Origin of the sequence: Robiginitalea aurantiaca (assembly GCF_030380815.1) — a bacterium.
Taxonomy (GTDB): Bacteria; Bacteroidota; Bacteroidia; order Flavobacteriales; family Flavobacteriaceae; genus Robiginitalea; species Robiginitalea aurantiaca.
This window is the reverse complement of the sequence record NZ_JAUDUY010000001.1, coordinates 634387-692057: the sequence shown is the minus strand read 5'-3', so window position 1 is coordinate 692057 and position 57671 is coordinate 634387. Positions and strand designations below refer to the sequence as shown.

47 protein-coding genes and 2 tRNA genes (2 of these 49 only partly in view) are annotated in these 57671 nt (G+C 47.1%); 19 read left to right on the top strand and 30 right to left on the bottom strand.

All coding sequences use genetic code 11. The features are described 5' to 3' along the window. The 3 genes from queG to ruvB form a co-directional block, all read right to left on the bottom strand. Positions 1-731 carry the 5' portion of a tRNA epoxyqueuosine(34) reductase QueG gene (queG, locus tag QU605_RS03030; RefSeq protein ID WP_434967911.1) on the bottom strand. The gene continues 229 nt to the left of window position 1, outside the view, so only the first 731 of its 960 coding nucleotides appear in the window; it begins with the start codon at positions 729-731; the stop codon falls past the left edge of the window. Positions 732-937: 206 nt separating this feature from the next. Beyond that, positions 938-2320: a cytochrome P450 gene (locus tag QU605_RS03025; protein ID WP_289723780.1), complete on the bottom strand. Its 1383-nt coding sequence runs from the start codon at positions 2318-2320 to the stop codon at positions 938-940. Between the two features lie 11 nt (positions 2321-2331). Beyond that, entirely contained in the window at positions 2332-3354 is a 1023-nt protein-coding gene (gene ruvB, locus QU605_RS03020; protein WP_289723779.1) for a Holliday junction branch migration DNA helicase RuvB, read from the bottom strand. Between the two features lie 180 nt (positions 3355-3534). On the opposite strand from ruvB, the gene pckA reads away from it, so the two are divergent. Continuing rightward, positions 3535-5118, top strand: a complete 1584-nt coding sequence (pckA, locus tag QU605_RS03015) for a phosphoenolpyruvate carboxykinase (ATP) (RefSeq protein ID WP_289723778.1) — start codon at positions 3535-3537, stop codon at positions 5116-5118. A 73-nt stretch (positions 5119-5191) separates the two neighbouring features. On the opposite strand, the gene QU605_RS03010 is transcribed toward pckA, so the two are convergent. The 9 genes from QU605_RS03010 to QU605_RS02970 form a co-directional block, all read right to left on the bottom strand. Next, entirely contained in the window at positions 5192-6034 is an 843-nt protein-coding gene (locus QU605_RS03010) for a GIN domain-containing protein (protein ID WP_289723777.1), read from the bottom strand. Between the two features lie 97 nt (positions 6035-6131). Continuing rightward, the gene (locus tag QU605_RS03005) at positions 6132-7955 is read right to left on the bottom strand and encodes a cytochrome c oxidase subunit I (protein ID WP_289723776.1); all 1824 of its coding nucleotides are present in this window, start codon (positions 7953-7955) and stop codon (positions 6132-6134) included. 36 nt (positions 7956-7991) lie between these two features. Next, the gene (locus QU605_RS03000) at positions 7992-9059 is read right to left on the bottom strand and encodes a cytochrome c oxidase subunit II (RefSeq protein ID WP_289723775.1); all 1068 of its coding nucleotides are present in this window, start codon (positions 9057-9059) and stop codon (positions 7992-7994) included. A 33-nt stretch (positions 9060-9092) separates the two neighbouring features. Next, the gene (locus tag QU605_RS02995; protein WP_289723774.1) at positions 9093-10412 is read right to left on the bottom strand and encodes a quinol:cytochrome C oxidoreductase; all 1320 of its coding nucleotides are present in this window, start codon (positions 10410-10412) and stop codon (positions 9093-9095) included. 13 nt (positions 10413-10425) lie between these two features. After that, the gene (locus QU605_RS02990) at positions 10426-10986 is read right to left on the bottom strand and encodes a c-type cytochrome (protein WP_289723773.1); all 561 of its coding nucleotides are present in this window, start codon (positions 10984-10986) and stop codon (positions 10426-10428) included. 9 nt (positions 10987-10995) lie between these two features. Further along, positions 10996-11517 (bottom strand): DUF3341 domain-containing protein, encoded by a 522-nt coding sequence (locus tag QU605_RS02985; RefSeq protein ID WP_289723772.1) that lies wholly within the window; start codon positions 11515-11517, stop codon positions 10996-10998. A gap of 4 nt (positions 11518-11521) precedes the next feature. Then, on the bottom strand, positions 11522-13246 hold the full coding sequence (locus QU605_RS02980) for a helix-hairpin-helix domain-containing protein (protein WP_289723771.1): 1725 nt from the start codon (positions 13244-13246) through the stop codon (positions 11522-11524). A 24-nt stretch (positions 13247-13270) separates the two neighbouring features. Next, positions 13271-16399, bottom strand: a complete 3129-nt coding sequence (locus QU605_RS02975; RefSeq protein ID WP_289723770.1) for a TAT-variant-translocated molybdopterin oxidoreductase — start codon at positions 16397-16399, stop codon at positions 13271-13273. Positions 16400-16426: 27 nt separating this feature from the next. Further along, entirely contained in the window at positions 16427-17818 is a 1392-nt protein-coding gene (locus QU605_RS02970) for a c-type cytochrome (protein ID WP_289723769.1), read from the bottom strand. A 324-nt stretch (positions 17819-18142) separates the two neighbouring features. Between QU605_RS02970 and QU605_RS02965 the strand changes: the two genes are divergently transcribed. Beyond that, the gene (locus QU605_RS02965; RefSeq protein WP_289723768.1) at positions 18143-18517 is read left to right on the top strand and encodes an SPOR domain-containing protein; all 375 of its coding nucleotides are present in this window, start codon (positions 18143-18145) and stop codon (positions 18515-18517) included. 193 nt (positions 18518-18710) lie between these two features. On the opposite strand, the gene infB is transcribed toward QU605_RS02965, so the two are convergent. The 3 genes from infB to rimP are packed head-to-tail and all read right to left on the bottom strand — an operon-like array spanning position 18711 to position 23186. Then, complete coding sequence (gene infB, locus QU605_RS02960) at positions 18711-21419, bottom strand: translation initiation factor IF-2 (protein WP_289723767.1); 2709 nt, start codon at positions 21417-21419, stop codon at positions 18711-18713. Positions 21420-21465: 46 nt separating this feature from the next. Continuing rightward, complete coding sequence (gene nusA, locus QU605_RS02955) at positions 21466-22698, bottom strand: transcription termination factor NusA (RefSeq protein WP_289723766.1); 1233 nt, start codon at positions 22696-22698, stop codon at positions 21466-21468. Positions 22699-22712: 14 nt separating this feature from the next. Further along, entirely contained in the window at positions 22713-23186 is a 474-nt protein-coding gene (gene rimP / locus QU605_RS02950) for a ribosome assembly cofactor RimP (protein ID WP_289723765.1), read from the bottom strand. Positions 23187-23383: 197 nt separating this feature from the next. On the opposite strand from rimP, the gene QU605_RS02945 reads away from it, so the two are divergent. Next, a complete protein-coding gene (locus QU605_RS02945; RefSeq protein ID WP_289723764.1) occupies positions 23384-24649 on the top strand; it encodes a cation:proton antiporter domain-containing protein in 1266 nt (421 codons plus the stop codon). A 161-nt stretch (positions 24650-24810) separates the two neighbouring features. Then, on the top strand, positions 24811-25161 hold the full coding sequence (locus QU605_RS02940; protein WP_289723763.1) for a putative quinol monooxygenase: 351 nt from the start codon (positions 24811-24813) through the stop codon (positions 25159-25161). A gap of 78 nt (positions 25162-25239) precedes the next feature. On the opposite strand, the gene QU605_RS02935 is transcribed toward QU605_RS02940, so the two are convergent. After that, a tRNA-Gln gene (locus QU605_RS02935) sits at positions 25240-25311 on the bottom strand. 168 nt (positions 25312-25479) lie between these two features. Between QU605_RS02935 and QU605_RS02930 the strand changes: the two genes are divergently transcribed. Beyond that, positions 25480-28821 (top strand): glycosyltransferase family 117 protein, encoded by a 3342-nt coding sequence (locus QU605_RS02930; RefSeq protein ID WP_289723762.1) that lies wholly within the window; start codon positions 25480-25482, stop codon positions 28819-28821. A 40-nt stretch (positions 28822-28861) separates the two neighbouring features. Here the strand turns inward: QU605_RS02930 and QU605_RS02925 are convergent, their stop codons facing one another. The 3 genes from QU605_RS02925 to QU605_RS02915 form a co-directional block, all read right to left on the bottom strand. Next, on the bottom strand, positions 28862-29158 hold the full coding sequence (locus QU605_RS02925; RefSeq protein WP_289723761.1) for a thioredoxin family protein: 297 nt from the start codon (positions 29156-29158) through the stop codon (positions 28862-28864). A gap of 90 nt (positions 29159-29248) precedes the next feature. Continuing rightward, the gene (locus QU605_RS02920; protein ID WP_289723760.1) at positions 29249-30478 is read right to left on the bottom strand and encodes a metallophosphoesterase; all 1230 of its coding nucleotides are present in this window, start codon (positions 30476-30478) and stop codon (positions 29249-29251) included. A 42-nt stretch (positions 30479-30520) separates the two neighbouring features. Beyond that, positions 30521-31249: a copper homeostasis protein CutC gene (locus QU605_RS02915; RefSeq protein WP_289723759.1), complete on the bottom strand. Its 729-nt coding sequence runs from the start codon at positions 31247-31249 to the stop codon at positions 30521-30523. Positions 31250-31288: 39 nt separating this feature from the next. On the opposite strand from QU605_RS02915, the gene QU605_RS02910 reads away from it, so the two are divergent. Together QU605_RS02910 and polA are read left to right on the top strand one after the other, a co-directional pair. After that, positions 31289-32275 (top strand): isoaspartyl peptidase/L-asparaginase family protein, encoded by a 987-nt coding sequence (locus QU605_RS02910; protein WP_289723758.1) that lies wholly within the window; start codon positions 31289-31291, stop codon positions 32273-32275. Positions 32276-32314: 39 nt separating this feature from the next. Beyond that, positions 32315-35146: a DNA polymerase I gene (polA, locus tag QU605_RS02905; RefSeq protein WP_289723757.1), complete on the top strand. Its 2832-nt coding sequence runs from the start codon at positions 32315-32317 to the stop codon at positions 35144-35146. Positions 35147-35163: 17 nt separating this feature from the next. Here polA and QU605_RS02900 read toward each other — a convergent pair whose 3' ends face one another. Beyond that, a complete protein-coding gene (locus QU605_RS02900; RefSeq protein ID WP_289723756.1) occupies positions 35164-35652 on the bottom strand; it encodes a lipocalin family protein in 489 nt (162 codons plus the stop codon). A gap of 63 nt (positions 35653-35715) precedes the next feature. Continuing rightward, positions 35716-38415, bottom strand: a complete 2700-nt coding sequence (locus QU605_RS02895) for a DUF5916 domain-containing protein (protein ID WP_289723755.1) — start codon at positions 38413-38415, stop codon at positions 35716-35718. A gap of 259 nt (positions 38416-38674) precedes the next feature. On the opposite strand from QU605_RS02895, the gene rplM reads away from it, so the two are divergent. The 10 genes from rplM to QU605_RS02845 all read left to right on the top strand — a co-directional run bounded on the left by rplM (position 38675) and on the right by QU605_RS02845 (position 49533). Continuing rightward, positions 38675-39130, top strand: coding sequence for a 50S ribosomal protein L13 (gene rplM / locus QU605_RS02890; RefSeq protein WP_289723754.1), 456 nt, complete (start codon positions 38675-38677; stop codon positions 39128-39130). Then, positions 39130-39516, top strand: coding sequence for a 30S ribosomal protein S9 (gene rpsI, locus QU605_RS02885; RefSeq protein WP_289723753.1), 387 nt, complete (start codon positions 39130-39132; stop codon positions 39514-39516). The genes rplM and rpsI overlap by 1 nt, the downstream gene beginning before the upstream one ends. Positions 39517-39768: 252 nt before the next feature. After that, positions 39769-40926 (top strand): 30S ribosomal protein S2, encoded by a 1158-nt coding sequence (rpsB, locus tag QU605_RS02880; RefSeq protein WP_289723752.1) that lies wholly within the window; start codon positions 39769-39771, stop codon positions 40924-40926. Positions 40927-40991: 65 nt separating this feature from the next. Continuing rightward, complete coding sequence (tsf, locus tag QU605_RS02875; RefSeq protein WP_289723751.1) at positions 40992-41816, top strand: translation elongation factor Ts; 825 nt, start codon at positions 40992-40994, stop codon at positions 41814-41816. A 132-nt stretch (positions 41817-41948) separates the two neighbouring features. Continuing rightward, entirely contained in the window at positions 41949-42656 is a 708-nt protein-coding gene (gene pyrH / locus QU605_RS02870; protein WP_289723750.1) for a UMP kinase, read from the top strand. A 34-nt stretch (positions 42657-42690) separates the two neighbouring features. Further along, positions 42691-43245, top strand: a complete 555-nt coding sequence (frr, locus tag QU605_RS02865) for a ribosome recycling factor (RefSeq protein ID WP_289723749.1) — start codon at positions 42691-42693, stop codon at positions 43243-43245. 255 nt (positions 43246-43500) lie between these two features. Further along, positions 43501-45909, top strand: a complete 2409-nt coding sequence (locus tag QU605_RS02860) for an efflux RND transporter permease subunit (RefSeq protein ID WP_289723748.1) — start codon at positions 43501-43503, stop codon at positions 45907-45909. Positions 45910-46005: 96 nt separating this feature from the next. Continuing rightward, the gene (gene asnS, locus QU605_RS02855; protein WP_289723747.1) at positions 46006-47439 is read left to right on the top strand and encodes an asparagine--tRNA ligase; all 1434 of its coding nucleotides are present in this window, start codon (positions 46006-46008) and stop codon (positions 47437-47439) included. A gap of 34 nt (positions 47440-47473) precedes the next feature. Beyond that, positions 47474-48928 carry an RNA polymerase factor sigma-54 gene (rpoN, locus tag QU605_RS02850; RefSeq protein WP_289723746.1) on the top strand — a complete coding sequence of 485 codons (1455 nt, stop codon included), beginning with the start codon at positions 47474-47476 and terminating at the stop codon, positions 48926-48928. Between the two features lie 191 nt (positions 48929-49119). After that, on the top strand, positions 49120-49533 hold the full coding sequence (locus tag QU605_RS02845) for a hypothetical protein (protein WP_289723745.1): 414 nt from the start codon (positions 49120-49122) through the stop codon (positions 49531-49533). Between the two features lie 45 nt (positions 49534-49578). On the opposite strand, the gene QU605_RS02840 is transcribed toward QU605_RS02845, so the two are convergent. From QU605_RS02840 to QU605_RS02805, 8 genes are all read right to left on the bottom strand, one after another. Beyond that, positions 49579-50265, bottom strand: coding sequence for a porin family protein (locus QU605_RS02840; RefSeq protein ID WP_289723744.1), 687 nt, complete (start codon positions 50263-50265; stop codon positions 49579-49581). A 69-nt stretch (positions 50266-50334) separates the two neighbouring features. Next, positions 50335-50817: an ExbD/TolR family protein gene (locus tag QU605_RS02835; RefSeq protein WP_289723743.1), complete on the bottom strand. Its 483-nt coding sequence runs from the start codon at positions 50815-50817 to the stop codon at positions 50335-50337. A gap of 10 nt (positions 50818-50827) precedes the next feature. Further along, complete coding sequence (locus QU605_RS02830; RefSeq protein WP_289723742.1) at positions 50828-51433, bottom strand: ExbD/TolR family protein; 606 nt, start codon at positions 51431-51433, stop codon at positions 50828-50830. Positions 51434-51448: 15 nt separating this feature from the next. Next, the gene (locus QU605_RS02825) at positions 51449-51889 is read right to left on the bottom strand and encodes a hypothetical protein (RefSeq protein ID WP_289723741.1); all 441 of its coding nucleotides are present in this window, start codon (positions 51887-51889) and stop codon (positions 51449-51451) included. A gap of 24 nt (positions 51890-51913) precedes the next feature. Then, the gene (locus QU605_RS02820; RefSeq protein ID WP_289723740.1) at positions 51914-52702 is read right to left on the bottom strand and encodes a MotA/TolQ/ExbB proton channel family protein; all 789 of its coding nucleotides are present in this window, start codon (positions 52700-52702) and stop codon (positions 51914-51916) included. A gap of 179 nt (positions 52703-52881) precedes the next feature. Next, positions 52882-52969: transfer RNA gene (locus tag QU605_RS02815), tRNA-Ser, on the bottom strand. A 68-nt stretch (positions 52970-53037) separates the two neighbouring features. Beyond that, a complete protein-coding gene (locus QU605_RS02810; RefSeq protein ID WP_289723739.1) occupies positions 53038-54066 on the bottom strand; it encodes an asparaginase in 1029 nt (342 codons plus the stop codon). Positions 54067-54103: 37 nt separating this feature from the next. Then, the gene (locus QU605_RS02805) at positions 54104-54871 is read right to left on the bottom strand and encodes a TatD family hydrolase (protein ID WP_289723738.1); all 768 of its coding nucleotides are present in this window, start codon (positions 54869-54871) and stop codon (positions 54104-54106) included. Between the two features lie 37 nt (positions 54872-54908). Here QU605_RS02805 and QU605_RS02800 point away from each other — a divergent pair, with 37 nt between their 5' ends. Continuing rightward, complete coding sequence (locus QU605_RS02800) at positions 54909-55349, top strand: retropepsin-like aspartic protease (RefSeq protein WP_289723737.1); 441 nt, start codon at positions 54909-54911, stop codon at positions 55347-55349. A 120-nt stretch (positions 55350-55469) separates the two neighbouring features. Further along, entirely contained in the window at positions 55470-56825 is a 1356-nt protein-coding gene (locus tag QU605_RS02795; protein ID WP_289723736.1) for a cytochrome-c peroxidase, read from the top strand. A gap of 71 nt (positions 56826-56896) precedes the next feature. On the opposite strand, the gene odhB is transcribed toward QU605_RS02795, so the two are convergent. Beyond that, positions 56897-57671: the 3' portion of a 2-oxoglutarate dehydrogenase complex dihydrolipoyllysine-residue succinyltransferase gene (gene odhB / locus QU605_RS02790; RefSeq protein ID WP_289723735.1), read on the bottom strand. It continues 455 nt past the right edge of the window; 775 of the gene's 1230 nt are visible here — the last part of the coding sequence; the start codon falls outside the window, past its right edge — the gene reads right to left on this strand; the stop codon is at positions 56897-56899.

Here is a 57671-nt window from a genome sequence, read left to right as displayed (position 1 = left end):
TCACACCCAAATACCCAGTCGTCAAAGTTCGCTCCCAGATCCGAAGGAAATTCATTTTTTAGCTCAATGGTAAAATAGGAAATACACCTGCTCCCATCCACCACATAGGGCTGTACGATCGCCCCGGTTGGACACGCATCCAGACATGCCGTACAGGTCCCGCAATGATCGGTAACAGGACCGTCGTAATCCAGTTCCAGATCCAAGATCAATTCGGCAATAAAATAGAATGAACCTACTTCCTTTGTAAGCAAATTAGAGTGTTTCCCAATCCAACCCAGTCCGCTTCGGGCAGCCCACGCTTTGTCCAGGACCGGTGCCGAATCTACAAAGACCCGCCCGTGGACTTCCCCAATTTCCTGTTGAATAAAGCCGTGCAACGACCGGAGTTTAGCCTTAATTACGTTGTGATAGTCTTCTCCATAGGCATATTTTGAGATTTTATAGGAGTCTTCCCGCTGTTTGGTTGTCGGGTAATAATTGTAGAGCAGGGAAATTACAGATTTAGCCCCAGGGACCAGTTTACGGGGGTCCAGGCGTTTGTCGAAATGGTTTTCCATATACGCCATCTCCCCGTGCATGTTATTTTTAAGCCAGGCCTCAAGACGCGGCGCTTCTTCCCTGAGAAAAGTAGCTTCAGAGATACCGCAGGAAAGAAAGCCAAGGCGATCCGCCTCGGCTTTAATTAGCTGGGTATTGCGATGTCTGGCATCCATACCCACAAGGTACATTTATTCAGGCTTGATAATCTGGTTGATGTGTAAAAAGTTGTCCGGATCGCACTTGGATCTGGCCTTTCAAAGCCTTTGCTGATATTCCCCATAGGAGTTCTCTGCCCGCCCTGCTCCTACTTCCATCATGAAATTCACATAGGCGCCTTTATTTATCCCAAAAAGTTTCTGGGGCCTTATGGCAGGACTTGTATGGATTTGAAAAATCAGCGGGAATGCAATTCCACTAACACTTTCCCGGGTTTCAGCGAAATCAGCGGGTTCAGATGCAGGGATTCAACAGGAGTAGTGATCCGGTAATTTTTAACAAGCCAGCCAATGGCCAATACCATCTCATTCATGGCAAAAATATTCCCAATACACATTCTCGGACCCGCTCCAAAGGGAAAATAGAACCCGGTATACGCCTTCTTCTTTCCTGGCGCGAAGCGCTCAGGCATAAAAGCATCCGGTCGTTCCCAAAGATCAGGGCTTCGATGCAATTCAAAGATGCTGAGCAACCAGGTTGTCCCTTTGGCATAGGTATTCCCTTCAACCTTTTGTTCGCAGACCGATACGCGGTCGATGACATAAACAGGAGGATACAGGCGCATCGCTTCTTCTATACACTGCTGGGCGTATACCAGATTCCGGATCAGGTGCATTTTATCCTGGCCTTCAAAGTCAAGTGCCCTGACTTCTTCAAACAAGCGCTCCTGAATTTCCGGATGGGACGCCAGAAGAAATACGGTAAAGCTCAGGGCATTTGCGGTGGTCTCATGCCCTGCTGTAAACAGGATGATTAATTCATCGATGAGTTGATTTCTGGGCATAGCACCTCCATCTTCATAACGGGCATCGAGCAACATGTCCAGAAGGTCACCGCGACTTGTGCCAGAAGACTCCCGTTCTTCGATCAGTGTATCCAGTATTTGCCTTGCTTCTGTCGAAAGGCCAAGGTGATGCCCAATTCGCCCTGAGAGCGTAAACCACCATTTCAGGTAGGGTTGTCGCATCTCGCGGATAAGCATTTTCTGGTTGTCTTCGGTGATCTCCTGCAGCCGATTCATATCCGCCCTGAAATCCCCCGCCCTGAAAAGAGACTGGGCGACAACCTGAAAGGCAAGATCACTCATCTTCGGAAGGATATCCATTACTTCCCGAACTGGCAGATCTAATAATTCGTTCCGGATCGCCCGGTACATCAGGTCGAGTAATCCCTGTAACTGTTCTTTATGAAATGCAGGCTGAATCATCTTTCGGTGCTTCCTCCAGAAGTCGCCTTCACTGGTCAGAATTCCATGTCCAATATATTTGGCCAGATCCCGGGTCTGTAGCTCTGATTTGGCATAATTACGCTGTTTTTTCTGAAGGATCGTCCGAATGGTCTCAGGATCCCGGGTAAAAACAATTCGTCTGCCGGGCCCGATGGTGACTTTAAAAGTATGTCCGTACTCCTGGAACTTTTCATGATGAAATGGCAGGGGATTCCTCAAGATGCGCTTTCGGTTCCTGAAAACCTCCCATTGAGACACTACATGAATGGGCTTGGAGGGACTGGCTGATTTGTCAGAGGTACTTCTTGAAAGGTCTTTCTCTCGATTAGCCATTTAGAAAGGATTCAAAATAAGCCGGGTTGGTCACTTCCTCGAATCTTTCCCAGGTGGCGGTATGCAAGTTCTGTCACTTCCCTTCCCCTTGGGGTCCGCATCAGGAATCCCTGTTGGATCAGAAAGGGCTCATAGACCTCTTCAATGGTTTCTGCATTTTCAGAAACGGCTGTAGCAATGGTGTTCAGTCCGACAGGGCCCCCTTTGAATTTGTCGATGATGGTGGACAGAATTTTGTTATCCATTTCATCCAGACCGTATGTATCTACATTTAGTGCCTGCAGGCCATATCTGGAGATCTCCAAATCGATTTTGCCATTTCCCTTGATCTGTGCAAAGTCGCGAATGCGCCTTAGAAGTGCGTTGCAGATTCTTGGGGTCCCCCTGCTTCTTCCTGCAATTTCAATGGCAGCCTCCTGGGTTATGGGAACTTTGAGGATGTCTGCAGAGCGCTCCACGATGGTGGACAATAGTTCGGTATCGTAATATTCCAAACGGCTGTTGATTCCAAAACGCGCCCGCATGGGAGCGGTCAGCAATCCGGAGCGCGTGGTAGCCCCGACAAGGGTAAATGGACTCAGGTGTATTTGTACCGAACGGGCGTTTGGCCCCGATTCGATCATGATATCTATCTTAAAATCCTCCATGGCCGAATAGAGGTACTCCTCAACAATGGGGCTCAGTCGATGAATTTCATCTATGAAGAGTACATCCCGCTCCTCCAGATTGGTGAGCAAACCTGCCAGGTCCCCGGGTTTATCCAGCACCGGACCTGAAGAGACCTTTAACCCCACACCCAGTTCATTGGCAAGAATATGTGCAAGGGTGGTTTTCCCAAGACCCGGAGGTCCGTGAAGCAGAGTATGATCCAGTGCTTCTTGTCGCATATTGGCTGCCTGAACAAAAATCTGCAGGTTTTCAAGAACTTTCCGCTGTCCGGTAAAATCGTCAAAAGAGACAGGTCTTAAGGCTCTCTCGATATCGAGCTCCTCCTGAGAAAGGTGGTCTGCTGAAGGGTCCAGATGTTCATTCATAATAGCACAAAGATAGGTAAACTGAAGACTTCCCAGGGTTCAGGCCCTCACCAATTTTATTGGAATACTTTGATATTTATCATGTTTTTAATGCCCAATGTTCCGCTTCTTTGTATTTTGCTAGAAGGCCCGGAGCCTTAAGAATACTGATGACTATTAACCGCCAAAAGCACTCAATCTATGGCAGCATTTAACCTCTCCCAATATGGGATACATGTAGAAAAAATACACAGAAATAGCAGCGTTCCTGTCCTCTATGAGATCGGATTGCGCAGGGAAGCGGGAACCGCGATCTCCGATGTTGGAGCCCTGCTGGTTTATTCTGGTGAAAAAACAGGTCGAAGCCCAAAGGATAAGCGTATTGTTCGGAATCCGGAATCAGAAAAAAACATCGACTGGGGCCCTATTAATATCGGATTGGATGAACACACCTATTTTGTAAACCGGGAACGCGCCATAGATTATCTCAATATCTGCGAACGGCTCTTTGTCGTAGATGCCTACGCCGGCTGGGATCCAAAATACCGAATCAAGGTTCGCATTGTGTGTACCAGGGCGTATCACTCCCTTTTCATGCAAAATATGCTGATCATGCCAACAGCGGCCGAATTGGCTGATTTCGGCACCCCGGATTATGTCATATTCAACGCAGGAGGTTTCCCCGCCAACAGCTACACCTCCGAAATGACCTCAAAAACATCTGTCGATGTTAATTTGGAAAACAAAGAAATTGTCATCCTGGGGACACAGTATGCCGGGGAGATGAAAAAAGGAATTTTCGGTGTCATGAATTACCTCATGCCTCTTGAAGGGGTATTGCCAATGCACTGCTCTGCCAATGTTGGGGCCGAGGGGGATGTCTCCCTTCTTTTCGGGCTCTCAGGAACCGGAAAAACAACCCTAAGCGCGGATCCAAAGCGGAAACTCATCGGAGATGATGAGCATTGCTGGACAGATGAAGGCACTTTTAATATTGAAGGAGGGTGTTACGCCAAAGCGATCGACCTTTCTGCTGAAAGCGAGCCGGACATTTTTAATGCCATCCGGTTTGGCACCGTACTGGAAAATGTCGTGTACGATAAAAGTACCCGGAGTGTAGATTATTCGGACACTTCGATCACACAGAACACCCGGGCTTCTTATCCGATCCATCATATTGAAAATGTTCAGATCCCATGTGTTGCCGGGCATCCTAAAAACATCATATTCCTGACCTGTGACGCCTTTGGCGTGCTTCCTCCTGTGAGTAAACTAACCCCAGAGCAGGCGAGCTATCATTTTATTTCAGGCTATACGGCAAAAGTAGCCGGTACAGAAATGGGGGTTACGGAACCTCAGGCCACGTTCAGTGCTTGCTTCGGGGCCGCCTTTATGATGTGGCACCCCAATAAATACGCTGAATTACTCGCGGACAAAATGAAGCAGCATTCAGTCAATGCCTGGTTGATCAATACGGGATGGACAGGCGGGGGTCATGGTGTAGGTTCCCGTATCAAACTCAAATATACCCGAGCTATGATAGATGCGATCCACCGTGGGGATTTTGACGGAGTTTCCTATACAAAAGATGCTGAATTCGGTTTTGATATTCCTCAAAGCTGTCCTGAAGTACCTGCTGAAGTACTCAATCCAAAATCCACCTGGACGGATAAAAACAGCTATGACACAACCAAAGCTAAATTGATTGGTTTATTCAAGGAGAATTTCAAAAAGTTTGAAGCCGGTGTCAATTCAGAAATCCTGAAGGCCGGACCAAACTCCTGACCTGGTTTTCTTTAACGACAAAACCCTGCTTTCAATATGAAAGCAGGGTTTTTTAATATTTATATGACACGTTTTATTGAGAGGACTTATGAAGTTCTGCAGTGTCATAAAAACCCAGAATTTCGATTTTGGGTTGTCCGTAGACATAGAGTTTCGATTTATCCCGGCCTTCATAAGACAATTGGGTAAGCGCATTGATGCGCGCCTGGGAGGACGTATTGAGAAAAGCCATTATGCTGCCTACCTCCATGCCTTCAGCTTTTAGGGAAGCATTGTCCGTCATGGAGAGTGTCAGGGATTTACCCGTACCCTCCAAAACGGCCGTAGCACGCCCGGAGAGTGTTATATCCATTGCACTATCGGTGCTGTAGATAAACGATTTGGTTTGGTCTGCCAATGTAATATGAAGCGAATCTGAAGCTATATTGAGGTCCGAAGTGGCATTTCCGCTCATTTGCAGTTTTACTAATCCCGCGCTAATCGTTAAAGAGGTTTCGCTGCCTTCCATAAGCATGAGATCCAGCTGATTTACCTCGATGGTCTGCTCCGCTACTGCGCTCCCCTGGGCAACGCGAATTGTCCTGAGATCCTGATAGGTAAGGGTTAAGTCCAGCTTTTTACTTCCTGTAATGGTATAAAACGTCGAAATATTCAGGGTGTCCCCGTCTTGTTCAAATCTCAAGATATCGATGAGGTTGTCGTCCGCTTCAATTCGGACGGCCTCCTTGTTTCCCGGCTCAAGCCGCACTTCAAGACCATCGGTAATGCTCAGGTGTGCAAACTCGTTTAAAGGTTTGTCCACGGTTATGACACTTCGATTACCCTTTATCTTAGGTTTACGCTGGCCAAATCCTGTACCTGATAGCAGAAGGGCTATCACCAATATTCCGAAACGCATGCAATACTTCATTGTCATTAACCTAGATTCTGATTAAAGATATACAAATCCTTAAAACCCATATAGCAGAAAGTAAAAAGCCCGCTGATGCGGGCTTTTTTAATCCTATACAGCGCTAATGCTGCAATTCTTCTTCGTTCTCCTGTAAAGGCACATCCTGTGGGACAAAGTCCTGTCCAGGCAAGATATAATCGCCATTCTCAAAAGTCTTGCTATAATCATAACTCCAGCGATGTACTTCAGGAATTGCACCCGGCCAGTTGCCATGTATATGTTCCTGAGGTGCCGTCCACTCCAGTGTGGTTGCATTCCATGGATTCTGAGGTCCACGCGCTCCGTAGAAAATACTGCGGACAAAATTATAAACAAAGATCAGCTGTGCCAGAGCAGTAATAATTGCAAATACGGTCATCAATACCTGAACATCAACGAGTTCATCGAACATTGGGAACGCGGTATTCTGATAGTACCTCCTTGGAACTCCAGCCATTCCCACGAAATGCATGGGAAAGAATACCCCATAGGAACCTACGGCAGTAATCCAGAAATGCACATACCCGAGGTTCTTGCTCATCATTCGTCCCTGGAACATTTTAGGGAACCAGTGATAGACTCCTGCAAAAAGCCCGTAAAGCGCAGATATACCCATCACAAGGTGAAAGTGCGCCACGACAAAATACGTGTCGTGGACATTGATATCGAGTGTACTGTCCCCCAGTATTATACCCGTTAAACCACCGGTGATGAAAGTAGAAACCATCCCGATAGAAAATAACATTCCCGGGTTGAGCTGCAGATTTCCTTTCCACAAGGTAGTAATCCAGTTAAACGCCTTTACGGCTGATGGTATCGCGATAAGAAGCGTTGTAAAGGTAAATACAGATCCGAGGAAAGGATTCATTCCGGAAATAAACATATGGTGTCCCCAAACGATGGTCGAGAGAAACGCAATAGCCAAAATGGAAGCGATCATTGCGCGGTATCCAAAGATTGGTTTACGAGCGTTCACAGACATTACTTCGGACACAATACCCATGGCCGGAAGAATAACAATATAGACCTCAGGGTGCCCAAGGAACCAGAACAGGTGTTCAAACAGTACGGGAGACCCGCCCTGATAATGCAAGACCTCTCCCTGAATAAAGATATCCGAAAGGAAAAATGACGTTCCGAAACTTCGGTCCATAATGAGTAAGAGCGCTGCAGAAAGCAAAACCGGAAATGAGATCACACCGATAATTGCTGTAACAAAAAATGCCCAGATCGTCAATGGGAGCCGTGTCATGGACATCCCTTTGGTTCGTAAATTGATTACCGTTACGATGTAATTCAAAGAACCCAGAAGGGACGAAGCGATAAAAATGGCCATGGAGACCAACCACAGGGTCATTCCCATCCCAGAGCCCGGTTGGGCCATAGGCAATGCGCTCAATGGAGGATAAATCGTCCAACCCGCAGCAGCAGGCCCTGCTTCAACAAAGAGCGAGATTACCATAATCACACTGGATAGGAAAAACATCCAGTAAGACAACATGTTCAAAAAGCCGGAAGCCATATCCCGTGCACCTATCTGAAGGGGTATAAGCAGGTTACTAAAGGTACCGCTCAGTCCAGCTGTTAGAACAAAGAATACCATGATTGTTCCGTGTATGGTCACAAGGGCCAGATAGATATCCGCATCCATCACTCCATCAGGAGCCCACTTACCGAGTACTGCCTCAAAAATGGGGAAAGACTCGCCGGGCCACGCCAGTTGCATCCTGAATAAAAGGGACATGGCGATTCCAATGAATCCCATGATCAAACCTGTAATCAGATATTGTTTCGAGATCATCTTGTGATCCTGACTGAAAATATATTTGGTTACAAAAGTTTCTTTGTGATGGTGCCCGTGGTCATGAGCGTGGTCATCGGTCAATGCATGTGCTTGTACTGACATAATCTTTTTTTTTATTCTTTTTCTTGCAATTCTTTTTTAGGGCTGCATGGAAGCCATCGTCTGATTAAACGTCTGTTGGCCCTCCAGCCATGCCTGGTACTCTTCTTCAGTCTCAACAATAATCTTCATCTGCATATTGTAGTGAGACTTACCGCAAATTTTATTACATAGCAATACATAATCAAACTCCCATGGGTCGGAATTCGGTTCCCCCATTGCTGCTTTTTCTGCCCTCAGTATGTTTGTCCTTTTGACTTTTTCAATAGTCTCCGGACGTTGTCTCATCTCAGCCGTGGTAACCGTTGGCGTAAAAGAGAACTCGGTAATCATTCCCGGCACACAATTCATCTGTGCCCGAAAGTGTGGCATGTAAGCGGAATGAAGCACATCCTGAGACCGGAATTTAAAATTGACCTTCCTTCCTACGGGCAAATGAAGTTCTTTGACAATAACATCATCGGAGGCATTCGGATCGGATTCATCCAGCCCGAGAATATTCGCGCGATCGATATCAATCAGTCTTACATTGGCCTCTCCCAGCACATTGTCCGCCCCGCCATAACGAGCTGTCCAGTTAAACTGCTGGGCATACAATTCAACAATCAGGGGATCGTCATCCTCGTTGATATCCATAATATTGGTCCAGGTGTATAAACCCCATAGGATCAAACCTGCCAAAACAATTACGGGAATAATAGTCCAGATAAACTCCAGCGTATTATTATCGGCAAAGAACAATGCCTTGGTTCCCTTTTTACCACGGTATTTATAAGCGTAATAATGCAATAACGCCTGAGTGATAAACTGAACAATAAAAATAATAACAAATGACCATAACAACAAGGAGTCGTATTCCGCCCCGTGCTCGCTCGAAGATTCCGGCAGGATGTACTTTCCATACTTCCAGAAACTAAAGATGGTGATTCCGTAAATAAAAATGAGGAATGCGAACATCAGATAGCCGTTGTAACGGTTATCCTCATCTGTGGCCACCTCTGCATTTGCCGATTTAGCCCTTACCTGGGACAATTCAAAAATCTTGGTCATCTGCCAGACGGCAATGCCCACTAAAACTAAAACCGCTATCGTCAATACTGCTGTCATCGTGTGAACGGATATGATTCGCTATCGCTTATTTTAATAATGAAACTGCCTGCTTTCCTCAATATAAGGATTGCGGGTAGGCTGTAATGGGGCTTTGGTCAACGCCCTGAATACCCAGAAAAGGAACGCACCTCCAAAAAAGAGAACGGCTCCGATCTCGGGAATACCAATATACCACTGATCTCCCACTGTTGCCGGCATGACCATGTTGTACACATCCAGGTAATGGCCCATCAGGACAACGATACCTGCCATGATCACAAACCAGTTAAGGCGTTTGTAATCACTGTTCATGAGTACCAATAAGGGGAATGCAAAATTCATCACCAGCATACCCCAAAAAGGCAGGGAGTAATTCTCTATTCGCGTTACGTAATAGGTAACTTCTTCAGGGATGTTCGCATACCAGATCAACATGAACTGGCTGAACCAGAGATAGGTCCAGAAAATACTGATACCAAACATAAATTTAGCCAAATCGTGTATGTGGCTATCATTTACATCAGGCAGATACCCTCTTGATTTCAGGTAGATTGTAACCATGGCGATAACCGTGATTCCCGAAACGAACATACTGGCGAAAACATACCATCCGAAAAGGGTACTGAACCAGTGCGGATCCAAACTCATGATCCAATCCCAGGACATCATGGATTCACTAACCAGATAGAAAACCAGGAATCCGGCAGACCATCTGAAGTTCTTTACGAAATTAGAATTATCATCTGCGGCGTCCTGAGCCAGGGACAACCTTCTGGATATCTCTCTGTAGGCGATCCATCCTCCAAGGTAAATCGCAGCGCGTACCAGGAAGAAAGTAGGATTCAGGTAACCTGCTTTGCCTTGCAAAAGCTCGTCATGGGCAACCGTTTCCGCATCCATCCATACAAACAGGTGGTTCATATGAAGTACAGAAAGTACAAGGAAAACAAAGAGCAGAACTCCGCCAGGTACCAGCCAAGCCGTAATTCCCTCCATAACCCTGAACAGCATTGGAGACCATCCCGCCTGTGAGGCCCTCTGCACGCCGTAAAAGGCAAGAACACCCAGGGAAATCATAAAGAAAAAGAACAGGGCGACGTAAGTGGCCGACCAGGGGCGATTCTGTAACTGGTGCAACAAATGCTCGTCGTGATCCGAGGCATGGGCATCATCTGCGTGAGCAGCAGTTCCTGTAGCTTCATGGGTCACTTCACCATGACCTCCTCCATGTCCGTCATCATGTGCAGCAACCATGGATTTTGCTTCTTCAACCGTAGAAGGTGCGGAAACAAAACCTATCCCCATTCCCACGAGCCCTAGAGCCATAAGAATCAGGGATCCTATTTTAAGTCTGTTTGAGAAGGTATACATCTGCAATCGCTATCTATTTGGTTAGGTCTTCTTTTAATTTCATGACGTACTCAGCCACCTGCCAGCGCTCCTCGTGGTTAAGCTGATTCGCATATGAACCCATTGAGTTCAGGCCGTAGTACATTACATGATAGGTGCTCCCTGGCGTGATATTCCGAGCGGCATCGCTGTAAGAAGGGACACCGAGGATCTTTTCCCGCTGCACCAACCAGCCTTTACCATCTCCTTTGGCGCCATGGCAAATCGCGCAATAAATATCATAGAGTTCTTTACCCACGGCGAGGTTGTCCTCACGCATGAGCGAATCCAGCGGACTTGCAACCATTGCGGACATTTCCTTACCCTCAGGGGTGTTCTCCAGGGCATAAGGGACTAATCCCCTTGAGATCGTGTGCTCCACGGGCGTCATGGCTTCAGAACCATTAGGTAACCAATCCACCTGCTCGTAGGTTTCATAGCCGACAGATTCATACATATTGGGCATGTACTGGTAGTTCGGCTGATTCTCATCCTGGCAGGATGCCAGACCGAGTATCGCTACAAGTACCCCAGCTGAAATAAGTAAGTTCTTCATCCTTCGATTTTACTTTTCTAAACTGTTGATTTCCACAGCTCCCGTTTCCTTTAGGAGGGCCGTCAGATCCGTTTCGTTACCATGTACCTCAATTTCCATGATAAAATGGTCGTCAGTACTCCGGACATCAGGATTTTCAGCCTTTTTGAACGGCCATAAGCGGCTTCTCAGATAAAAGGTAATAACCATGAGGTGGGCTGCAAAAAAAACAGTCAATTCAAACATGATTGGCATAAAGGCCGGCATATTCTCAATATAGCTGAAACTGGGCTTTCCACCGATGTCCTGTGGCCAGTCCTGAATCATGATATAGTTCATCATGACAATGGCAACAGTAAGCCCCAAACAACCATACATAAATGAGGTGATCGCTATCCGTGTCGGAGCGAGTCCCATGGCCTTGTCCAGTCCGTGGACCGGAAACGGACAATACACCTCTTCGATATGATGCCGGGCTGCCTTTACCTTTTTGACTGCCTGCATCAGCACGTCATCGTCATTGTAATAAGCGTGAATAACTTTTGATGCCATAGTCTTAAGAATTGTCGTCCATTAATCGTTTTGCCTGGCCAGCCCAGTCATCTCTCAGCGCCCTTCCGGGGAAAGATTCTGTAAGTGCATCCAGTAGCTCGTATTCCCGCTCAGTCATCCGGCTCACCTGTCTGAAGGTGTAAATGCCGATTTCATTCAGGGTTTGTTCCATTTGCGGGCCCACTCCCTTAATCTTCTTAAGGTCATCAGCCGTTTCGGTGTTCGCATCAAAGGCTCCAATGGCTTTAAGAAGGCTATCAGCTTTATCCGAGGTTCCCTCAGAAAGTGCTTCTTTTTCAGTCGTATTCACCTTCGCTGCGGTTGCAGGCAGGGTATAAAGCGGCTTACCCGCGTCCCTGAGTTTTTTGTAACGCTCTCCTGAAGACTTCAGAATCGACTTCACCTCGGCCTGAGCAATCACGGGGAATGTACGTGCATATAACAGAAAGAGCACAAAGAAGAATCCTATGGTACCGATAAAGATCCCAATATCGACGAAGGTCGGAGAGAACATCGTCCATGAGGATGGGAGGTAATCGCGATGCAGGGAGGTTACGATAATCACAAAACGCTCAAACCACATCCCGATATTTACCACTATCGAAATAATAAAGGAAATAAGAATGCTCGTCCGGATTTTTTTAAACCACATGACCTGAGGTGAGACCACGTTACAGGTCATCATGAGTGCATAGGCCCACCAATAAGGACCAGTAGCCCTGTTCAAAAAGGCATATTGTTCGTACTCAACCCCTGAATACCAGGCGATAAACAATTCGGTAATATAGGCACAACCTACGATGGACCCCGTAATCATGATCACGATATTCATCAATTCTATGTGCTGTACAGTAATATAATCCTCGAGGTTACTCACCTTTCGCATGATAATCAAAAGGGTGTTCACCATGGCAAAGCCGGAAAAGATAGCCCCTGCCACAAAGTAAGGTGGAAAGATCGTCGTATGCCATCCGGGGATCACCGAAGTAGCAAAGTCAAAAGATACAATGGTGTGAACCGAGAGTACAAGAGGGGTTGCCAAACCGGCAAGTACCAAAGACACCTCTTCAAAGCGCTGCCAGTCTTTCGCGCGCCCGGACCAGCCAAAACTTACGAGACCATAAATTTTCTTTTGGAAAGGTTTTACGGCACGGTCCCTGATCATCGCAAAATCAGGCAATAGTCCTGTCCACCAAAAGACGAGGGAAACCGAAAGATAGGTTGAAATCGCAAATACGTCCCAAAGCAGGGGCGAATTGAAGTTCACCCAAAGTGAGCCAAATTGGTTCGGAATGGGCAATACCCAGTACGCAAGCCAGGGACGCCCCATGTGGATGATCGGGAAGAGTCCGGCCTGAATTACCGAGAAAATTGTCATCGCCTCCGCAGACCGGTTGATGGCCATACGCCATTTCTGACGGAAAAGGAGTAATACCGCTGAAATCAATGTTCCGGCGTGGCCAATACCTACCCACCACACAAAGTTGGTAATGTCCCAGGCCCAATTAACCGTCCGGTTCAGACCCCAGGTTCCAATCCCGGTGGAAATAGTATAAATAATACAACCAACCCCCCAAAGGAATGCGGCCAGGGCAATGGAAAAAACAATCCACCATTGCTTGTTGGCTCTGCCCTCAACCGGGGCAGCGATGTCCACAGATACTTCGTGGTAGCCTTTGTCGCCCAGTACAAGGGGTTTACGTATAGGTGCTTCGTAATGCGACGCCATATTTATTTATCGTTTCTTAGGTTGTTATGCTTCGTTTGAGTTACGGACTTTGACGTGATAAAACACGTTGGGTTTTGTTCCCACGTGCTCGAGCAGGTGGTACATCCGGTCATCTTCCTTGAGCTTGGAGACTTCGCTTTCCGGATTGTTGATATCTCCGAAAACGATCGCTCCGCTGTCGCATGCATTTGAACATGCCGTCTGGAACTCTTCATCCTTAACCTCACGACCTTCTCTTTTTGCATCGAGAATGGACTTCTGAGACATCTGAATACACCAGGAGCATTTCTCCATTACCCCTCGTGAACGGACATTGACATCCGGGTTCAAAACCATTTTCCCCAGATCGTTATTCATGTGGTAATCAAACTCGTCATTGTTATTGTAGAGGAACCAGTTAAAGCGTCTCACCTTGTATGGACAGTTGTTCGCACAGTAGCGCGTTCCCACACAACGGTTGTAGGCCATATGGTTATGCCCCTGACGACTGTGAACCGTAGCAGCCACCGGACAAACTGTCTCACATGGTGCGTGGTTACAGTGCTGGCACATTACAGGCTGGAAAGCAACCTGTGGGTTCGCCGCAGGATCTTCCATTTCCTCAAAACTACTCTTGGATTCCATAGCTCCGGAAATAGCATCTTTCTTCTCGTTATCTCCTTCAAAGGTATCCTCGGAAGAATAGTAACGGTCAATACGAAGCCAGTGCATATCCCTGGACAGGCGAATTTCCTTTTTACCGACAACAGGGACATTGTTCTCTGCACTACATGCTATGACACATGCCCCGCATCCCGTACAGGAATTCAGGTCGATAGACATATTAAAATGATGCCCGATAGAACGGTCAAAGCCCTCCCAGAGATCCACCGTATTGGCGGGAACCTCCTGGTGATCCAAAGAAACCTGTGGTACATGGTTCCATTCCGAAGCCGGCTTCGTCTTGAAATCCTCCAGGGTGGTTTCCTTTATGATATCGCCCCGCCCCATAAGGGTTTTGTGAAGCTGGATACATGCAAATTCATGCATGCCCGGCGCCTTTTCAATAGTTGCGCCCTGGGCTGAATTAAAATTCTGATACAGGGGAAAGGCGTTTACACCTACCTGCATTTCACTTTTCATACCCGAAAGTCTTCCATATCCCAGGGCCAAACCGACGGTCCCTTCGGCCTGTCCCGGCTGGATGATAACAGGAACACCGTTGAGGGTGGTACCCTCAACTGTAACATTTACGTAGCTGCCGTCTAAACCACCGTTCGCTACATTCTCATTGACCAAACCAAGTTCGTTGGCGTCTTTTTTGGATACAGTCAGGTAGTTATCCCAGGAGACCCTGGTAATGGGATCGGGAAATTCCTGAAGCCATGGGTTACCGGACTGGCGGCCGTCGCCCAGTCCTATTTTAGGATACAATACAAGGCTCATTCCAGAATCTGTAGCCGCGGAAAGCCTTTGGACAGAAGCGGACAAAGAAGGAGCGTCCATAACTTCTGAATCCACGTTTTCGCCTTCTGCCTTGTCCGCACCCTGCATCGGCATAAGCGGATCGCTGTAGAGTGTGGCGTACTCTGCGCGGTACACCCCATCATGGAGGGCTTTGTTCCAGTCAGCACCTGCAAGGACACCTTCTGACCAACTATCTTTTACAAACTCGTAATACGTCTGTTCTGATCCCATCCATTTCAGGAGGTTTTGCTGAAACTGACGTGTATCAAATAATTCCCGAATCACGGGCTGCATCAGCCCGAAGTGGTCCTTTTTAAACTCGACATCACCCCAGGATTCAAGAAAGTGGTTTGCAGAAGCGACATAAGTTGTGAGCTCTGAAGTCTCATCCCTGTTTGTGGTACTGGTAATAGACAATTCAACCCCGGAAAGGGCTTCTTTGAACGCCGTAGCATTGGGGAGGGAATACGCGGGATTGACTCCATCCATAATCAGCGCACCTACCCGGCCGTTTTGCATATCCGAGATAAGCGCATTGAGTTTTTCAGTACTGCCGCTTCTGATATATCGGGGCGCATTGGGCTCGAAAGCTTCACTTCCCAACATTTCATTAATGGCGAGTACAAGGGCCTGAGCGTCTGTGTCATCCAAACCTGTGACGACAACCGCTTTGCGTTTATTTCCGGAAATCCCCTGAACAACATTATCGAGGGCGCGTGAGGCCGAATCCGAAAGTGTACCTGAAGCAGAAGTACCGCTGAGTTTGGCATAAAGATGCGCCAAAGCTACTTTCTGACCCGCCGGGCTTACCGGAACACGTTTGTCCGCATTGGCCCCCGTAAGTGTCATGATGGATTCGAACTGTACATGCCGCGACATCTTTCCGTTCTTAGGAACACGGCCGCTTGAATAGCCACTGCTATATCCGCCACCCTGCCAGTCTCCCAGGAAGTCGGCTCCAAAGGAAACGATCAGTTCGGCTTTTGAAAAGTCGTAATCAGCAAGTGCCCGCTCCCCGTATTTAGTCTGATAGGCGTCCAGAGCTGCACTGGATGAAACAGCGTCATAGGTGACGTGATTGACATTCTCATACACTTCTGAGAATTGCTGAATCAATCGATTGGTCGACGGACTTGCATAAGTCTGAGTCAAAAGGGCAATTTGCTTGCCCGAGGCACTGATCGAACTCAGTTTTGATTTTACGCCTGCATCAAGTTCGTCCCATTCAACGGGATTTCCACCTGAGAGGGGACCCTGCAAACGGGTACTGTCATACAATGAGAGTACAGATGCCTGAATCCTTGCATTGGTACCACCAAGTACTTTGGCTTCCTTATTGCCTTCAATTTTTATCGGCCGGGCCTCCCTTGTCTTAACGAGAATGCTCGCAAAATCAAACCCATCCGCAATTGTGGTAGCATAGTAGTTCGCAATACCCGGTATAATACGCTCGGGTTGGAACACATAAGGGATGGATTTATGAACGGGCCCTTCACAAGCCGCCAGAGTTGCCGCAGCCGTACTGAAGCCGACATACTTGAGGAAATCGCGCCGTGAGGTTTCGCTAGAAGCTAATTGCTCCTTATCGCCCAGAAACTCATCGACGGGTATAGATTCTGTGAATTCGTTCTGTTTAAGCGTCTCAACAATGGAATCGTTCGGCTTGAGTTCCGCCTCACTTTTCCAATACTTTTTGTTTGATGCCATACGATTATAGTAAATAACTCCAGTTTGTTAATAGTGACACTTACCGCATTCCAGACCTCCCATTTGGGCAGCCGTTACCTTCTCTACGCCGTATTTCTTTGCAAGCTCCTGATGAATCTTGTCATAGTACTCATTGCCCTCCATCTGTACATTGGTTTCCCTGTGGCAATTGATACACCATCCCATGGTAAGGGGGGAGTACTGGTACATAATTTCCATTTCTTCTACAGGACCATGACAGGTCTGGCATTCGATATTACCGACGGATACGTGCTGTGCATGGTTGAAATATGCGAAATCCGGAAGATTGTGAATTCGAACCCATTCCACAGGTTGCGATTCTCCCGTATATTTCTGGTTCTCTTCATCCCAGCCCACGGCTTTGTAAAGTTTCTTAATCTCGTTTGTATAGAACTCGTTGGTGTACCCGTTGGCCAGATCCTCTGCGGACGGCCCTTCGGGATTCCCCTTGTACTCGTAGATTGACTTGTGACAATTCATACAAATATTCAGGGAAGGAATGCCGGAGTGTTTGGATACCCGGGCAGATGAATGACAGTACTTACATTCAATTTTATTGTCTCCGGCGTGTATTTTGTGCGAATAGTGGATGGGCTGGATCGGGGCATAACCCTGGTTAACCCCTACCTGCATCATCCATCCATAGGCAAAATAGGCCGACGACAGCAGCAAAAGAATTGCTGTTACAAGGACTAAGAACTGATTCTGAGCAAAAGCTTTCCAAATAGGAAGGCGCTTCTCCGCTTTCTCCCGCTCTAACACCACACCATTGGCCTCAGCAATGCGTCTGAGGGTTTGATTCACCAAAATAAGCATCATCACCAAAAGGGCAAAGACAAGGGCCAGCGCTCCGAGAAGCAGTTCATTTGAAACCCCTCCGGATCCGGCTTCCTCACCAGCTCCGGCTGCAGGAGTTGCGGCGGCTACTGGAGCGGGCGGTGGGGCCTCTGTGTAAGCGATAATATCATTGATATCCTGATCCGAGAGGGTAGGAAATGCCGTCATAGCGGCCTGATTGTACTCCTCATAGATCCGGTTTGCATACGCATCGCCTGAGGCTATCATTCCCGGGCTGTTCTTGATCCAGGAGTAGATCCAGTCACAGTCCAGACCTTCTTCCTCAATGAGGCGCGTTGCAGCATTGGCGAGAGCTGGGCCGGTCATTTTGCGATTCAGGGCATGACAAGCCGCACAATTCTGATTAAACAATTGCTTCCCTTTGGCAACATCCCCTGGCCCGCAAGGCCCTTCCCCTCCGGCCTCAGCGGCTTCGGTCTGCTCTGCTTCTGCAACAGCAGCCTCTTCCTGGGCGCGTAATGAAGGTGAAAAGAGGAAAGAAATAACTAAACAAAAACCAAAAAGAGCGGTTAACTGATGGCGGTTGAAAACCTTTTTCATGAGCGGCTGTTCAATATTTTTTCCTGTGATTAACAAGGATCTGGAGACTAGCTTCTTAAGATACAAAAAACGGTTTCCGATCACTGTTTTTTCAGGTGTTTTGATTTATTTGTACGAATCGAATCCAGGATGCAAATTAGGCACTAACACCCGGATTTCACAAGGTCCAAATTGTCGACAAAAATACGACATAGACTTTATTTGGGAAATCTTAAAGGATTCTGAATTTATAATTTATAATTATTCTAAATAATGCTTTTATCCATGACCGAAATGCTTAATGGATTACCTTTGAATACGTTACAATACAATTGATTTTACACGATGTACAAGCTTCTTTTTATTTCACTTTTTACCGTGTGCTTTACGCTAAATCTTCAGGCGCAACAAGGGTCGGTTTCCATTGAACAGGATCCTCAGATAAAAAAGCTTCTGGACATTTACAAACAAGGGAAGGCCAATGCCCTTTACTACACTATTCAAATTGGTTTTGGGTCTTACGATGAGGCCGAAGAACTCAAACAGGAAGCTGAAATAGAATTTCCTGAGTACGATCCAAAAATTGTATTTGATTCTCCCACATACCGGGTCCAGGTTGGTCAATTCACGGATCGCCTTGAGGCGGAAAAGAAATTCCTTGAAGTACGTCAGCGTTTTCCAGGGGCGCTCCTATTAAGGCCGGAAAGTGGAAACCGGTAGCTCTTAAGCGGGCACAATCCGCAAATTCCGTTACAAATTCAGAAGGCTTTAGTAAACAACACAATGTCCTTATTAGCAGATACCTGCCCTGGGGCAATTCGATAAGAATCCATATTCCTTATCAGGATATAAAAATGAGAATCCCGGACTCCAAATGGAATCCGGGATTCAATCCTAATCGATTTTCAGTTGCCTATAGAGTCTTTTTCACTGCAACTTCCTGGAAGGCTTCAATAATATCCCCTTCCTTTATGTCATTATAATTCTTAACCTGCATCCCGCAGTCGTATCCCTTGGAAACCTCTTTTACATCGTCCTTAAATCGCTTAAGGGAAGCCAGCAATCCTGTGTAGATCACGACTCCGTCACGAATCAGGCGAATATTAGAGTTCCTGAAGATCTTACCACTGATGACCATACATCCGGCAATAGTTCCCACCTTCGAGATTTTAAAGGTCTCACGAATCTCTGCAGTACCAGTTATCTCTTCTTTGATCTCTGGCGAAAGCATACCTTCCATGGCATCCTTAAGATCATTGATGGCGTCGTAAATAATGGAGTATGTTCGGATATCGATTTCTTCCTTATCCGCAATATCCCTGGCGTTACCCATAGGCCGGACATTAAATCCGATTATAATCGCATCAGAGGCTGAGGCCAGAAGTACATCTGACTCGGTGATTGCACCGACTCCCTTATGGATGATATTGACCTGAATCTCATCCGTAGACAACTTCTGGAAAGAATCCGAGAGGGCCTCTACGGAACCATCCACATCCCCTTTGAGGATAATATTGAGCTCCTTAAAGTCACCCAGAGCAATACGCCTTCCAATTTCGTCAAGCGTAATATGGCGTTGCGTTCGCACCGACTGCTCGCGCAGCAACTGGCTCCGCTTGGCTGCAATTTGTTTGGCTTCACGCTCATCTTCGAGCACGTTGAACTTATCACCTGCCTGAGGTGCTCCATCGAGTCCGAGAATGGAAATCGGTGTAGAAGGACCTGCCTCCTTGACTTCCTTACCGCGCTCGTCCTGCATGGCCTTAACCTTACCACTACTGGTACCGGCAAGTACATAATCCCCTATTTTCAAAGTCCCGGCCTGCACCAAAACAGTTGAAACATACCCCCGACCTTTATCGAGAAATGCTTCCACTACGGTACCGGAAGCTAATTTATCCGGATTGGCTTTCAGCTCCAGCAATTCAGCCTCAAGCAAGACTTTTTCCAGGAGTTCTTTAATCCCGGCTCCCGTCTTGGCTGAAATATCCTGGGATTGGATTTTACCTCCCCAATCCTCTACCAGGAGGTTCATTCCGGCAAGGCCTTCCTTAATTTTATCCGGATTCGCCGTGGGCCTGTCTATTTTGTTGATCGCAAAAACAATGGGCACTCCAGCCGCCTGGGCATGGCTGATTGCCTCCCGCGTCTGCGGCATAATATCATCGTCAGCGGCGATAACAATTATTGCAATATCTGTAACCTGAGCCCCCCTGGCACGCATGGCCGTAAAGGCCTCGTGACCCGGAGTATCCAGGAATGAAATTTTTTCTCCGTTGTCCAGCATTACGCCGTAGGCACCAATGTGCTGGGTAATACCACCGCTTTCTCCGGCGATTACATTCTCTTCACGAATATAATCCAGAAGGGATGTTTTCCCGTGATCGACGTGCCCCATAACCGTAACGATGGGCGCCCTAGGTTTTAAATCTTCCGGGGCATCCACCTCTTCTTCGATGGACTCTTCAATGTCTGCGGTAACGAATTCCACTTCGTAGCCGAACTCCTCTGCTACAATAGCAAGCGTTTCCGCATCCAGGCGCTGGTTCATGGTTACCATGATCCCCAGCGACATACACGCAGAAATAATGTCAGTAGTGGAAACATTCATCATCGTAGCTACCTCCTGGGCAGTAACAAACTCAGTAACCTTCAGGATTTTGCTGTCCAACTCCTGCTGAGCAAGATCCATTTCAGTTTGCTGGCGGTGCTGGTCTCTTTTATCCCGGCGGTACTTGGCTCCTTTACCTTTCTTGGATTTACCCTGAAGTTTTTCAAGGGTTTCCCGCACCTGCTTTTGCACTTCTTCCTCCGTAGGCTCCACTTTCATGGTCGAAGACCTCTGGCCTTTCGATCCGGGACCACGGCCTCTTCCAGCATCTGATTTGCTTACAATACGGCGGCGACGGCGCTTTCGATCCGTCTTGTCGTCCTTTTTCTCTTCCTTTTTCTTCTTTGGCTTCTCAAATTTGGACAGATCTATCTTATCCTTGATTTTAGGGCCTGATAGTTTCTGATACTCGGTCTCGTGCTTAACAGGTTCATCAGACTCCTCGGTTTCAGGAGTCTCCGGTGCCTTCACCTCCGGTTCAGGCTCCTTGACTGTTTCGGTTTTCTCAGCTGCCTTAACCGGCTCTGCCACCTCCGGCACTTCTTCTTTTTTGGGGGCTTCTGCCACGGGTTCCGCAGCAGGCTCGGCTACTTTTTCCTCAGGTTTTTCAACCTCCTTTTCGGGTTTAGGGGCTGCGGATTTCTTGGGTTTATCCAAGTCGATTTTACCCACGGTCTTCAGGCCGCTAAGTTCAGCTTTTGCCTTGACCACCTCGGGTTGGGCCCGCTTTTCTCTGGCCAAACGCTTTTCCTCCAGCTCCTGTTCCAATTGTAAACGCAGGGCTTCTTTTTCCTTTCGCTTCTCCTCACTAACTTCCTTGGAGGCAACCTTTTTGCTTTTGTCCGTCTGGAATTCTTCCAGCAAGACCTGGTATATCTCATTGGATATTTTGGTCGTGGGGCGTGCATCCACCTCGTGACCCTCGGCGTTGAGGTAATCCACTGCCCGGTCCAATGAAATATTGAGTTCTCTCAGGACTTTGTTAAGCCTTATGGTCGCATTCTCTGCCATAAATTTTACGCTCTCTGTTTACTGTATTTATATGCTAATATATAGCTTAATCTTCAAATTCTTCCTTGAGGATACGGACCACATCTGAAATGGTCTCCTCCTCTAAATCGGTTCTTTTCACCAGATCATCCACATCCTGTTCCAGCACACTTCGTGCAGTATCCAGTCCGATTTTTCTAAATTCTGCAATTACCCAATCTTCAATTTCATCGGAAAATTCGGTAAGCTCTACATCTTCTTCAACGCCTTCGCGGAATACGTCGATCTCATAGCCGGTCAGCTTTCCTGCGAGTCGGATATTATGTCCACCCCGGCCAATGGCTTTGGAAACCTCTTCAGGTTTAAGGTATACCTGGGCCGTCATATTCTCATCGTTGAGTTTGACCATGGAGACCCTTGCAGGACTCAGTGCCCGGGTAACCATCAACTGGGGGTTATTGGTCCAGTTCAGTACGTCGATGTTTTCATTTCCGAGTTCCCGAACAATCCCATGGATTCGGGATCCCTTCATTCCGACACACGCCCCAACCGGGTCGATCCTGTCATCGTAGGAATCTACAGCGACCTTGGCTTTCTCCCCGGGAATACGAACTACTTTCTTCACGGAAATCAATCCATCAAAAACCTCTGGGATTTCCTGATGGAACAACTGCTCAAGGAAAATAGGCGAGGTCCGTGACATGATGATCAGCGGCTTATTGCCTTTGAGCTCCACACTTTCGATGATACCTCTGACATTGTCTCCCTTCCTGAAAAAATCAGAGGGAATCTGCTTTTCTTTGGGCATGAGGATTTCATTCCCCTCATCATCCAGAAGGATGATAGCTCTGTGTCGTATGTGGTGAACCTCTGCGGTGTAAATCTCCCCTTCCAGGTCCTTGAATTGCTTGTAAATCGTCGTGTTATCGTGCTCGTGGATTTTGGCAATCAAATTCTGACGCAGGGCTAAAATAGCCCGCCGACCGAGGTCTTTTAATTTTACTTCTTCAGAAACGTCCTCGCCAATCTCAAAATCCGGCTCGATTTTCCTTGCCTCGGTAAGCGTAATCTCTTCATTGGGCTCCTCCACTTCTCCATCGGGAACCACAGTGCGGTTCCTCCATATTTCTAAATCGCCCTTGTCCGGATTGATAATTATATCAAAATTATCGTCCGATCCAAATTTCCGTTTCAAGGCTCCGCGGAACACTTCCTCCAAAATTGCCATCAGGGTTACACGGTCGATAAATTTATCGTCCTTGAATTCCGAAAATGACTCGATCAATGCAAGATTTTCCATTTCTTACGCTACACTTAGAATTTTAAAACAACTTTTGCTTTTTCAATTTCGGAAAACGGAATTACCTCCTCTTTCCGAACCGTATGTTTCCCCTTGCCTATTGGCTTGGGCTCCCTAGTCTTCCAACTAAGGGTTATATCACTGGCGCTCACAGCCTCCAGCGTTCCTTTTACCTCCAATTCTTCAGTTTTTACCTCAAGGGTTCTGCCGAGATTCTTGCGGTATTGTCTCGGAAGTTCCAAAGGAGCCGTAGCTCCTGCCGAACTCACCTCCAGAGAGAAATCGAATTCCTCCCTGTCGAGCTGATGTTCCACAGCCCTGCTAATTTCAATACAATCCTGAAGATTAACTCCTGAATCACCATCCAATATAATACGGATGCTTTGGTCGCTTTCAACCTTCAGGGAAATCGGAAACAGGTCAGGCCGCTTCTCAAAGGCCTCTTTGAGGAGCATTTCTACACGCTGCTGCAAACGACTGCCAGTCATTTAATTCTTCTTAAAATAGTGGTAATAAAAGAGGGGACTTTTGTCCCCTCATGAATACCAATAATTCTTTCAGTGGCGCAAATATAAGACTTTTTTTGATTTCTTCATGTTTCGATCCCATAAAACAATTCCAATGCCTGTTCCGGCGTTATTTCTAAATCCGACTACCTTTAGTCCTGAATTCACCCATCCCATTTATGGAAATTTTCTCTTCGTATAATTTGATCATTGAAGCGTGTCTTATCCTGATCCTGTCCTTCTGGTTTAACCATCTGGCCAAGCGAACAAACATCCCTGCCGTCCTCATGTTAATAGGCCTGGGCCTGGTTCTGCAGTATGCGATGAAGAACTTTGTACAGCAGTTGCCCGATTTTTTCCCGATCCTGGAAGTCCTCGGGATTATCGGACTTATCATGATCGTTCTCGAGGCGGCACTTGAACTCGAATTGCGAAAAGACAAAATCTGGCCTATTCTGAAAGCCATGGCGGTTGCTGCCCTGGGTTTACTGGCTTCTGCCTGGGTCGCTGCCTGGATCCTCCACACCCTCATCCCTGGCATGGAGATGGCAAATGCGTGGATTTACGCCACGCCCCTCTCCATTCTTTCAAGTGCCATTATCATACCCAGCGTTGGGGGGCTTACTGCAGCAAAAAAGGAATTTCACGTTTATGAAAGCACCTTTTCCGACATCATGGGGATTGTACTCTTCTACTTCCTTGAGGGGCAACTCAACCCCACGGAAGCCCAAAGCCCGGGGATTTTTGCCGGAAGCCTGGCGCTAACCGTTGTCGTAGCCCTTATCGCCAGTTACATCCTGATTATAATCTTTCAGCAAATCCGCTCACAGGCCAAGCAATTCCTTCTTATTGCCGTCCTCTTATTACTCTATGCCCTGGGGAAAAAATTACATCTTTCCTCCCTGATCATTATCCTTGTATTCGGTCTGGTTATCGCTAATATGAAGTTGTTTTTCTTCGGTCCGTTAAAGCGCTTTTTAAAAGAGGAAAGGGCGAAGCAAATCTATCACGAATTGCATATCATTACTTTGGAATCCGCTTTTGTGGTGCGGACGTTCTTTTTTGTAGTCTTTGGAATCACGATCGTGCTCTCATCCCTTTTTAGTGTTAAAGTGCTGCTTGTGAGCCTCCTTATTCTCATATCCATTTACGCCATTCGGTTTGCCCTATTGCGAACGTTTGTCGGTGCGGATATCCGACCCCAGCTCTTTATTGCCCCAAGGGGCCTTATTACGATTTTATTGTTTTATGCAATCCCGGCTGAGGCAGTCGTCCCTGGGTTTGAACCGGGGATCTTACTCTTCCTTATAATAGGTACCAGTCTTATAATGACCTGGGCGCTGATTCGCAATAAAAAGAAACCCGCCACACTGATCGACGAACTTGAAGACGAATTCGAATTAAGGGAGGCCGCTTATGAGGAGGATGAGGACCCTGACCTGTAAGCGCTAGCGTATACCTATGAAGGACCTGCTCGGATAGCCAATTCAATCCTTTAAGGCGCAATTCCCCCCATACTCCGCGAACATCTCCCGATCCCATCTGGAGCAGTTGTTATGAATGAATTTCGTACATTTCAGGAACTACCCAAAAAAAGAACACTCTAATGACAAAAATGCACCTTACCGCCCGCTTTAAAATCCAGGAAGGAAACGCTGAAACGTTTCGAAAAATCGCATCTCAATGCATTAACGCGGTTCGCGAAAAAGAAATGAATGCGGGATGTGAGCGCTATGATTGGTACTATAACGATGACTACTCCATTTGCGATGTCCTGGAGACCTATGCAAATCCAGAGGCGTTTTTTAATCACATGGGGAATGTCGGAGCTCACCTTCAGGAGCTCTTTGCTATTTCCGAGTTTTCGGGGAATATCTACGGTGCGGTCCCGGACAGCCTTAAAAAGGCCCTGGAAGGCATGGATATCACCTATTTAGAACTCGAAGCGGGAATGTAGGGAGAAGCTCTGCTTCGGGTAATCCATAGCACCTTAAATGCATAAAAAAACCCCGGTCTTTATGATCGGGGTTTTGAGTTGGCCTACCAGGACTCGAACCTGGAATGACTGAACCAAAATCAGTAGTGTTGCCAATTACACCATAGGCCAGTTCCATAGAGCGTGCAAATTTAAAATAAACTTTGATTAGGCCAAACAATTTTCAGCTGTTTTAACCACGCCTTGGGGTGAGAGGGCTGTTAAAGCTTTATCAAAAAGAAAGCCGCATCTGACCATTAATTACTAAATTCGCCCCGTACCCGTTAATACTTCGACTACATGGTTGCCAAAAATTTTGAAAGATGGAACACCCTTGCAGGGTGGTTTGTTTTTTTTATAGCCCTTGTAACATATATCCTGACAGTAGAACCTACCGGGAGTTTCTGGGATGCCGGGGAATACATTTCCACATCGGCAAAACTGCAGGTAGCCCATCCGCCCGGAGCGCCATTTTTCCAAATGATGGGGGCATTCTTTGCCATGTTCGCCACTCAGGCGGACAACGTAGCTCTGATGGTCAACCTGATGTCCGGGGTTTCCAGTGCTTTTGCCATCCTGTTTATGTTCTGGACGCTGACAAATTTGGCAGGGAAACTGGTCGTTTCGGAGCATCCGATGTCCAACTCCAAAGCAATTGCGATACTTGGAACCGGCCTGGTAGGAAGCCTCACCCTTACGTTTTCCGACAGCTTCTGGTTTAACGCAGTAGAAACAGAGGTATACGCAATGGCCAGCCTGGTCATGTCCCTTCTGTTCTGGCTGGGACTTAAATGGACGGACAATCTGGATACACCCAGAGGCAACCGGTGGCTTATTCTCATTTCATTTGTAGTCGGGCTGACTTTTGGCATCCAGTTTATGGGATTCCTGGCAATTCCATCCATTGGCCTGCTGTACTACTTTAAGAAATACAAAGAAACTACCGTCAAAAACTTTCTTCTGGCCAATATTGCCGTAGTTGCTGTACTCTTTCTGGTGTATAAATTTTCACTCACTTATGTGCTGAAAGTCTTCGGATGGAGTGAAGTGTTTTTTATCAATGAAGTCGGGCTTCCCTTTAATTCGGGAACGCTCATAATGGGGGTGGTTTTTGCCGCGGCCTTCTACTTTGGCTTGCGCTATACCCGAAATAATAATTTCCTGACCGCCAACACCCTTATTTTATGCGGGCTCTTTCTCTTTCTCGGTTTTTCTTCCTGGCTGATGCTCCCTATTCGGGCCAATGCCAACACGGTGATCAATGAAAACAACCCCGAAGATGCGCGGGCACTTCTCGCCTACTACAACAGGGAACAGTATCCCGGAGTCGACAGCCCGGTATATGGCGCCTATTTTTCAGATCTCTTTGCGTCTCCCGGGGAAAATCGGGATGACAAACCGAAGTACGAAAGGGATGAGGCCCTTGGAAAATACGTCGTGGTCAATAAGTACAAAGAAGCCCTGCCCGGCCCCAATTCAGATCATATGGGATTGCTGCCCAGAATGTGGAGTGATCAGCACGCAGAAAACTATATTAAGTATTTCGGGCCGCTTGAGTTTAGCCTGAAATCCAATAATGATGAGCTTCGCCAGGCCGCCCAGCAAGTTCGCGCTGGTGTGGAGAGCGGGGAGATTGAGGCGGATCAGTACATTAGTTTTTTAAGGCGCTTTGGGGAATTCCTGGAGGTTCATCCACCATCGCTATGGCAGAACGTCCAGTATATGCTCAGCTTTCAGTTCGGGTACATGTACTGGCGTTATTTTATGTGGAATTTTAGCGGGAAACAGGACGACATGCAGGGGCGCTATAACGGACAGGGTGAATGGCTGAGCGGAATAGGGTTTATCGACGCAATCCGGCTGGGAAGCCAGGACAACCTGCCTCAGGACAAACTGGACAACAAAGGGCGCAACACCTATTTCTTCTTACCGCTCCTGCTGGGAATCATAGGACTGGTTTTTCAGATTTCAAGAAACCCGAAGCAATTCTGGGTCCTTTTTGTCTTTTTTCTCTTCACCGGTCTGGCCATTCAATTTTACACCAACCCTTATATATTTCAACCCCGTGAACGGGATTATTCCCTCGTAGGTTCCTTCTATATTTTTGCAATGTGGGCGGGAATGGGAGTACTGGCGCTCTATGAGGAGTTTAAAAAATGGGTTTCACCAAAAGTCCTGGCACCTGCGGTAACCCTGATATGCCTGCTGGCCGTACCGGTTCTCATGGCCTCTCAAAACTGGGATGACCACGACCGTTCCGGACGCTATACCGCGAGGTCAGCTGCCATGACTTATCTGGACAGCTGCCAGGAGGATGCCGGCTCCATGTTGTTTACCATTGGGGACAATGATACATTTCCACTGTGGTACGTACAGGAAATAGAGAACTACCGGACAGATGTCCGCGTTATTTGTACAAGCCTTTTTGCGACAGACTGGTACGTAGACCAGATGAAACACAAGGCTTATGAAAGTGAGCCTATCCCCTCTCAGCTCACCCATGATCTCTATCGGTATGGCAATCGCGATGTGATCTACCTTCAAAAGATTACAGAAAATCGCTGGGATATCAAGGACTTTATGAATTGGATCGGCAGCAACCGGCCCGAGACGAAACTCAAATATTATCTGGATAAAAATGGGGCAGATCTCAGGGAATACCCAGAAAGCACCCTGGACCTGGTCTACTATCCCACGGATAAAATCCGGGTACCCGTCAATAAGGAAAATGTGTTGAAAAGCGGCCTGGTCAAGGAAAAAGATTCAGCCCTGATCGTCGATTATATAGATATCGACCTTCCCGGAGCCATGGCTAAAAACCGCATCATGATGCTGGATATACTCGCCAACAACGACTGGGAACGACCGATTTATTTCTCGGGAGGGAGTTTCGACGATGCCGAGTACCTGTGGATGAAAGAGTACCTCCAACTCGATGGGATGGCCTATAAGTTGGTACCCATACGCACTAAGAACCGCAGTCCGTTCGAGATGGGAAGGATCGATACCGAACTGATGTATGATAAGGTAATGAACTGGGATTGGGGTAATTCAGGAAGTTCAGAGATCTACCACGATCCGCAAACCCGCTCTCAGGGCCTTTCCCTAAGAAGCAATCTCGCCCGGCTTACCGAGGAATTGATTCGCGAGAACAAAATAGACAAAGCGAGGGACGTCATCGATTTAGCCATGACCAACATGCCCCTGGAGTATTACGGTTTCTACACTTTTGCCGAACCCTTTCTGGATGGCTATTACAAAACAGGGGAAACCGTGAAGGCCAGGGAATTATTTGGAAAGCTTCGTAATATCTACAAGGACCGTCTGGAGTACTATGAGAATGTGCCCCTGGATCAACAGTACGACCAGATCGAGGATATATTGGCAGATATGGAAGCCTACAAACGCGTTATTGATATCGCCATTGAAAACGACGACCGTGAACTGGCGGAAAAAGAAACCGTCATATTCAACGATCAGCTCGATAAATTCGGGTTCTATCAGGATACCTTCCTCGACCAGCTGCCCGAGGTTCCAGGTTCGGATGTCCCGCCCGCAGCAATCCAGGACAGTATCCGCCAGGATGCGCTTGACACTGAAATGCCCGACACTAGTGCTGTCCCCGAGAATCCGGGAGAATAATTCCCTGATCTGAGGTTTTTCAAAAAGGCTGTAAAAGAAATCAGATGTACTCGTTGAGGATGCCGATCAGGGTATTGGCATCCTGCTCTCCGCTTTGACGCCAAACCATCTCTCCTCTCTTGTAGATCATTAAGGTAGGGAGTCCCTTAACCCTAAGGGCCTGCGAAAGCTCTTTATTCTTGTCAACATCGATCTTAATCACTTTGCCCTTGTCTCCGAGGGCAGCCGCTACATCCCTGAGTACGGGATGCATCGCTGTGGATTGTTCATTCCACTCAGCGTAGAAATCCAGTAAAACAGGCCGTTCCTGATCGATGAGTTCCCCGAATTTAGACATATGACACGCGTTGGATTTAAAGTCAAATGTAACAAAATTTGTGAAATGCCGGTTTAACCCACCCGAATTCAGGAGGTTGACCACAACATTTTAAGCCTTCCCGGTTTTCCGAAGCCGGATCACTGTGATTTCAGGCCATATACCAACTCTTCCCGGATATCCAAGAAATCCGAAACCCCGGTTGACGTTTATAAATTGCCCGAGCTCCTCGTATATCCCGGCCCAGTATTTATATCTCCATTTCACCGGACTCCATTTTACCCAACCGGGGATTTCAATACCGAATTGCATTCCGTGGGTATGTCCGCTTAATGTGAGATGGTAATGCAAGTCGTCATGGATCACTTTGTCTTCCCAGTGCGACGGATCATGACTCAATAAAATTTTAAAATCCGCAGGGGCTATGCCTTCTGAAGCCTTTTTGAGGTCCCCGGCTTTTTTAAAGCCGCCGCGTCCCCAGTTTTCAACTCCGATCAGCGCTATTTTACCCCCACCCTTTTTCAGATAGCGGTTTTCGTTCAGGAGCAGGTCAAAACCCATCTGCCGTTGCAACGCTTTTAAATCCTCTAGGTTCTGTGCCTTAGCCTCCTCTGTATCCCAGGGGATATAGTCCCCGTAGTCGTGATTCCCCAGTACGGAGTACTTCCCATCCGGAGCTTCAAGGGTAGCGAATAAATCTGCCCAGGGTTCCATTTCACTGGTCTTGTTGTTGACCAGATCCCCGGTAAAAAGGATGACATCACTTTTTTGCTTATTGATCAGAGAAACCCCGTATTCTATTTTTTTACGATTGTCAAAACTCCCGCTGTGCACATCGGAAATCTGTGTAATGGTGTAATTGTGAAATTCCTCAGGAAGGTCTTTGAACTCAAGATCATAATTCAATACCCTGAAGCGGTATTTCCCCCTGTACATCCCGTAAAGCAGGGCTCCGAAAGGAAGGGAAGCAAGTCCAAGGGCTATGAGGCTCAAAAATCGCCTTCGCTCCGGTAGGGAAAATTCTCTTTCATCTCCAAAAAGCCTGCGGTACCCGCCAATCAGCAGGCGGTAAATATCTTCCGAAAAGAGGAAAAAAATCGTGATCAGATTAAAGGTTATGATGGCGATCAGAAACCCAAAGGCGTAACTTTTGGGTCGATTGAGCACCCTGCCGGTTTCATCGCCTACTGTAAACTGATAAATAAAATTTCCCAGGATCAGGAGCGCCAGAATCATGTAGAGGTAATACATCCAGGGGTAACGCGTAGCGGAGCGGAGCGCCTGAAGGGTGTACAAGCCCATGGCCAGATATACGATGACAAAGAGAATCCAACGGAGCATAAACTTTTTTTGTAAAGATACTTTTTTATCGCTGTTCCTTAGCTATTTTAAGTCTGATCGCAGCTGTGCAATAAGCGCTTCAATCAACTCCGCGTCCGGCAATAAGGGAATCCCCTCTCGGAGTAACCCGGGTGTATTCAGGGGTAAATCCACTGAAGCCTCCTCAGGGAATTTGGATATAGCACTCAGATGCACCGCCTCAAATCCTTTATTCAGGAAAGCGTCCAGGTTCGATAGACGGATGCCTCCCCCGGGCATGATGCCACATTCTGCACTTTTAACCAAGGCTTGCAGTCGCGGCAGCCCTTCTTCGGCTGACCTGGCATGGCCACTGGTCAATAGGGTCTGTACCCCCAAAGATTGGAGGTCTAACAAAGCCTGTTTCCAATCCGGGATTCGATCAAATGCCCGATGGAACGTCAAGTGCAGCTCTCCTGTTGCTTCTGCAAGCAGGCGCATCCGGTCATGGTCTAACTGGTTGTCAGACTTCAGGCACCCGGTCACAATCCCCTCGAAACCAAGTTTCCGACAATAGGCAATATCCGCCAGCATTTGCGCAAAAGTGGCTTCAGTGTAGGTGAAATCCCCACTTCGCGGGCGGATTAGCACATGTACCGGGATTTGAACCGCATCCCGGACAGCCTGTAACAATCCCGGTGAAGGAGTGATCCCGCCAACTGCCAGTTCCGCGCATAGTTCGAGGCGATCCGCCCCGGCCTGTTCCGCAATTTTTGCTGCATCGGCTGAGGTCACACATATTTCTACCTTCATTCCCTATCTTTAATTTTCTAAATGTAATTCCTTCAAACCATGCACCGAAGAAAATTCCTAAAGAATTCCGCCCTTAGCTCTGCCGCAGTCTTAGGGACCGCTCCGTTAATTTCATGTGCAGAAAGGACTAAAACAGAATCCGGGACCAGCACGACGAATAGCCCGGTAGTGATCTGCACCTGGGATTTTGGAAATGCTACTGAAAAAGCCTGGTCTGTCCTCAGTGAAGGCGGGAATGCCCTGGACGCAGCAGAACTGGGGGTTATGGTGGAAGAAGCAGATCCCAGCAACCAGACCGTGGGTCTGGGAGGCCGTCCGGACCGCGATGGTGTTGTAACACTGGACGCCTGTATCATGGATTCCAAGAGCAATTGCGGTGCGGTCATGGGACTCGAAGGGTATGTTCATCCTGTTTCCGTGGCCCGGAAGGTAATGGAAAAAACACCCCACGTTATTCTCGTTGGGGATGGAGCTGCCCAATTTGCCCGCGAACAGGGTTTCCCCCAGACGAACCTGCTGACCGAACGCTCAGAAAAGGAATGGATTGAATGGAAAAAAACCGCTGAGTACACCCCGATTATCAATATCGAGAACCACGATACTATTGGCATGCTCACCCTGGATGTAAACGGCGATCTGGCCGGGGCCTGCACGACCAGTGGAATGGCATATAAACTCCGGGGTCGCGTCGGGGATTCACCTGTAATCGGCGCCGGACTTTATGTGGACCCGGAAATCGGTGCGGCCACAGCAACAGGAATGGGGGAAGAAGTCATTCGCACCGTGGGAAGCTTCCTAATCGTAGAGCTGATGCGACAGGGGAAAAGCCCGGAGGAAGCCTGCCGGGAAGGCGTACACCGCATTCTGAAGAAAAACGCCGGCAAAACGGATTTCCAGATCGGCTTTATCGCCTTAAATAAAAATGGCGAAACCGGGGGATATTGCATTCATCCCAGTTTCAGTTACCGCCAGTACGATGCACAGGGACATCGAAACACCCCGGTAAACAGTTACCTGAAATCCTGAGAATCTTAGTAGTTTTGAAACCTTTGAAGCCACTACCTTATGTCTGAAAAAAAACGCCTGTTCCTGTTGGATGCCTATGCCCTGATCTTCAGGGGGTATTACGCCCTGATCAAAAACCCCAGGATCAATTCCAAGGGAATGGATACCTCCGCCATAATGGGGTTTATGAATTCCCTGTTCGATGTAATCCGCAGGGAAAAACCGGATCACCTGGCCGTTTGTTTCGACAAGGATGGGAGCACAGAGCGTACAGAACTCTTCGCGGATTACAAGGCAAACCGTCTTGAAACCCCGGATGCCATACGCATCGCTGTGCCCTGGATACAGGATATCCTCAAGGCCATGCACATCCCATGCATCGAAGTTTCGGGTTTGGAGGCTGACGACATTATCGGCACCCTGGCCAAGCAGGCTGAAAAAGAGGGATACCTTGTTTATATGGTTACACCGGACAAGGATTTTGGACAACTCGTTTCGGAGAATATTTTTATGTACCGTCCCTCTCGGATGGGGAACGGAATTGAAATCTGGGGGATTCCTGAAATTCAAAAGCGCTTTGGGGTCGAACGGCCGGAACAGGTCATCGACTACCTCGGGATGATGGGTGACAGCAGTGACAACATACCGGGACTCCCCGGAGTTGGAGATAAAACAGCTAAGAAATTTCTGACCCAATTCGGATCACTTGAAGGACTTCTTGAAAACACGGATCAGCTCAAGGGAAAAATGAGGGAGAAAGTAGAAGAAAATGCAGAACTCGGCCGGCTTTCCAAAAAACTCGCTACCATTTGTGTGGATTGTGAAGTGACGTTCGACGAGAAGGATTATGAATTGAGCCTTCCGGATAGCCAGAAGGTACAGCAACTCTTTGAAGAGCTGGAATTTCGAAGACTGAAGGATCAATTTGTAAAATTGTTTTCTTCTGAGGAACCTCAGACCCAAAGCCCTGTAAGCAGTACAGCTACGCCACAGAAAAATCAACAGGAGGCAGGGAGTGGTCAGTTTTCCCTGTTTGGAGGGGATTCGGAATCTACCACTGTTGAAGCATACACAGGTCGCAAAACAATTTCGGATGTATCCCATTTGTATCAACCCATTGAAGGTTCGATGGGGCTTCGCTTGTTTATGCAGCGACTGCTGGAACAGAATCGCGTCTGTTTTGACACTGAAACGACTTCCCTGGACCCCCTTGAGGCCGAGTTGGTCGGAATTGCCTTTAGCTGGGAGGCACACAAGGGATTTTATATTCCTTTTCCCGAGGACAGGTCCCAGGCGGATGAGTTGCTCGAAGTCCTGCGCCCTTTTTTCGAAAGTGAAGCCATCGAAAAAGTGGGTCAAAATCTGAAATACGACATAAAGGTCCTGCATAAATACGGCGTTGTTGTCAATGGCCCCCTCTTCGACACAATGCTCGCCCACTACCTGATTAATCCGGATATGAGGCACAATATGGATGTGCTGGCGGAAACGTATCTGGATTACAGCCCCGTTCCCATTACGGACCTCATTGGCAAAAAAGGAAAGAACCAGCTCAGCATGAGGGACATCCCGGTGGAACAAATAGCGGAATACGCTGTGGAAGATGCAGATATTACGCTTCAATTGGCTGAAGCCTTTGAACCCGAATTGAAATCCGCTGGCTCCGAATCGCTCTTCAGGGATATTGAAATGCCCCTGCTACGCGTTCTGGCAGCAATGGAACTGGAGGGAATAAACCTGAATTCAGAATTCTTAAAAGAACTCTCATCAGATCTGGATCGGGATATTGCTTCCCTTGAAAAATCCATTTACAACGCTGCCGGGGAAACCTTTAATATCGGGTCTCCCAAACAATTGGGAGAAATTCTGTTTAACAAGCTAAAACTGGTCGCAAAACCGAAGAAAACAAGGACGGGACAGTACTCCACGGCAGAGGATGTCCTCGCCGTCCTTTCCAAGGACCACGCCATAATCCGGGATGTGCTGGAATACCGGGGCTTGGCCAAACTAAAAAGCACCTATGTAGACGCCCTTCCCGATCAGGTTGCCCCTTCAACCGGACGTGTACATACAGACTACATGCAGGCAGTGGCGGCCACAGGACGATTGAGCAGTAATAACCCGAATCTGCAGAATATCCCGATCCGGACCGAGCGCGGTCGGGAAATCCGAAAGGCCTTTATTCCCAGAAATTCGGATTACAAGCTGCTGGCTGCTGATTACTCCCAGATCGAATTGAGGATCATTGCTGCCCTGAGTGATGAAACCACCATGATTGAATCCTTCAAAAGAGGTGAGGATATTCATTCGGCAACGGCGGCCAAGGTTTTTCAGGTTCCCCTCGAAGCCGTAACGCGGGAACAGCGATCTAACGCCAAAACAGTAAATTTTGGAATCATCTATGGGGTGTCTGCATTCGGGTTAAGCAATCAAACGGACCTTAGCCGGACCGAAGCCAAAGAGCTCATCGATACCTATTATAAGACTTACCCTAAACTGAGAACCTATATCAGCGAACAAATCGATTTTGCAAGGGAGCACGGATATGTTCAAACCATCCTGGGTCGCAGGAGGTATTTAAAGGACATAAATGGCAGTAATGCCATAGTTCGTGGGGCGGCAGAGCGAAACGCAATAAATGCCCCGATTCAGGGCAGTGCGGCCGACATCATAAAGATCGCCATGATTCGCATTCATCAGAAATTACAGGAGGGGCAATACAAGACCAAAATGTTGCTGCAAGTTCACGATGAACTCGTTTTTGATGTCCATAAGGCGGAAATGGATGAGGTCACTGCGCTGATCAAGGGTGAAATGGAGAACGCCTATAAGCTTTCAGTCCCTCTTACCGTTGATATTGGGGTGGGGGATAATTGGCTTCAAGCACATTAATTGACTTTATCCCAGGTTTAACGCCTTTCAAAAGTAAGGGAGCCCGAAACCTCGAGATCATCGAATTCATCACCTTCGATAGCCACTGTAAGCCGATCCCCGGAGAGCGTCGCGTCCACAGAGGTAGATAACCCGTTTGAATCGGTTATGGTCAACTGCCCATTTTCAAATTCATAGGTAGCGCTTTCGGAGTCACTTTCTGTCGGACATTCAATGCTTAAAATTCCGGTAAACAGACCTGAAAGATCGAGATAGTCGATAGAAGTTTTAAGTGTGGCATCATTATTTTCCTCCAGGATCATGGTAATTAGAAAACAATCCTGAGCGGCCAGCAGGTTAAACAAATCTGCAAGGCCCTGTTCTTCCTGTGAGGCCGAATCGAGTTGCAATGTTACGGCGTCCCAGGTACCGACGATGGTTGTGGAGCCAGATTCTTCGCCATCATCCGAAGAGCATGATAGCAGCAAAACAATTAAAAAGCTGGAAATAAGTAGCCTTAGTTTCATAATGCAAAAGGAATGGTATTCCTTTTAAACGTCCTTCAGCCTGTTTTAGTATTCGCAAATCTCTTAAAAGGCAAAGCGGTACGTAGCTTTTAAGAGAATGGTGTTTCTGGGGATTGCATTCCCGAATATATTGGATTCCAAACCACTCAGCAGGGGATCCCCGGGATCTCCGGAAGTGGTCAGGTCCTGGGACCAAACCAGAAATAGTTCGGATCCTGGGATATACTCCCATCTCACTACCAGATTCGACCGAAACTGGACAAACGAAAAATCGGGGTTGCCAAAACTGAAATCGGCTTGGCCATCGCCATTTTCATCCACGCTGTATACCTCATCGGCAAGGGCAATTTCATCCGGACCGTACTGTCGGATCCGGTTTTCAAATCGATCTGCCAAAGGATCTGTAACCGTTTTGAAATCGGAATAGAGGCCATTCGAAATAAAAGGCTGACCCCAGTATTGTATGGTAAGGTTTGGATTGATGGTGTAATTCAACCTCAGCGACATCGAAAAAGTCTCCTGTGATATGGTCCCATTCAGATACCTCGGCGATCCCTCAACCTCCAGGTTATCCACAAACTGCAACTGATCTTCATTTCGGGTAAAGCTGGGAAATACGGATAATTGAAGTGCATTTGTGGGCTGGTAAGAAAATCCCGCTTCGATAGAATACCGCCAATAGGAATTATCGGCCGCCTTACGTCCATTGTGAAAAACTCTGAAGCGCAATTTCTTCCTCGAATCCGTATTGATTCCATTCCAGAAACTCAGCTCAGGTGAAATCCGGAGTCGCGGACCACCCCGAAGCGCAAAATTAGAATACTGCAGGGGGGCATAGTTGAAGCCGATGTTCGTAAACCAGTTATTGGTCCAGTTCTGAAAACTATTCGTATTAAACCGGATGTTGTTGAGATACCCCCCAAAGTCCCAAACCGCCCAATGATTGTAATTGATCCCCACCCGGCGGAACGTCTTGTCCGGTTTCAGGCTCTGATAGGCCACCCAGGTGTAATGCCGGATATCGTCTGCTTGTCTCTGAAAACCTATGTCATTGAGTTCGAGCTCAGGCGATCGCCAGGTCCCGCCACTCTCGAATCGCCAGTGACCGTTCCCCACCTTTCCGATTTGCGCATTCCCCCCGGTACCGCTCAGGGAGGTGCGCTCCGGATCCACCTCAACATGAGAAGCCCCCACCCTTTGAAACAAATGGGCAATACTTTCCTGTGTCCTGAGAATAGCCTCCTCACTTCCCAAAACATGACTCCAGACCATACTGCCGCCCACATACCAGTCCCGGTTGTTCCATTGATGTTTAAAATCCAGGCCTCCTGAATAGGCTGCGGTATGAAGGAAATCCAGAGACATGGGTAACGCCTCCCGGTTGGTTGCCGTAACAATAGTCCCTACATAGGTGTCACCCTCATTAAAATCCTTTTGCACCCTTCCTGCCAAGTAATTGGTTAATGGCTCGACGACTTCCTGTCTTCGTTCGCCTCCGGAATCAATTGTGGCTATCCTTCGCGCCGTCAGGCTTTCAAGCAGGCCAACCGACCAGCCCGTGCGTGTTTTACCGCTGAATTTCGCAGCCCCGAGTATGGGAGTGCTATCGGGCACGTCCGCATATGCCCCCGATTCAAGATCGGGGTAGCCCTGTGGCGTACGCCCGATCCTACGGGAATAAAACACATTGTCTGAACCAAATGTATTTCCGGCAATGGATGGCGAAACCGGCAATTCGAAGATGTTTTTATTCTCCACAAAAAACGGGCGTTGCTCCCGAAAGAAGATCTGAAATCCATCCAGGGCAATTGCCGAAGGGTCGGCTTCTACCTGCCCAAAATCCGGGTTTATGGTGAGGTCGAGTGTGAGATCGTTGGTGATCCCAATTTTTGCATCAAGACCTGCCGTAAGGTCCATATCACTCCCGTCCTCAAATGGGTTACCCTCCTCAGCTTCGTAACTGCTGCTGCGTACTACCGTATAGGGCTGAACCTCGAACTGGTTTTGGGGCTCCAGGTTTTTGAGTCCGTGCAATTCACCAAATTCGCTTACCCAACCCGGTTGATCAATCGGCTTGCGCTGCCAGAGGGAGCGTTCCTCTTCTCTGAAAAACCTACGGGTGGATTGCAATCCCCAAACCTGATCCGGGGCATCGCTGAATTTTAATTGACTTAAGGGGATACGGATTTCAGCGGTCCAACCTTCACTGTCGATCTTAGTTTTGGTATACCAAATGGGATTCCAGCTCGAGTCCCAGTTATTCCCGTTGTTCGAAACAAATTCATCCCCTTTGACCCCGGCAGCCGTAATCGAAAAGGAAAAAGCAGAACGCTTGTCGTTATAACTATCTATGTTGACCTCCACCCAATCTCCGGCAAAACCATCCCTCCTGGAAAGCCTTCTCTCAATTTTATCGGGCTCGGGGTCATAACATCTGAAAGCCAGATACAGATTTTTAGCATCGTACAAGATCTTAAACCTGGTCTGTACACTCGGATCCGTATTCTCATCGGGCTGGAATTCAATATAATCCCCGCCCCAGTCCACCTTGTCCCAAATCGCATCTGATAGTTCCCCGTCTATTTCAGGGGCCTCATCCATGAGAATGCCCGTTGTGATGTATTTCTTTTTAACCACTACACGGGTCGTATCCTCTAAGGAAGATAGATCAGCAGGCGAGGAAAAATCAGTCTCGCCGGCATCTTGTGCGGTCAAAAATCCTGAAATCAGCAAACTCAGGATCAGGAAGGCTCGTTTATTCATCAGTAAATACTGAGGTGGGTTACGCTATAAGGACTGGGGGCCATATGGATTGTTACACCCCGGGGAATACTTTAACAATGGAACTCCGGGTGGGCTCCGGCTCCGTTTTATGGCCACCTATGGGGTGCACTTCAGGATCAATAATAATTTGAATGCAATTTGAAAAAATATGATCTTTGCACGTTTGTTATTCAACATTATAATTGTACATTTGCAGCCCGTTTATCGGACTTGAAGTGTTTAATTTAATATACGAGTAGTGGATACACTGAGCTACAAAACTAAATCGGCTAACAGAAAGACCGTAACCAAGGAATGGATACTGGTCGATGCCGATGGTCAGACCCTCGGGCGTCTTGCATCGAAAGTTGCAGTAATGCTAAGGGGTAAACATAAAACGAATTTCACTCCCCACGTGGACTGCGGAGACAATGTAGTTGTCATCAATGCAGAAAAAGTGACACTTTCCGGAAATAAATGGGAAGACAAAAAATACATCCGTTACACGGGTTATCCAGGAGGGCAGCGTTCGCGAAGCGCCCGGGATCTTATGGACAAGAATCCTACAGCCCTTGTGGAAAAAGCCGTTAAAGGAATGCTTCCTAAAAACCGCCTTGGGGCAGATCTTTTCAGAAACCTCTATGTTTATGAGGGACCTGAGCACAATCAGGAGGCACAGAAACCAAAGCAAATCAACTTAAACGACCTTAAATAATGGAGGTAATTCACAAAATCGGAAGAAGGAAGACGGCTGTCGCCCGGGTTTATCTCTCTGATGGAAAAGGCAATATCACTGTGAACAACCGGGATCTTGCAGATTATTTTCCTACAGCAACCCTTCAGTACAAGGTTCAGCAGCCTTTTGCCCTTACCGAAAATGAAAAGGCATTCGATGTACGCATTAATGTATACGGAGGTGGAATCACAGGACAGGCAGAAGCAGTTCGTCTGGCAATTTCCAGGGCCCTTTGTGAGTTGGATGAGGAAAACAGGACAGCACTGAAACCGGAAGGTTTGCTTACTCGTGACCCGAGAATGGTTGAGCGTAAGAAATTCGGTCAGAAGAAGGCCCGTAAGAAATTCCAGTTCTCCAAACGTTAGAAAATTACCATCCTTCCGGTACTCCCGGAAGGATATTGTTTTATATCCCTGTTTTGCAGGAAACTATTAACCCTGTTCCTTGATAAGTTCTCTTCGGAGAAACTAGTACAGCCCGGAAAACAACCTTTATTAAAGGACCCGGAGCCGATTTGGTTTAGCATCTAAACGACAAAGGCATGTCTAAGGCGAAAAACGCCGCGGAATACCACTTTGTTGTTGCGCTTACAAAGAACGTAAACTAAATTATGAAGCATGGCTACTAAAGCTGAAGTAAAAGATCTTTTAGAAGCTGGGGTGCATTTTGGACACCTCACCCGTAAATGGAACCCGAACATGGCGCCTTATATCTACATGGAGCGCAATGGGATCCACGTTATCAACCTTTACAAAACCGTTGCTAAACTGGATGAAGCTTCGGAAGCACTCAAAAAAATTGCTGCTTCCGGAAGAAAAATTCTGTTTGTCGCAACCAAGAAACAGGCTAAGGACATTGTAGCTGAAAAGGTTTCCGCTGTAAACATGCCTTACATTACCGAGCGCTGGCCCGGTGGTATGCTGACCAATTTTGTCACCATTCGAAAGGCGGTTAAGAAAATGACCTCTATTGACCGTATGAAAAAGGACGGCACCTTTGATACACTATCTAAAAAAGAGCGGCTTCAGGTAGAGCGTCTTCGTGCTAAACTCGAAAAAAACCTCGGATCTATCAGCGATATGACACGTCTTCCGGGAGCGATCTTTGTCGTGGATACCATGCGGGAGCACATCGCCGTAAAAGAAGCAGAGAAGCTGAACATCCCCATTTTTGCAATGGTGGATACGAATTCTGACCCTAAGCCTATCGATTACGTTATCCCGTCTAATGATGATGCTTCAAAATCTATCGACATTATCATGACTGCGGTTACCGGGGCTATTTCTGAAGGTCTTGCCGAGCGGAAATCGGAAAAGTCAGCTGAAAAAGAAGGAAAGGACGCGGATGTTGCAAAAGCTCCAAAAGAGACTGTAGCAGCTGAAACAAGCAGCATTCCCGAAGAAAAGGCGGCTGCTCCTGAAAAACAGGCTGAAGTAGCTGAAGAGGTAGTAGTTGTTGAAGTAGAAGTGAAAACTGAAGCCCCTGCATCAGAGGCCAAGAAAGAAGCTTCAAAAACTTCGGATGCTGCGGATCTGACCAAGATTGAGGGTGTGGGACCTAAAACTGCAGAGGCGTTGTCTAATGCAGGATTAGATTCATATGAGGCGCTCTCAGGTTCTGACCCGGAGCGGATCAAAGAAATCCTTGCCGAAGCGAGTTCAAGACTGGCACACCTCGACCCGGGAAGCTGGCCAAAGCAGGCTAAGATGGCTGCAGAAGGCAAGTGGGACGAGCTGAAAGAATGGCAGGATAAAGTTAAAGGAGGGGTTGAGTAAGCCCATCCGCGGAACAACACTTAAATGGTTAAACGGAATCTACGGATTCCACAAATACTAAGGAAATGGGAAAGATTACCGCCGCTGAGGTAAATAAATTAAGGAAGACTACCGGAGCCGGAATGATGGATTGTAAAAATGCCCTGGTGGAAGCCGAAGGCGATTTTGAAAAAGCCATTGAAATTCTCCGAAAAAAAGGACAAAAAGTGGCTGCAAAAAGAGCTGACAGGGAATCCTCTGAAGGAGCAGCAATTGCAAAAGTAAATGAGGCCCACAATAAAGGGGTGATCATTTCACTGAATTGCGAAACCGATTTTGTCGCTAAAAACGAAAGCTTTGTATCCCTTGCCAACTCCCTTGCGGACCTGGCATTAAATTATGATTCCAAGGAAGCCTTTTTGGCTGCAGATTTCAACGGGCTTTCTGTACAGGAAAAACTTCTTGAACAAACCGGGGTTATTGGTGAGAAAATTGAGATAGGTGGTTTTAACCTCCTGACTGCTCCCTTTGTCGGATCCTACATTCATGCGGGGAATAAGATAGCTACACTTGTTGGTTTATCCGAAGCCGTCGACAATGCAGCTTCCGTGGCCAAAGATGTAGCCATGCAGGCCGCCGCAATGAACCCTGTTGCCCTGAATGAAAAAGAGGTAAATCAGGAGGTCATCGATAAAGAAATCGAGATTGCCAAGGACCAGTTGCGTCAGGAAGGAAAGCCAGAAGCAATGCTGGATAAAATTGCTCAGGGAAAACTGAAGCGTTTTTTCAAAGACAATACCCTGGTCAATCAGGACTTTATCAAAGACAGCAAAATGAGCGTTGCTGATTATGTCAAATCAGAATCGCCCAATCTTGAGGTAACCAGCTTTGCACGTGTAGCGCTGGGATAACCTTTTTGTCGCAGATTGAAATTTTAAAAGCGCCCGCTATCCGGGCGCTTTTTTTATTATTTTTTCTGCGGCATCTTTTGAATATTGGCTCTCATATTTTTGATTATTTTTGTCAGGATTCAATCCCATTTTATGCACTATAAAAGGATACTTTTAAAACTTAGCGGAGAAGCCCTAATGGGTGATCAGCAATACGGTATTGACCCTAACCGTCTCGATGCCTATGCAGATGAGATTAAGAAGGTGAGCGAAAATGGCGTCGAGGTGGCCATAGTTATCGGGGGAGGAAATATTTTTCGGGGAGTATCCGGGGCCAGTGCAGGAATGGACAGGGTTCAGGGAGATCACATGGGCATGCTGGCAACCGTTATTAACGGTCTTGCACTTCAGTCAGCTTTGGAGAATAAAGGGGTGGATACCCGCCTTCAGTCCGCCATCAAAATTAATGAAGTTGCCGAGCCTTTTATCCGCAGAAGAGCCATGAGACATCTGGAAAAAGGAAGGGTTGTGATTTTCGGAGGCGGCACAGGGAATCCTTATTTTACCACGGATTCCGCTGCAGTTCTAAGGGCAATTGAGATAGAGGCAGATGTTATTTTAAAGGGAACACGGGTAGATGGCATCTATACCAGTGACCCGGAAAAAGATAAGTCTGCGACTAAATTTGATAAAATAAGTTTTGAAGACGTGTTGCGAAAGGGCCTTAAGGTAATGGATACCACTGCCTTTACCCTGAGTCAGGAGAATGAATTACCCATTGTCGTATTTGACATGAATACCCATGGGAATTTATTGCGAATCGTATCCGGGGAAAACATCGGAACCGTCGTGAATTTGTAGCCGTTTAAAGATAATTTCGCATAAGTAAAGACCTATGAACGAAGACGTTAAATTTATTCTTGAAACCACAAAAGAACACATGGGGAATGCCATTTCCCATCTAGAAAAGGAACTGGTGAAAATTCGGGCCGGGAAGGCAAGCCCATCCATGCTTTCCTCCGTCATGGTAGAGTATTACGGCAACATGACACCCCTTTCTCAGATGTCAAACATCAACACCCCAGATGGACGTACCCTTTCTGTACAGCCCTGGGAAAAACAAATGATTCCCCAGATTGAGACGGCCATTATGAATTCCAACCTTGGATTCAACCCTATGAATAATGGGGAAATGGTAATCATCAATGTCCCGCCACTTACCGAGGAGCGCAGAATACAACTCGTCAAACAGGCAAAGGCAGAGGCCGAGGATGCCAAAGTGAGTATTAGAAGTGCACGTCAGGAAGCCAATAAGGAGGTTAAGGCCCTTGAGGTTTCTGAAGATCTCGAGAAAAATGCTGAAATCGACATTCAGGAACTCACCGATGTGTACTCCCGAAAAGTCGAACAGATTCTGGAAGTGAAGGAAGCCGAGATCATGAAAGTCTAAACACCGTGAAAAACCTCCCCAGGAGGTTTTTTTAATTGGTGTGGCTTCAAAATACCTGAAAGGCGCCTGTTACCTTAATACCAGACGCTCTTCTGTACTTCGAATCAGGACAATCCGCGACTGCTTCACGGCATGGGCAACGATAGAAACTCATTTGACCTGTTTATCACAGTTTAATTCAGTTAAAATCCAGCTTGTAGCTGCAGATTGGGTACACTGAAGATGATTTTCTACCTTTGCCCCCGAAATTAAGACATGGTAGCTAAACTCACACAGGGATTTTGGGATAAGACGGCCCGGATTATCTTAAGAAACCGGATTCTGATTCTCCTATTAATTGTAGCTGCCACAGTAGGTCTTGCAACCCAATGGCAGTATATGAGGTTTGCGACCTCTGAAGTGAATCTGCTGCCTGACGGGCACCCTGAAAACCTTCAGTACCAGGAATTTCTTTCGCAGTTCGGAGAAGAGGGAAACACCATTGTCCTCGGTGTACGGGACGAGGCCATGGGGGACCCGGATACCTTCCACAAATGGAATATCCTCAGCCGGCAGCTCGAGGCCTTTCCAGAGGTAGACTTCGTGCTCTCGACCCAAAACCTCCAGCTGTTGATGCGAGATAAGGACAAAGATGAGTTTGTCTTAAAACCTTTGATCAACTCGGATAGCGTGCTCAGCAAGAAAGCCCTGGACAGCTTGTCCACCATATTGTTTGAGGATCTGCCGTTTTACGAAAAGTTATTGTTCAACAAGGAGACCAAGACGATCCGAACAGTGGTCTATCTGGATAAGGATCTGATCAACACCTCTGTGCGCAAGGACTTTGTCCTGAAAGACCTCAAAACACTTATTTCCGATTTTGAAGCAGAGAGCGGATTGGATGTCCGTGTTTCGGGAATGCCCTACATACGTACGATGAATGCCCAAAACATCATCGATGAAATTGGCAGCTTTATCCTGGCGGCTCTCTTAGTCACCTCTCTGATTTTCTTTTTCTTTTTTCGCTCCTTTCGCGCCACATTCATCTCAATCTGCGTAGTGGTTATCGGGGTGATGTGGGCCTTTGGAACACTGGGTTTACTCCGGTATGAGATCACGGTCCTCACGGCTCTGATACCTCCTGTAATTATTGTTATAGGTATCCCCAACTGTATTTTCCTGATCAATAAGTATCAACAGGAAGTCAACAAACACGGGAACCAGGCAAAATCCCTCCAACGGGTCATTACCAAAATCGGGAATGCGACCCTGATGACCAACGTGACAACTGCAGCAGGGTTCGCTACCTTCATCATTACAGACAGTACGCTGCTGACGGAATTCGGGATTGTGGCCTCCCTGAATATCCTGGGCATTTTTATTCTATCCCTGCTCATCATTCCTATTGTGTATAGTTTTATGCCCTTGCCTAAAACCAAGCACCTGAAACACCTGAACAAAAAATGGATCGATGGTTTTGTCAACTGGATGGAACGGATGGTTCGCCACCATCGCATCGCGGTGTATTTTGTATCCATTGCACTGCTCGTGGCAAGTGTGATCGGGATTTATCAAATTGAAATATCGGGCAGTCCCATTGAGGACATGCCCAAAAAGAGTGAGTTTGTAGAAGACATCCGGTTTTTTGAATCGGAATTCGATGGGATTATGCCTGTAGAGGTTGTAATCAATACCAACCAGCGAAATGGGGTCCTCAAACCGGCAACCCTCAGAAGAATGGATCAGCTCGATGCCTATATTGAAGAAACACCTGAGCTCTCCCGGCCGGTCTCTGTGGTCAATCTGGTAAAATACTCGAAACAGGCGTTTTATAATGGTATTCCGAAATACTATCAACTACCCACTTCTCAGGAGAGTAACTTTATCCTCAATATCGCACGCAAATCGAAGGATAACGGTAACCTTTTAAAAAGCTTTGTGGACAGCTCGGGGCAGGTTGCGCGAATGACTACCTACATGCGGGATGTCAAAACCGACCGGATGGAGGACATCGAAGCGGGACTCCTGCAAGAGATTTCCAAGGTATTCCCTGCAGACAGATACGATGTTTTCCTTACCGGTAAAGCCCTGTTATTCCTCAAAGGCACAAAATACCTGGTCCGCAACCTTCTGATGTCCCTGGGACTGGCCATTCTGCTGATTGCGTTGTTTATTGCCTACTTGTTTCGCTCCTTTCGGATGATCGTAATCTCACTGATTCCGAACGTACTGCCCCTGATCATTACAGCGGGAATCATGGGTTTTGTAGGCGTTCCCATAAAGCCGTCTACCATTTTGGTATTCAGCATCGCCTTTGGGATATCCGTGGACGACACCATTCACTTCCTGGCTAAATACAGGCAGGAACTGGCTACGCATCACTGGCGGATCCAAAAATCGGTATATGCCTCCCTGAGGGAAACCGGAGTGAGTATGTTCTACACATCCATTGTACTTTTCTTTGGGTTTTCTGTTTTTATTATTTCGAATTTCGGGGGTACGGTTGCACTCGGGGCCCTCGTTTCGGCCACCCTGCTTTTTGCCATGCTCGCGAATCTGATTCTCCTGCCATCCCTCCTGCTTTCCCTTGAGAAAAGCATCGCCAACAAAAAGACCCTGAAAGAACCTCAAATCGATATTCTTGTCGAGGAGCCGGCATCCAAAAAAGGGAAGCCCGCAAAATAAAAGACCCGCTTCAAGAGGTTTTTAAAGGCGGGAATTGAACCAGCAGTTTGGCGCAATACTGTATCTTTGTCCTGTATAAAGTAGAGGAATTACCCTATGAAGAACTCCACTGTAAAAGCAGTATTGCAGGATCCGAAATTGCTACAGGAAATACAGATTTCCGGATGGGTACGCACCTTCAGAAGCAATCGGTTTATTGCCCTCAACGATGGATCAACCCTCAAAAACCTGCAATGCGTTGTCGATTTTGAAGCGTTGGATCCCGATCTTTTGAAAAGGATAAACACAGGGGCTGCCCTAAGAGTCATGGGTACACTGGTGGAGAGTCAGGGCCGTGGCCAAAACGTAGAGCTTCAGGTAAAAGAACTGGAAGTTCTTGGCGATGCACACCCGGATCAATATCCGATTCAGCCCAAGAAACACTCCATGGAATTCCTGCGTGAACAGGCTCATTTAAGAATTCGGACCAATACTTTCGGAGCGGTAATGCGGGTTAAATCCGCACTTTCGTTTGCGGTTCACCAATATTTTACCTCCAATGGGTTTTACAATTTCCACGCCCCGATCATCACGGGTTCCGATGCGGAGGGAGCCGGGGAAATGTTCCGGGTGAGCACCCTGGATCCGAAAGACCCGCCCCTTACGGAAGATGGAGGCGTCGATTTTTCGAAGGACTTCTTCGGGAAGGAAACCAACCTGACGGTTTCCGGCCAGCTCGAGGCAGAAGCATATGCAATGGGTATGGGCAAGGTGTATACCTTTGGCCCTACTTTCCGGGCAGAAAATTCAAATACTTCGAGGCACCTGGCAGAATTTTGGATGATCGAACCCGAAATGGCATTCTATGACCTTGATGCCAATATGGACCTCGCCGAAGACTTTATACAATACGTGGTTCGCTATGTCCTCGAAAATTGTATGGAGGACCTGGAGTTTTTGGAGAAACGCCTCGCAGATGAAGAAAAAACAAAGCCACAGGCGGAGCGGTCGGAGATGGCACTGATCGAAAAACTTCGTTTCGTTACTGATCAGCCCTTTAAACGGGTTACCTACACGGAGGCTATTGAGATCCTGCGAAACAGCAAGCCCAATAAGAAAAAGCGATTTACATACCCTATAGATGCCTGGGGCGCTGACTTACAAAGTGAACACGAGCGTTACCTGGTTGAAAAACATTTTAAATGCCCCGTTATTCTGTTCAATTACCCGGCGACAATAAAGGCGTTCTACATGCGCCTGAATGAAGACGGAAAGACAGTCAGGGCGATGGATATCCTTTTTCCCGGAATAGGAGAAATTGTGGGGGGATCGCAGCGGGAGGAACGACTTGATGTCCTGGTGGAAAAAATGCGGCAATTGGGAGTGGACGAAAAGGAACTCTGGTGGTACCTCGATCTGCGAAAATTCGGTACTGCCGTTCACAGTGGTTTTGGCCTTGGTTTTGAACGCCTGGTCCAGTTTACCACGGGTATGGGAAATATACGAGACGTAATACCCTTTCCGCGTACGCCACAAAACGCTGAATTTTAAAGTATTAATCAAGAATACGAACACGGATTAATCCATGCTCAAGCAACATTTACAATTTAAGCTTTCCCAGAAGTTGTCGCCACAGCAGATACAGCTTATGAAGCTTATACAGCTGCCTACACAGGCATTTGAGCAGCGGCTGAAACAGGAGCTGGAAGAAAATCCGGCTCTCGAATCCGGACGGGTTGAATCGGAAAACTCAGATGAGGAATTTCAGGATTCGTATGAAACTGGGAGCGAAAATGAGGTCATCGATACGGAGGATATAAATATTGACGACTACCTCAGTGATGATGAGATTCCGGAATACCGAACACGTAGCAGCAATTATGGGGAAGAAACGGACAAACAGGTACCCTACGCTGCAGGTGTTTCTTTCAATCAATATTTACTCAGCCAGTTAAACACAGAATACCTGGACGATGAGGAATGGCAGATCGCAGAATTCCTCGTGGGCAGTGTGGACGAAAGCGGTTACATACGTCGTCCGATCGCTGATATCATGGACGACCTCGCCTTTACCCAGAATATCTTTACCGACGAGCAAACAATCCTGAAAGTCCTGCGGAAAGTACAGGACCTGGATCCGCCAGGGGTGGCTGCGCGTTCCCTGGATGAATGCCTCCTGCTTCAACTCGATCGGAAGGAGCCCACCCCGGCCGTTGAAACCGCCCGCGCCATCCTTGAGAAGTCCTTTGATCCCTTCACAAAAAAACACTACAAGAAACTCATGCAGCGGCATGACATTAGTGAAGATACCCTGAAGGAAGCCATACGCGAAATAGAAAAGCTCAACCCCAAGCCCGGAGGATCCTATTCGGGGGGCAACAAAATCATTGAGCATGTAGTTCCGGATTTTACCATACGCATCGTGGACGGCGAACTGGAGATGAGCCTGAATGGACGAAACGCCCCGGAACTCCATGTGTCAAGAGGGTATTCGGACATGCTTGCGGGATATAAGAGCTCCAAGGAAAAGTCACGGAGCCAGAAGGATGCCGTTATGTTCATAAAGCAAAAACTGGATGCCGCCAAATGGTTTATAGACGCGATCAAACAGCGACAACAGACGCTCTTCACGACCATGAATGCGATTATGAACTACCAGAAAGAGTATTTTCTTACCGGGGACGAACGCAATCTCAAACCGATGATCCTGAAAGATATCGCGGATGAGATCGGAATGGATGTCTCCACAGTTTCCCGTGTGGCCAACAGTAAGTACGTGGATACGCCTTATGGAACCAAGCTAATCAAAGAATTCTTTTCGGAATCCGTAAAGAATGTAGAAGGTGAGGACGTCTCGACCCGGGAGATCAAAAAGATCCTGGAAACAGTTGTCAGCAAGGAGGACAAACGCAAACCCCTGACCGATGACCGACTGGCTGGCATCCTGAAAGAAAAGGGATATCCAATCGCCAGAAGAACTGTTGCTAAATACCGGGAACAACTGGGAATTCCGGTGGCCCGATTGCGTAAAGAAATCTGATGCGCCTATTTAGTAAATTTATTAGCTTCCTTTTTCATCCGATGTTGATTCCCACCTATGGAAGCATTTTTTATTTTATGGTTTCACCTAAGTACAGTCCGATAGAACTGAAGTTAGGTAACTTAATTCCCATTTTTATCCTTACTGTACTCATCCCGCTTGGCAGTCTTATGATTCTGAAGCAGGTTGGCATGATTCGATCGAGAATCCTGTCTTCAGCGGAAGAGCGTATCTACCCGTTGCTTATTTTCCTGGCACTAGTACTTATGATTTTGTTGAGGGTGATTCCCAACAATTATTCCGTTGAACTCTATTATTTCTTTATGGGTATTGCGCTTACCACGGCCTCATGTTTGTTGCTGGCCCTGTTGGGTAAAGTTGTAAGCCTGCATATGGCCGGGATCGGCACGCTCTTGATGTTTATGGTAATCCTGAGTTTTCACTTTGAAAGAAACATTGTTGTTGCCATTAGCTTATGTACACTGGCGACCGGACTTCTGGCATCGGCCCGTTTGTTTCTGAATCGTCACGGAAGGGCTGGAGTACTCACTGGATGGCTTATCGGCATGGTAGCTCAACTTATCCTAATCCAATTTTGGTTATAGTAGTCCGGGACACAGGGAGCCCGGTTCAATACAGTTCTCCTCACATTATAGGATGAAAAAGATCAACCCGATACGGAGGGGCACCATGTTGAGTTGCTGACCGTCCGGTCCATTTACCCCGTCATCGAAAATTTTGTTTAATCCATAGTAGAGGTGCAGATTAAACGTATTGTACCCCACATTCATAGAAAGCCCGTAGGTGAAGTTTTGGGTATCCGGATTATTGAAACTATCCGTGCCATCATTACCTACGAACTTTGATCGCGATCCGAAGACATATCCAAATTTTACACCTCCGTAGATCCTCCAGAACTTATAGGTGGTCCGTGTAGAGTTCCGCCAACGGAATTCCAGAGGGACTTCAAGAAGGTGGGTTTCGAGTTTATTTCTTTTGTAACTACCCCGATCATCCAGGATAACATATTCAATACCATCCCCGGTCTGAAGGGCCCTTAAGTTTGAATAGTAAGAATTGAACCCATATCCCAGTCCGATCCCCAGGGCAAAAGTACAGGACGGATTAAGTGGGATGTCTCTGATAAATCCACCCTGAAGGCCATAAGACAGGCCATTTTGTGAAACGTCTTCAGGGAAGTCCAGCAGGAGGTTAAACGAAATCCCCATATAGAACTGATCTTCCCGATAACGCTCGTCCAATGGCACCTCTATAGGCTCCTGTCCCTGAAGAACGAGGAAGGACAGGCAGAAAAGAAATACCATCCAGTGTTTCATAGTCATTATCTACCATAAAAAAACGCCTCAGGATATGAAGCGTTTTTAACCAATCTTGTTTGAAAAATACTATTGTAGGTTACGGAACGCATCCCCTTCAAAAGTCGTATAATTTATCTTGAGTGCATTCACTTCCCTGAGCTGTTGCTTAATATCCGAAATTAAACCCATGTTCGCATTTTTGTCAACTTTCAATGCTGTGGTCAAAACATTCTGCAATTCCTGAGGCTTCTTGGCCCGCTCCTGCAAAATGTAATCCCCCACTTCGGAGACGTTTGCAAACTTATCGTTCAGCTGAATTTTTGGTTCCGTACCAAAGACCTTTTGATATTGACTCGTCGGCTTGCCAACATAGATGTAAATAACCCTGTCCTTTTTCTCCAGTTTCTTAATCTCACTGGCATTGGGCAGAATATTATCTACCATCAGGGAACTATCCTTCATGACCGTTACAGTCATAAAGAAGAAAAGAAGCATAAAGACAATGTCTGGCAATGACGCCGTGGAAACTGCCGGTAAATCTCCGTCCTTCTTTTTATTAAACTTCGCCATGGATAACGTATTAGTTAGTACTTGTCTGTGCCTCAGATAACTTCTGAGGGAACAAGTCCTGAATTTGTTTTACTTTATCTTTTAACTCCTCCCGAACGCTCGAGGGGGTCTCCGGATTGAGATACTCGGCTTCCATCTCTGTGAACTTCCGATTGAATAGTCGTTGAGCCTCTCTATTTCTCAAATCATTGTAGGCCCCCACGAGCTCATTCTGAACCGTGATGTACGTAGAGTATTTTGTCTCCCTATCGTTCTTAAGTGATATAATCGCTTTAGATGGATTATCCGAAGAGCTTTCATCGCGCGCGCCCTTACAATAATTACAGGTACCATCTCCCCCGTTGTCGAGGAACTCCATTGCTGCATTTCTGAGGTTTTTCAGATCGAGTAACTCTTCCTCAACAAGCAATTGACCATTTTTATTGATGTTCACCGTGAAGATATTCTTCTGCTTAATGACAACATTGTCTTCTGGCGGCTCCATAGGCGGCAGCATACGGTCCAAACCAGCGTCTGTCTCAATAGTTGTCGTTACCAGGAAAAATATCAGCAGCAGGAAGGCGATATCTGCCATGGATCCTGCATTTACTTCCGGTGGTCCTCCTCTTCTGGGCATAATCCTAGTTATTAATTACTTAAACATTTTTTTCACTCCGCCCCATATCATGGATGCAACAGCTATAATCACCAGAAGGAAAAATACATTCAATCCGGTTCCGATATTCTTTACAACAGATTCAGTCGTTGTAATTCCGCGACCTGCCATAGTTTCCACAGTACCATCGCCTCCGTCGGATAATACATAGGATAGAGCGATTACGACCAGGAAAGCCGCCAGACCGATCAGAGTTCTTTTAAGACCCTGTGGATTGGCAAACATATGTTTGAGTGCAAAAAACACGCTAAACAGAACAGCTACGGCTAACAGGAAGTAAACGATCATGAACATCCAATGGACAGCTCCACTATTTACGGCCTCACTTACAGGCGCATCAGAGCTCGGAAGCTGCAACCATAGGATAAATGCCGCTGCGCCTAGAACTGCCAATGCAATTTTTACATACTTATTCATAAAATGGGTGTATTAAGGTCCGTCTTATTTCTTGTGATCTACCAGCATATCGATCAGCGTGATCGAAGAATCCTCCATATCGTTAACGATACTGTCAATTTTAGCAATGATATAGTTATAGAAAATTTGAAGGATAATCGCCGTGATAAGTCCGAATACCGTTGTCAAAAGTGCTACCTGGATATCACCCGCAATCAACGAAGCACTCAGGTTACCAACAGCGCTAATCTTCTGGAAGGCCTGGATCATACCAATTACCGTTCCCATGAACCCAAGCATGGGTGCAATCGCGATAAAGAGGGATAGCCAGGAAACGTTTTTCTCTAACTGGCCCATTTGTACCCCACCGTAGGCGACAACAGCTTTTTCAGCAGATTCGATGCTGTCCCCGGCACGGTCGAGACCCTGGTAATAAATTGAGGCAACAGGTCCTCTTGTATTACGGCAAACTTCCTTAGCAGCTTCGATACCACCTGTAGTCAGGGCATCCTCAACTTGTTGCTTTAATTTTGTAGAATTAGTGCTTGCAAGGTTTAAGTAAATAATCCTTTCAATAGCTACTGCAAGACCGAGGATCAAACACAAAAGCACAATCCCCATAAATCCGGCACCTCCTTGTATAAATTGCTCCTTAAGAACCTGCGTGAAGCCGCGATCCTCAGCAGCTGCTGCTGCCTCATCCTGAAGCATATAAGTAGCTGTGGCCAGGGTTGAGGACATATTCGAAGGAATTACATTCGCATTTGCGCTTACCGTATTTGCACTGAAGACAAATAGCCCAGCCATGGCCAGGATGGAGAATAATTTTTTCATTTTTTCAAACTTAAATTTAGATTAGTTATAGGGCTAAAGATATAAAAAAAATAGAACTAAAAAATTAAATTAAACCTTCCTTTACTTAGGAAAACATAAAAAAACCAGGGCTTTTGAATCAAATTAAGTAAGGTTGGTAAAAAACCTTGAACAATCCGCAGGCCCTTCTTTTTTTATTGCAGAGAGGAAGGGATTCGAACCCTCGATGCACTTTTGGTGCATACACACTTTCCAGGCGTGCGCCTTCGACCACTCGGCCACCTCTCTAATTCCCGGAAAAACGGGTTGGCCAAATAACAAAAAAAATAGGTATATAGAAAATTAAACCGGGAATTTTAAGTCATTTCTCCTCTGAGGGATGTCTCAAAAATCGTTTTAAAGGATTTTGGAGCGACCTTCCGGCCGAGCATATACATCAGCTTAGTAAGCGCTGCTTCGGTGGTAATATCTTTCCCGTCTATGATTCCCATTTCCTCCAGCGCGGCACTTGTAGCGTACTTACCCATCAATACGCTGCCTCCCGGACACTGTGTAACATTGACTATATGAAGGCCTCTGGAAACCGCAGTGCGGAGCGCTTCGATAAACCAGGGTTCTGTGCTTGCATTACCGGCCCCATAGGATTCGAGTACCAATGCCTTCATCTGTGGATTTCCCAACAGACCATTTACCCATGAGGGATGGATACCCGGGAATAATTTCAACAGACCGATACGGTTATCCAGCTCAGTATGCAGGCGTAATGTTTTATGTGGGGTAGACCTCCACAGGTATTCCTGTTTAATTTTCAGGTGCACCCCTGAAATTCCAAGGGTGGGGAAATTTGGAGAGTCAAAGGCCTGAAATTGTTCAGAACTCATTTTTGTTGTGCGGTTTCCCCTGTAGAGTTTGTTCTCAAAATAAAGGCATACTTCCTGTACAACGGGCCGGCCTTCCTGCCGGAGCGCGGCAATCTGAACAGAGGTGATCAGGTTCTCCTTGGCATCGGTCCGCAGGTCACCAATAGGCAGCTGGGATCCCGTAAATACAATTGGTTTCGAAAGGTTTTCAAGGAGAAAACTCAGGGCGGATGCGGTATAGCTCATCGTATCACTCCCGTGAAGGACGACAAAGCCGTTATAGTCCTCATAGTGCTCACCAATAAGATTGGCGAGCAACTGCCAATGCCCCGTATTCATATCCGAAGAGTCGATTGGGTTGGGGAAAGATATGGTCTCAATCGCACACTCCAGCTGGTATAGTTCTGGGATTTGTTCCAGCAACTTCCCAAAATCAAAAGCCTTCAGATGGCCCGATGCATAATCCTGGACCATACCTATCGTACCGCCGGTGTAGATCAGGAGAATTTTGGGCGTTTCTTTCACAGTTCAGGTATTTATGGCCTCAAAGCAGGATGGATATTCAGCATCCGAAAACCGCCATGGCGTTTTGTGTTGTTATTGCTGCAATCTCAGCTTCGGTTGTGTTGTATACCTCGGCAAGGCGACGCGAAACATAACGAATATATGCGCTTTCATTACGCTTTCCCCGAAAAGGCGCCGGGCTAAGATAAGGAGCGTCGGTTTCCAGGACAACATGTTCCAGAGGGATGTGCTGCAAAAATTGGTCCAGCCCGCCATTCTTGAATGTTATCACCCCCCCAATACCCAATTTCATGTTCAGCGAAATTGCGCGTCTTGCCTGGGCTTCGGATCCCGTAAAACAATGAAAGATACCAAACAGGCGATCGTCCTTCTCATCATCGAGCACCTCAAATATTTCGTCAAACGCCTCCCTGCAATGAATCACAATCGGGAGATTGTGCTTTTTTGCCAGCCCTATCTGATACCTGAAAGCCCGGATCTGATCGGCCAGCGTGGATTGATCCCAATAAAGATCAATCCCTATTTCACCAACGGCGACATATCCGCCCTCCTCCAATTCTGCTTCAACACGCTCGAGTTCCTTTTCATAATCGGCCTTAACATGCGTAGGATGCAGCCCGGCCATTAAGGAAATGAATTCCGGATATCGCTCTCTAAGCGCTTTCATCGAAGCGATATAAGAGGCGTCTATTGCCGGGAGGAAAAAACGACTGATTCCGGCCTCTCGTGCCCTCTGAATGACCGCTTCCCGATCTTCTTCAAAGGCCTCTGAGTATAAATGCGTGTGGGTATCGACAAACTGCATAGGACAAAAATAGGGTTATCTTTGCCAAAAAGAGCGCATGTCCTCCCTTAAAAAATACCTGAAGCGTAAAGGCTTTGTTTCGATAAAGCTCTCCCGCACTCAAACCGATCATTTCGAGGTAAAAGCAATCCTTAACGGGGTTAGCGGAAGTTTTATCCTGGATACCGGAGCTTCCAATACCTGCGTTGGCCTGGATAAAGCCGAAAGATTCGGATTGGTCTCCGAGCCCACGGATATCAAGGCGGCAGGAGCAGGTTCCAGCGAGTTGGAAGCCCGGATTTCCCCGAAAAACCTATTTCAACTTGGTAAGTGGAAAAAGAAAAAGCTGCCTGTTGTACTCCTGGACCTCAGCCATGTGAATTTGGCACTTACCTCCAGGGAATCGGAGGCCGTGGATGGGATTATTGGCGCTGATGTCCTCAGAAAAGGAAGAGCTGTTATCGACTACAAAAAGAAAATGCTTTTTCTCAAAAAATAAGACCCCAACCCTAAACGAAAAATGAGGTCAATTATCGAGAATATGTTGGAATTACAAACATTACTTCGGACCTTTGTTTCTTTTTTGGCCTATACATTCCACCCTCGAACTCAGAGCGTAATGCGGAAATTTATATTCATATTCTTTACTGTAAGCGCCTTCATCGGCCTGCAATCCTGCGCGCCGGAAGAAGACAATTACATCAATTTGGATGACCCTGACCAATTGAGTCAAGCCCTGAGCCAACAGCTTGAAAATTTATACGGAACAACCTCAATACTCCTGCTTCCCAACAGCCGGGATTACGAGAGTATTCCAAGTGACCCTAAAAATCCCCTCACGGATTCAAAGGTACTCCTTGGCCAATTGCTTTTCCATGAAACAGCGATGGGCATCAACCCCGTTCGTGAGCAAGGCATGCAGACCTATTCCTGTGCGAGTTGCCATCATGCCAAGGCGGGATTTCAAAGCGGTACAAAGCAAGGTATTGGAGAAGGAGGGTCCGGATTTGGATTCTTCGGGGAGGGAAGAGTTCCCGACAATTTATACCTGAGTACAGAACTCGACGTTCAACCCATACGCACCCCTACGGTATTAAATACTGCATTTCAGGAAGTCATGCTATGGAATGGGCAGTTTGGAGCAACCGGAGTGAATGAAGGAACGGAAGCTTCCTGGGAACCGGGAACCCCAAAAGAAAGCAATACCCTGGGATTTCAGGGTGTTGAAACCCAAGCCATAGCCGGACTTGGTGTCCATAGACTGCGCTGTGATCCTCAAATGATCGAAAATATGCCAGCCTACAAGGCCTTATTTGATGAAGCTTTCAGCGACTCTGATCCATCAGAAAGGTATTCAGATTTAAACGCAGCCAAGGCAATTGCTGCTTACGAGAGAACTGTGCTTTCGAATGAAGCCCCTTTTCAGGAGTGGTTAAAAGGGGATCGGGATGCGATGAATAAGGAGCAAATTGAGGGCGCCATCCTATTCTTTGGCAAGGCCGAATGTTACCAATGTCATTCCGGACCTTCGCTGAGCAGTATGTCTTTTCATGCCCTTGGGATGAATGATTTTGTAACGGGTGACATTATCGGCCTTGTCGATGAAAACACCAAAAAAGGAAGGGGAGGTTTTACAAATAAAGCCTCTGACATGTATGCGTTTAAAACACCTACCCTTTACAATTTAAAAGGGCTTAATTTCCTGGGGCACGGGGGAAGTTTCTCTTCAGTAAAAGATATTCTTCATTACAAAAACGATGGAATACCAGAAAATAAGGAAGTGCCAATTTCGGATCTCTCACCGAATTTCTACCCTTTAGGCCTGACAGATACCGAAGTAAAAGCGCTTACTGCGTTTGTCGAAGACGCGTTGTTTGATCCCAATTTAGAACGCTATGTGCCCGATGCGCTTCCCTCTGGCTTATGCTTCCCGGTAGCGGATCCGCTTTCGAGTGAACAATTGGACTGCAATTAAGGAAGTTGAAGGTAATAATTAAAAAAGCCCGGCAAAATTGCCGGGCTTTTTAGCTTTTTCAAATAGATGTCCTATAATTCCAAAGCCTTTTCAATTGCGCCATCCATTAGATGTTCCACTGGATTCTCTATGGCTTCCTTGACAGCTACCAGGAACCCTACAGATTCCTTTCCATCGATAATTCGGTGGTCGTAGGACAAGGCCACGTACATTACCGGGGCGGCTACGATGGCGCCATTCTTCACTACAGGTCGTTCCACAATGTTATGCATGCCCAGGATTCCACTTTGAGGGGGATTGATTATGGGTGTGGATAACATGGAGCCAAAAACGCCCCCATTGGATATGGTAAAGGTCCCACCGGTCATTTCATCTACAGTGATTTCACCATCCCTCGCCCGGATTGCCAGCCGCTTTACCTCAGCTTCCACTCCTCTGAACGTGAGGTTTTCTGCGTTTCTGATCACAGGAACCATCAGGCCCTTGGGCCCGGAAACAGCAATACTGATATCACAGAAATCATAGGTGATCATCTCCTTACCGTCGATCATGGAATTCACCGCGGGATACATTTGTAACCCCCGAATAACGGCTTTGGTATAAAAAGACATAAAGCCCAGACTCACTCCGTGCTTTTCTTTAAAAGCTTCCTTGTATTGAGCCCGCAATTCGAAAACCGCCGACATATCCACTTCATTGAAGGTAGTGAGCATGGCCGTTTCATTTTTTGCGGACACCAGTCGTTCGGCTACCTTTCTCCTGAGCATGGATAGCTTGCTTCTGCTTTCACCTCTGGAACCTCCTCCCGGAGTACCCATGGAAGGAACGGCACTCACGGCATCTTCC

Bases quoted from the DNA above. Each gene is read 5' to 3' on its own strand.
- pckA (WP_289723778.1), top strand. From the start codon at position 3,535: ATGGCAGCATTTAACCTCTCCCAATATGGGATACATGTAGAAAAAATA.
- QU605_RS02980 (WP_289723771.1), bottom strand. From the start codon at position 13,246: ATGGCGTCGCATTACGAAGCACCTATACGTAAACCCCTTGTACTGGGC.
- frr (WP_289723749.1), top strand. From the start codon at position 42,691: ATGAACGAAGACGTTAAATTTATTCTTGAAACCACAAAAGAACACATG.
- QU605_RS03005 (WP_289723776.1), bottom strand. From the start codon at position 7,955: ATGTCAGTACAAGCACATGCATTGACCGATGACCACGCTCATGACCAC.
- polA (WP_289723757.1), top strand. From the start codon at position 32,315: ATGTCTGAAAAAAAACGCCTGTTCCTGTTGGATGCCTATGCCCTGATC.
- QU605_RS02930 (WP_289723762.1), top strand. From the start codon at position 25,480: ATGGTTGCCAAAAATTTTGAAAGATGGAACACCCTTGCAGGGTGGTTT.
- nusA (WP_289723766.1), bottom strand. From the start codon at position 22,698: ATGGAAAATCTTGCATTGATCGAGTCATTTTCGGAATTCAAGGACGAT.
- QU605_RS02995 (WP_289723774.1), bottom strand. From the start codon at position 10,412: ATGTATACCTTCTCAAACAGACTTAAAATAGGATCCCTGATTCTTATG.
- QU605_RS02800 (WP_289723737.1), top strand. From the start codon at position 54,909: ATGTCCTCCCTTAAAAAATACCTGAAGCGTAAAGGCTTTGTTTCGATA.
- QU605_RS03025 (WP_289723780.1), bottom strand. From the start codon at position 2,320: ATGGCTAATCGAGAGAAAGACCTTTCAAGAAGTACCTCTGACAAATCA.
- QU605_RS02895 (WP_289723755.1), bottom strand. From the start codon at position 38,415: ATGAATAAACGAGCCTTCCTGATCCTGAGTTTGCTGATTTCAGGATTT.
- QU605_RS02920 (WP_289723760.1), bottom strand. From the start codon at position 30,478: ATGCTCCGTTGGATTCTCTTTGTCATCGTATATCTGGCCATGGGCTTG.
- QU605_RS02805 (WP_289723738.1), bottom strand. From the start codon at position 54,871: ATGCAGTTTGTCGATACCCACACGCATTTATACTCAGAGGCCTTTGAA.
- rpsB (WP_289723752.1), top strand. From the start codon at position 39,769: ATGGCTACTAAAGCTGAAGTAAAAGATCTTTTAGAAGCTGGGGTGCAT.
- QU605_RS02910 (WP_289723758.1), top strand. From the start codon at position 31,289: ATGCACCGAAGAAAATTCCTAAAGAATTCCGCCCTTAGCTCTGCCGCA.
- QU605_RS02965 (WP_289723768.1), top strand. From the start codon at position 18,143: ATGTACAAGCTTCTTTTTATTTCACTTTTTACCGTGTGCTTTACGCTA.
- rimP (WP_289723765.1), bottom strand. From the start codon at position 23,186: ATGACTGGCAGTCGTTTGCAGCAGCGTGTAGAAATGCTCCTCAAAGAG.
- QU605_RS02845 (WP_289723745.1), top strand. From the start codon at position 49,120: ATGATTCGATCGAGAATCCTGTCTTCAGCGGAAGAGCGTATCTACCCG.
- QU605_RS03000 (WP_289723775.1), bottom strand. From the start codon at position 9,059: ATGACAGCAGTATTGACGATAGCGGTTTTAGTTTTAGTGGGCATTGCC.
- ruvB (WP_289723779.1), bottom strand. From the start codon at position 3,354: ATGAATGAACATCTGGACCCTTCAGCAGACCACCTTTCTCAGGAGGAG.
- rpoN (WP_289723746.1), top strand. From the start codon at position 47,474: ATGCTCAAGCAACATTTACAATTTAAGCTTTCCCAGAAGTTGTCGCCA.
- rpsI (WP_289723753.1), top strand. From the start codon at position 39,130: ATGGAGGTAATTCACAAAATCGGAAGAAGGAAGACGGCTGTCGCCCGG.
- pyrH (WP_289723750.1), top strand. From the start codon at position 41,949: ATGCACTATAAAAGGATACTTTTAAAACTTAGCGGAGAAGCCCTAATG.
- asnS (WP_289723747.1), top strand. From the start codon at position 46,006: ATGAAGAACTCCACTGTAAAAGCAGTATTGCAGGATCCGAAATTGCTA.
- QU605_RS02900 (WP_289723756.1), bottom strand. From the start codon at position 35,652: ATGAAACTAAGGCTACTTATTTCCAGCTTTTTAATTGTTTTGCTGCTA.
- QU605_RS03010 (WP_289723777.1), bottom strand. From the start codon at position 6,034: ATGACAATGAAGTATTGCATGCGTTTCGGAATATTGGTGATAGCCCTT.
- QU605_RS02940 (WP_289723763.1), top strand. From the start codon at position 24,811: ATGACAAAAATGCACCTTACCGCCCGCTTTAAAATCCAGGAAGGAAAC.
- QU605_RS02840 (WP_289723744.1), bottom strand. From the start codon at position 50,265: ATGAAACACTGGATGGTATTTCTTTTCTGCCTGTCCTTCCTCGTTCTT.
- QU605_RS02860 (WP_289723748.1), top strand. From the start codon at position 43,501: ATGGTAGCTAAACTCACACAGGGATTTTGGGATAAGACGGCCCGGATT.
- QU605_RS02795 (WP_289723736.1), top strand. From the start codon at position 55,470: ATGCGGAAATTTATATTCATATTCTTTACTGTAAGCGCCTTCATCGGC.
- QU605_RS02835 (WP_289723743.1), bottom strand. From the start codon at position 50,817: ATGGCGAAGTTTAATAAAAAGAAGGACGGAGATTTACCGGCAGTTTCC.
- QU605_RS02985 (WP_289723772.1), bottom strand. From the start codon at position 11,517: ATGGCATCAAAAGTTATTCACGCTTATTACAATGACGATGACGTGCTG.
- QU605_RS02830 (WP_289723742.1), bottom strand. From the start codon at position 51,433: ATGCCCAGAAGAGGAGGACCACCGGAAGTAAATGCAGGATCCATGGCA.
- QU605_RS02915 (WP_289723759.1), bottom strand. From the start codon at position 31,249: ATGAAGGTAGAAATATGTGTGACCTCAGCCGATGCAGCAAAAATTGCG.
- QU605_RS02970 (WP_289723769.1), bottom strand. From the start codon at position 17,818: ATGAAAAAGGTTTTCAACCGCCATCAGTTAACCGCTCTTTTTGGTTTT.
- QU605_RS02820 (WP_289723740.1), bottom strand. From the start codon at position 52,702: ATGAAAAAATTATTCTCCATCCTGGCCATGGCTGGGCTATTTGTCTTC.
- QU605_RS02825 (WP_289723741.1), bottom strand. From the start codon at position 51,889: ATGAATAAGTATGTAAAAATTGCATTGGCAGTTCTAGGCGCAGCGGCA.
- QU605_RS02925 (WP_289723761.1), bottom strand. From the start codon at position 29,158: ATGTCTAAATTCGGGGAACTCATCGATCAGGAACGGCCTGTTTTACTG.
- QU605_RS02945 (WP_289723764.1), top strand. From the start codon at position 23,384: ATGGAAATTTTCTCTTCGTATAATTTGATCATTGAAGCGTGTCTTATC.
- QU605_RS02975 (WP_289723770.1), bottom strand. From the start codon at position 16,399: ATGGCATCAAACAAAAAGTATTGGAAAAGTGAGGCGGAACTCAAGCCG.
- tsf (WP_289723751.1), top strand. From the start codon at position 40,992: ATGGGAAAGATTACCGCCGCTGAGGTAAATAAATTAAGGAAGACTACC.
- infB (WP_289723767.1), bottom strand. From the start codon at position 21,419: ATGGCAGAGAATGCGACCATAAGGCTTAACAAAGTCCTGAGAGAACTC.
- QU605_RS02990 (WP_289723773.1), bottom strand. From the start codon at position 10,986: ATGAAGAACTTACTTATTTCAGCTGGGGTACTTGTAGCGATACTCGGT.